The following is a 57,671-nucleotide window of genomic DNA, read 5'->3' as shown; positions in this document are numbered from 1 at the left end:
CCCTCGCACCTTGAAAGTCAGGATGTCATCGGTGACGTGTATGAGTTTCTGATCGACCGCTTCGCCTCCAATGCAGGCAAAAAGGCGGGGGAGTTCTATACACCCTCGTCGGTTTCTTTGCTCTTGGCGCGCCTCATGGATCCGCAACCCGGCAGTCGCATCAGCGACCCCACCTGTGGCTCGGGTTCGCTGCTAATTAAGGTGGGGCAGCAAGTGGGATCGCGGAATTTCGCTCTCTACGGCCAGGAAATCAACCGCAGCACTTTTGCCCTGGCCCGCATGAATATGTTCCTGCACGGCTTTGACGACGCGGTAATCCGCTGGGGCGACACGCTCAATAATCCATTACTGCTGGAAAATGACCGACTGATGAAGTTCGACATTGTGGTGGCCAACCCGCCTTTCTCGCTCGATAAGTGGGGGGCCGACGTGGCCGCTACAGACCGTTTCGCCCGCTTTCACCGGGGCGTACCGCCCAAGTCAAAAGGTGACTTGGCGTTCATTTCCCACATGATCGAGACCACCTACGAGGGTAGTGGCCGGGTGGGCGTGATCGTGCCGCACGGGGTGCTTTTCCGGGGAAGTTCGGAAGGGCTGATCCGGCGGAAACTGATCGAGGAGAACCTGCTCGAGGCGGTGATCGGCCTGCCGGCCAACCTGTTTTTCGGCACGGGCATCCCCACGGCTATCCTGCTGTTCAACCGCGCGCGTACCGCCGCCGCCAATACCGATGTGCTGTTCGTGGACGCCAGCCAGTCCTACGACGACGGTCGCAACCAGAGTACGCTCAAGAAGAAGCACATCGACCAAATCGTCAGGCTGGTGGCCACCTTCCGCGACGAACCTCAGGGTACCGCCGGCGTGGTGGCCGACAAGTTTGCCTACCGCGCCACGCTTGAAGAAATCCGCGAGAACGACTACAACCTCAACATTCCCCGCTACGTGGACACCTTCGAGGAGGAGGAGCCAATCGACATCGCGGCCACCCAACAGCAGATTGCGCGGCTGGAAGGGGAGTTGGCCGAGGCCAAAAAACGCATGAATCAGTACCTGAGTGAATTAGGCTTTTGAATTTTGTCTGACCGATTGGACAAAGCCTAAGACCGTAATAAGCTCACGTACAACTAATTGGCTAACATGGCGCACTTGGTGATGATTATTTTGTCTGACCGATTGACCTGAGAGCAATTGTAAAAAAACCGCCTATTGGTTGGAGAAAGTTCAAAATTGGACAGACAGCTAATGGTCTCGAAATACTAACTCCACTTGCCCGATGCCAACCAGCCACGACGGGCCATCTAACCGCTGCTGAGCGATGTGGACGAATTCAAACCTGATGACAAACGATGAAGAAAGAACAGTTAACGATTTCCCCAAAGCGGAATGATCAGGGTTTACCAGAGGGATGGACTATACAAAAACTAGGCAAGTTGGGAAAGGTATCATCTGGGACGACTCCTTTGAGAGAAAAACACAGAGAGTATTTCCAGGGTGGAGCAATTCCCTGGGTCAAAACTACCGACCTTAACAATTCAATAATTCTCACATCGGAAGAGTGTATTACAGAGCGAGCATTAAAGGAAACATCGTTGAGAATACACCCGCCAGATACATTGCTTGTAGCAATGTACGGAGGGTTCAATCAGATAGGAAGAACCGGATTGCTGGGAACGGCAGCCACAACTAATCAAGCGCTTTCCGCTATTGAATGTAATTCTGAAATTACAGACCCTAGATACCTATTGGCATGGTTAAATGGAAACGTGGAAGCATGGAGAAACTTTGCTGGAAGCAGCAGAAAGGATCCGAATATAACAAGTAAAGATGTTCGTGACTTTCCAGTAAATCTTCCTCCCCTACCCGAACAACGCAAAATTGCCACTATCCTCACAGCTTGGGATGAAGCCATTCAGACCGCCCGCCAATTGCTGGAAAATAAGCAACTCCGCAAAAAGGCTTTGATGCAGCAAGTACTTACCGGGCAAACTCGTTTACCTGGCTTTAAGGATGCCTGGCGAGAGGTGAAGCTGGGGGAGATATTCAGAGAGAGAAAAGACAAGGGCTTTGATCATTTGCCGCTATTGGCTATAACAAGCTCAAATGGGGTAGTAATGCGTGATACGCTGGAAAAGAAAGACACATCCAATAGTGACAAAAGTAAATACTTACGGATTTGTCCGAATGATATTGGGTACAACACTATGAGAATGTGGCAGGGCGTATCTGGTGTTTCGCGTTACGAAGGTTTAATCAGCCCAGCTTACACCGTCTTGGTGCCTGGAAAATCGGTTGACGTGGGCTTCATGTCCTACCTATTCAAATTCACACCAATGATTCACACATTTTGGAGATTCTCCCAAGGTCTTGTCAGTGACACACTAAATTGTAAGTATGATAGCTTACGGCGCATTCAAGTCAGTATTCCCCATCTGGCAGAGCAACGCGCTATCGCTGAAATTCTGAATGCCGCCGACGAGGAAATCCGGCTGGCGACGGAGGAAATTGAGGCCTTGCAGGAACAGAAGCGCGGGCTGATGCAAGAGTTATTGACGGGGAAGAAGCGGGTGTCAATATAGGATCAAACACGAAATAAAAACACAAAAATGAAGAACTGTTTTTTAAGCTATCATCATGATAATGATGGACATTATGTGGACGAGTTAAGAGGTCTGTGCGTAGGAAAATATTTAATTGATTACTCGCTAAAAAATGACATCAGTCATTTTACAGATGACACTATTTACAAAAAAATTAGAGACAAACTTAGAAGGAGTTCAGTAACAGTAATACTAATAGGCGAAAGAACGGGTGATAGAATGTGGATAGATCGCGAAATTTGGGCGTCTCTTCGAGGTTATGACCATCCATATGACTGGTCGCGTTCCTTCAAACCCAGCGGCCTGTTAGGAATCTATCTTCCAGAAGATTCGCTGTGCGTTCCTGATAGGTTGAAGGACAATATTGAGTCTGGATATGCAGTAACTATGAAATGGAGAAACGTTGAGCGCGATTTGGAGAAGAAGGTAGAGCTTGCAGCCCTGAATCGTTCAACGAAAAGGCATCTCATCAGAAATGGCAGAATGCGAATGGATGATAATTACTCACGGTTTCTTGGTTTTAGATTTTAACATAACATACAATGGCTGGACAAAATAGAGCTTCGAGTAGTTTTACTATTCAGGAGAGCATTCAAAGAAAGAGTCTAGGAATAAAATGTGTTTTTATTTCTCACCAAAAAGGGGATAGAAATATTGCCAAAGCCGTAGCTGACTATTTACTTTCAGCAGGCATTGATGTGTATTTTGACGAGTACGATCATGATTTGCGATTAGCCAGACAAAATGATAACCCTAAGAAAGTGACTGAATCTATATGTAAAGGAATAGAAAACAGCAGCCATATGCTATGTATCATCACAGCAAATACTGCAAATTCCAAATGGGTGCCGTTTGAAGTTGGATACGGGTATGATAAAACTGCATTAGGCATTCTACTTGGCAAGGATATTCCAAAAGATAAAATACCTGAATATGTAAGAGCGGCTCCTGCTATCATACCGGATATTTGGGATTTAAATGAGTTAATTTCACTTCTTGTAGGAAAACGAAAAGAGGATCTGATTTTAGAAGGAAGAATCAAATCGTATAATAATTATAATAATCCACTCTCTCAATACTTGGCGCACGCGAGAGAGATATAAATTTGTCAGTTAAATTTTAATAAAATTAATTTTTATGTATCCATATATCAGCAAAAGAAAATTGTTCGTCAGCTACTATCATAAGGACGATCAATACTATCGAAATTTATTCGACCATAATTTTGGGGATTTGTTTATAAACAAATCCGTTGGTGATGGTGAAATTAACTCAGAAAATGGCGCAGATTATGTTAGACAACTCATCCACAAAGGCTATTTGAGTGATACGACGGTTCTTGTCGTTCTTGTAGGTGAAAAAACCAAATGCCGAAAACACGTTGACTGGGAAATATCAGGTGCGCTGGATTATCGAGTTGGAAACCGATATGCGGGTCTAATTGGGATACTTCTCCCGACGCATCCTGATTTTGGAAAATCAGTTTATAGTCCAGGAAACCTTCCTGAAAGATTGGCTCTGAATGTTGATTCTGATTATGCCAAACTCATCGACTGGACAGATGATAGAAGCACGATGCAGCGGATCGTTGAAGACACAGTAAGAAGGCGTGAAAGTGATGAAGGCAAAATAGTGAATCGATTTCTATTACAAATGACCAATAATACGTGCAGCTAATGAATAATTATAAATCGCCCCTGAATCTCTACGTCCTTTGGCATCCCGCCTTTCAGGCTGGTAAAGTATTTGCCGATAACATTTATAAGAATTTCTGCCGCAATTCAGAACAGCCATTGAGCAGGCAGATAGGCATTCCCACCTTTTTTCGCAGTGCCAGCGCTGAGAGTAGCGCTACGCCTATCCCGGTCAAGCTTGAAGATGCTGATCGTAATGCTTTCGTACTTTTGATCGATGAGCATATGTTCAACGATCAGGCGTGGGAGGAATATGTAGGTAAACTGATTGATAACATCTCGGCCTCTGATTGTGATAGGATATATCCCATATCACTAGACAGGCACGCCTTTCATTTTTGCGAGGACAAGCTTAGTGAATATCAGTTTATCTCCCTTGAAAAGATAGTCGGCGATGACAAGATGGAAAAGAACAGTCGCCAGCAGAAGGAGTTAACGTCTCGTTTGTTACACGATCTGTCCAGGCAAATGATGAACCAAGAGTCTGTGGCTGAATCTGATAAAAGCGATAGCAATGCTAATCCAGAGCCTCCCGTAAAACTTTTCATTAGTCATGCGAAGAAGGACGGTCTGAAAGTTGCATCTCAGTTTCGCAACTACATTCTTTCTGAAACGAAGCTTAAAACTTTCTTCGATGCGAATGATATTGCCGATGGATACAACTTCGAGGATGAAATTAGCCGCGTTATCGACGGCCGTACAGCACTGCTTGTATTTCATACTGATGAATACTCCGATAGAGAGTGGTGCAGGATTGAAGTAATCCACGCGAAACGCATAAAATCCCCCATTGTGGTAGTGTATGATATATCCAAAGGGGAAAAGCGAAGCTTCCCATATATGGGCAACGTACCAACGATAAAGTGGGATGATAATTTCGCGGACATCATTGAACTGACACTATACCAAGTTCTGAACAATCGCTTCAACGAAGAATACTTGAAGAAGCACATCAGGCTATATGGCTTAGACACTAGGCATGAGTGTATAGAATTGACATCCCCACCTGAGCTATTCAATTATTTACTGATTCTGAAAAAATCAGCTAATCTGATAGCACAGGGTTCAAAAAAAGACATCATGGTGATTTATCCAGATCCTCCACTAGGAATTGAAGAACTCCGTGTTTTGAACGAGGTAGATGACAATATTCATTTTACAACGCCAACCTACACCTTCCAATTTTCATGAATATGAGCGGAACAATAGACATTATCGGTATTTCGGACAATTTAGCGGAAGTTGCTAATAGTGAGTCTGCTGGACAGGATGAGGTGGGAAGCCTAAGGCTCTTAGGTAATTTATCGGTAGGTATCTCAATCTCAGAATCAGAGGATGCCGAGCAAAGAGGTCTATCTGAAACCCATCAAAAGGATTACATGATTGAGATAGCTCGGCATTTGCTTGTTCAGAGGGCTACACTCGTTTATGGCGGAGATTTGAGAAAGGGTGGTTATACTCAACTGTTTTCTGATCTGTCGTTCCAGTATAGGGACAGGGCTGATCGAAATCGGTTTCCTTTCAAAAATTATTTCAGCTACCCGATTCATATTAAATTGACGAGCAGCGATTTAGCGGATTTAAAAGAAAGTAGAGTTCAGGTTGTTAAAGTACCACCCGCATCCGAACTAAGTGTGGATCCTGCTAAATATATCGAACCCGATACGATAGAGGGTATGTATGTTTGGTCCAGAAGTTTGTCGTTCATGCGTGCCAGGATGGATCAGGATACAAATGCCCGTGTATTTGTCGGAGGCAGGAATTACGGATTTAAGGGAAAATATCCTGGTATCGTCGAGGAGGCATATTATGCTTATCGGTCGAACAAACCAATATATTTGGTTGGAGGCTTCGGAGGGGCTACTTTAAAACTAATTGAAGCTTTCGATGCCAAACCTGTAATTGATAGTAATTCTCCTTTCTACACAACTGAAATCCGGAACTCCTTTTTTGATTATCATAACGAGTTATCTCCTGACGATCCTGTGAATTATGATGGTTTGAACGCCTTTTTTAGTAGCAAAACAGTTGACTGGTTGTCTGATAATAATGGCTTATCAATCGAGGAAAACCAGCAACTTTTTCATACCCAACAACTCCCCGAGGTTGTTTATCTAATCATGAAAGGGCTTAATGCGGTAGCCAGGTAGCCTGCAAACCCATCAAAGACGTCGTCAATCAGGTTCCCGCCCTGCTGCTTTTGCAGACAATGGATTACGCCCACCTGTCGCCTAAGGATGCCAGGAGGCCGATATATGAATTGTGATCTGGAAACACGCATCTGGTGCGTATAAAAGAAAGGAAATTTTAAAAGTCAACGGCACCTGAACATGAAGCGCTACCAAATCTATTGCGACGAAAGCCATCACCTGGAAAACGACCATTCTACGGTCATGGTGATCGGCTATGTAAAAGTCGAAGAGGAGCAGTACGACCGAATCCGGGAAGACCTGGAAGCCATCAAACTCCGTCACCACACGCCCGTCGAACTCAAATGGTCGAAGGTTTCCGTTTCACGGCAAGCCCTATACGCAGATCTGATCGCTTATTTTTTCGCCAACCCACTTTGGTTCCGGTGCGTTCTGGTGAAATACAAAGACAAGCTGGATCACGACCAGTTCAACGGCGGTTCACACGACAACTTCTATTATAAGCTGGTCTATTTTCTGCTGCGGCCCAATCATGATCAGGATTGCTGCTACCGGGTTTTTCTGGACGTAAAGGATACCAGAGGCCGGGAGAAACTGCGGAAAATCCGGGAAGTTTTTCAGAATCGCCACCAGGGCAATTCGCCGTTCGAGACCTTCCAACACCTGCGCTCCCACGAGAGTCCGCTGTTTGAACTGGCCGATCTGTTCATTGGTGCCATCGCCTACAAAGCCCTCGGAAATCACGAGAAGCCGGGGGCCAACACGGCCAAAATGGCCATCATTCAGCAGATCGAGAAGCTTTCGGGCTACTACCTGCATCTGGGTACGGAACCCTGGGAGCAGAAGTTCAATATTTTTGACCACCAGCCCAAACGAAGTTCGAATGGATGATATGGGCAGAGATTACGACGAGCCGGACGAACTGGAAGATTTGGAGGAACGGGAGTGGGACTGGGACTTTTCAGAGGAAGAATGCGTGGAGGACCTTTACGATCACTTCAAAAGGGAATGGGAACAAACCACCTTCCACTTCAAGGAAAAGCGCGTGAAAGTCAACCTGAACAGATCCAGGGTATATGGCTATCACAAATACCCCGACGCCTTTGTGCATTTGATAACGCGGGAAAGTAAAATGAAGCAGCGCCGGGAATTCGATCCCCCCCGTGCCTGCCGACTGCATTGGATCAAGACCATACTTCGGCACTGCGAAGATCCGCTGATTTGGTACTACGAACACACTGAAGGGGACGGAACCCGCAAGCAGTACTACTGGTACGAGCGGCGCGACTACCTGGTCATATTGAAGCCCCTGGCTCCCGACCTACTTTTGGTAACGGCTTTTTGCGTGGATAAGCACGAGAAAGGCTTTCATCGGAAGCGCCACCGACAGTACCGGGATGGCCTTAAAAAATAAAACCGCACTCGGGGTGCGGTACGCAACTTTCGGTATTGCGATTGCGTGGATAAACCACTGACCAAGTCCTTCGCCCTTTGGGAGATGACTTTGCAAAAGTAATATATTTTGTTCGATATTTCAAACATTATTTTTAAAAACACTTGTTTTCCAGATAGTTATTTCAGAATCAGAATTAATTTTTCCTAATTTTTGATATTTTCAGTACAAGTCAAACTACCGCAATGACGACCCCCTCCTTCCGCGAAAACGACGCCAGTCAGGTTCCCGCCCTGCTACTTTTGCAGGCGATGGGCTACACCTATCTGTCGCCCGATGAGGCCACGCGGCTGCGCGGGAACGACCCCGTTACCCGTCATTCGGGCCAGGTACTGCTGGAACCCGTGCTGCGCGACCAATTACGGAAACTGAATAGTTTTTCGCTCAAAGGCGAGGAATACACCTTCTCGGAAGTGAGCCTGACCAACGCCATCTACGCCCTGCTTGACTATCCCGTGCAACAGGGCTATCTGGAAGCCAACCGTTACGTGTTCGACCTGCTCACCCTCGGCAAGAGTTTTGAGGAACAGATCGGGCCGGACAAGAAGAGTTTTTCGCTACACTACATTGACTGGGAAAACCCCGGGCGGAACGTCTGGCACGTGACCGAAGAGCTGAGGGTGTCGCGCACGGGTCACGCATCGTCGGCCGGTCGCGATTATTCCTACCGCCCCGACATCGTGCTGTACGTCAACGGCATTCCGCTGGTGGTGATCGAATGCAAGCGGCCCGACATGGACAAGCCCCTTTCCCAGGCCATCAGCCAGCACCTCCGCAACCAGCAGAGCGACGGCATCCGGCCCCTTTACATCCTCAGCCAACTGCTGCTGGCCCTCTGCGGCAGCGAGGGTCGCTACGCCACCAACCAAACCAAAGAGGAATTCTGGCAGCTCTGGCGGGAACGGGAAACCGACGAAAAGGCCTTGCCGCTGCAAGCGGTAAAAGACAGAAGCCGCAACGACCGCGCCTACGGGCAGGCCCTGCGGGCTAATCCCGACCGCCGGGATCATTCAGAACCAATAAACGGCGCAGCCACCTGGACGGTTACCCCGCAGGACGAGCTGCTGTACGCTCTCTGCCGCCCGGCCCGGCTGCTCGATATTCTCTATAATTTCATCGTCTTCGATGCGGGGGAAAAGATCGTGGCCCGCTACCAGCAGTATTTTGGCGTGCGGCGCACCCTGGAACGGGCCCGGCGCGAACCCGATATCACGGGCCGACGGCAGGGCGGCGTGATCTGGCATACCCAGGGCAGTGGCAAGTCCTATACGATGGTCATGCTGGCGCAGTTGCTGGCCACCGACGATAAAATCCTGAACCCCAAGATCGTACTGGTCACCGACCGCGTTGAACTGGACGACCAGCTCTACCAGACCTTCAAGCGCTGCGGACGCGAAGTGGTGCAGGCCACCACGGGGCGGCGGCTGGTCGAGTACCTGGAAGACGATAGCGACGCCGTGCTGGCCACGCTCGTCCACAAATTCGACGCGGCCATTAAGGGCTTACAGCAGCCCGTTACCCGCCCCAACGTTTTCGTGCTGATCGACGAGGCTCACCGCACCCAGTATGGCACCCTGAACGTCAAGATGCAGCAAGTATTCCCCACGGCCTGTTTTATCGGCTTCACCGGCACCCCTCTGATGCGCCGGGAGAAGAACACAGCCAGCAAGTTTGGCGGCATTATCGACACCTACACCGTGCGTGACGCCGTGGCGGACGGGGCTGTGGTGCCGCTGCTCTTCGAGGGACGTGCTCCGCTGTTCGAGGTCAACGAGCGGCCCATCGACAATTACTTCAACCGCATCGCCGAGCCGCTGAACGACTACCAGCGCGCCGACCTGAAAAAGAAGTTCAGTCGCCGGGACACGCTGACCCAGGGCGAGCAAATCATCTACGCCAAGGCTTGGGACATCAGCACGCACTTTGCCAACACCTGGAAGGGAACCGGGTTCAAGGGCCAGTTGGTGGCACCGGGCAAAAAGGCGGCGATACGCTTCAAGCGTTTTATGGACGAAATCGGACTCATTACCACCGAAGTACTCATTTCACCGCCCGACGACCGAGAGGGCAATGAGGATGCCTACGGCCAGACCAGCAGCGAAGTGCAGACGTTCTGGAATCAAATGATGGACCGCTTCGGTAGCCCCAGGCAGTACGACGAGACCCTGCGCCAACTGTTCAAACAAAGCGACACGGCTCCCGATGTGATCATCGTGGTCAACAAGCTGCTGACGGGATTCGACAACCCAATCAACGTGGTGCTTTACCTCTGCGCCAAGCTGCACGAACACACGCTGTTCCAGGCAATCACCCGAGTGAATCGGAAAGCACCCGGTAAGGATTTCGGCTATATAATCGACTACGATGGCGTGATCGCCGAACTTGCCCGCGTGCTGGAAATTTACGCCGATGATTTCGAGGATTTCGAGACGGCCGATCTGGAAGGAACGGTAACGGATATGCGCCGGGAGCTGGCCCGCCTGCCCCAGGTCCACTCGGAAGTCTGGGACGTTTTCAAGGGCATCGTCAACCGGGCCGACCTGCCCGCCTACCAGAATCTGCTGGCTGACGAGGCCGTTCGGGAAATCTTCTTCGAACGGCTGTCGGCATTCAGCCGACTGCTGAGAATGGCCTTCTCCAATCATGAATTTGTGACGACGACTTCGGAGGCCAAGCAACAACGCTACCGGGATGACTTGTTGTTTTTTCAGAATCTGCGGCGAGCAGTTATCAATATTCACGCCCTGGAAGTCGATTACGGTCAGTACGAACCCCAAATTCAAAAGCTGATCGACACGCACGTCGTATCCGACGAAATCGTGCAGCTAACCGAACAAGTCAACATCTTTGACCGCGAACGGTTTGAGGAGGAGGTGGCCCGCATCGAAGGAACGGCATCTCGGGCCCACGCCATCGCCGCCCGCACCGACCGCACCCTCACGGAGCGGATGGGGGAAGACCCTGCCTTCTACCGCCGTTTCTCCGAAATGATCCGCGAGACGCTGATGCTCTACCGGGAGGAGCGCATCAGCGAAACCGAGCTATTGAAGTCCATGACTTCCATCCGCGACCAGGTGGTCAACCGTCCCGCCGACACCTTGCCCCCGGCCGTACGCGACCGCCCCACCGCCACGGCCATCTACGGTTTGCTGCGGGAGGGGTTTGGAAACGACAGGGCAGACGAGGAGGCATTGGGCATGGACGCCGAAACCGCAGGAGCCTGGTCGGTGCGGGCCGAGGAGGTGATGCTGTCCAATCTTGTGCAGGACGGATGCGTGGTGGTCGATTGGGCCAATCGGTCGGAAATCGTCAACCAATTGCGCTTTGCTCTCGACGACTGGATCTGGCAAATGAACGACGAATTGTCGGCTAAACTCACGTTTGACCAAGCTGACGAATTGATCGGTAAGGTCGTGCAGTTAGCCAAAGCCAGATACTGATGGGTTTCGATGCCAGAACAGACCTCGCAGAAACGAGTGAGGAGGAAATGCGCTACGGTTCGGCGGTCATCCGCTTCACAGTACTACGCGGACTGCGCAAAACCCTTTCCATCACCGTAGATACGTCGGGGGATGTCCTAGTGAAAGTTCCAGAGGACGCCACGGCGAACCAAATCAAGGCAAAGGTAAAGAACCGGGCGGGCTGGATCATCCGGCAGCAGGAACGTTTCCGCCAGCTCAACGCCCACGCCACGCCGCCACGTCGTTACGTGTCGGGCGAAACACACTATTATCTGGGTCGGCAGTACCGTCTTAAAGTGGAAGAACAGCCCGTGAAATCAGTTATATTCCGCGCTGGAAGAATTGTGATCACCACGCCAGACAAGGCCGATAAAAAAATAATTTCCACGCAGTTGAACGAGTGGTATCGAAAACGGGCGCGTTTGGTTATCCTCCCCCTTTTTAATCGCTGCTTGGCTAAGTTGCCCATTAAGGCAAACCGGAAGGAGCAGGTACAGGTAAAGTTAGTGCGGATGGAAAAACGCTGGGGAAGCTGCAGTCCTCAGAATATTATCCGGTTAAACCCGGATTTGATCCGAACTCCCAAGGGCTGTATCGAGTACATCATATGGCATGAATTAGCCCACATCATAAATCCAAACCACCGCAAGCCCTTTTACGAGCTTCAGGATCGGTTGATGCCGGACTGGCGGGTTTGGGAAGAGAGACTCCGGCAATTTAGACCTGACTGAGAGTTTTGATCCGTTGTGCAAGTCTGGGACTTCAAGCTGGGCAGGTCGGGAATATTTTCTAAGTGGCTTGGCTTCTGCTCGACCAATCGACAACTCCCGTTTAGCGAACCGTGCGAAGTCCATTTTGTGGCTGAAATCGTCATTGTATGCGACACCACCACACACCCGGACGACTTACTTTTTCTGTCCCTGTAGCCAGCGATTCAATCTATAAGTCATAAAAGAAGACCCAGCCCCGATGACCGCCCCCGCCAGCACGTCGCTCGGGTAATGGACGCCCAGGTGCATCCGCGAGTAACCCACCGTCCCGGCCCACGCGTACGATGGCACGATGACGTACCATTTGGGATATTCCAAACTCAATGACGTAGCCGTCGCGAAGGCCAGCGAGGTGTGACCCGAGGGAAAAGAAGGACTACTGCCGTCGGTCAGTTTCTGAATATCGGGGTAGGTGACAAAAGGCCGGGGTCGGTTGATCGCCCTTTTCATCACGTACGTAATCCCCGACGATGCCACCAGCCCAGCGCCGATTACGACTGCTTTTCGCTGGGTGGGAGCATCTTTCTTTATTAAGCCTACCCCCATTATGATCACCGGGACACTGAAAGCTCCGGGTACGGTCGTGTCGGTCACGCCCTTGAAAAAGCCGTCGAACTGGGTGTTGCGGTTGAGGTTGATCTCACGCAGCAACCGTATGTCGGCATTCTGTGCTGAAGCAGTGGAGAAAATGGTCAGCGTGAGCAGGCAGTAGAGACGAAGTACTTTCATTTTGTGGTAAGCCGTTCATGGTTGATTTTTAAAGTGGGGGCGAATAGAAAGGCTCAAACTACACCATCAAATTTGTAAAGTTTCTGTATTTTCAGATAGAAGCACCACTTTTACTGAAATATTCGATTCTAAACCAGCTTCCAGATTTGCACCAGAATTGGGCCGTATTCTTGTGTCATTAATTTACTTCAAACCAATTTAAATTATGAAACGCATGATGATGCTCGCGGCCCTTTTGGCCGCATTAGTCACCTTCTCGGCCAATGCCCAGAAAGTAAAAGCCGACCAAGTACCCGCCGCTGTTACGACGGCCTTCGCCAAAGCTTATCCCAACGCCAGTAACATGAAATGGGAGAAAGAAAAGAACGGCGATTTCGAGGTGGAGTTCGATCAGGGTAAAGTGGAATTGTCGGTGGTGTACAACCCGCAGGGCGTGGAGCAGGAAGTCGAAACTGAAATCGCGACCTCGCAATTGCCCGCTTCTGTACAAGCCGCCCTCAAAAGCAAAAAAGTGAAGGAAGCCGCCATCATCAAGAAAGGCGGCAAGACCTACTACGAAGCCGAAGTCGGCGGTAAGGACCTGATCTTCGATGCCAGCGGCAAGGCCGTGAAGCTGGATTAGGCTGGATGTGGTTTTTTGAAAAAAGGGGGCGAGGTGCCAGCGGGTGCTTTGCTCTTTCTTTTCTACGGGCTGCCTGGCGGTAATCTTATTGAATGTGTTTCATCTCTAAAATGGCAAAACACAATCGCTCTGTCAAAGTAGTCTCGCTCGTGCCGGGACGATTACAGATTTTCTCCAAAGTCGGCGCGTACTATTGCGGAAAAACCATATTTCTGAATCATGGAAACTGCGAAGGATAATTTGAACAAAGTAGCCCGGATCACGGTCTGGTTCTGGATCATGAAAGTGCTGGCCACCACGCTGGGCGAAATCCTGGGTGATTTCTTCTCGATGACGCTGAATCTGGGCTACGTCGCGAGTCTGGGCATCACGGTGGCTTTTCTGGTCATCGTGCTGGCAATCCAACTGCGGGCCGACCGCTTCCACGCGCCCTACTACTGGCTGGCCATCGTGGGAACTACTACCGTCGGCACCGAAATCTCGGATCTCATGGACCGGACGCTGGGTCTGGGCTACGTGGCGGGATCGCTGCTGCTGTTCGCAGGGCTGCTGCTGGTACTGTTTGTCTGGCACCGGAAAGAGAAGGGAATCGAGGTGTATCCCGTCACCGAGCGCCGCGTCGAGATTTTTTACTGGATCGCCATCCTGTTCTCCAACAGCCTGGGTACGGCCTTCGGCGATTACCTGAGCGACACCATCGGGCTGAGTTACCTGACAGGCGCGGCCATCACGGCGGGTATCATCCTGATCGTGCTGCTGCTGCACTACGCTACCAGCATCGACCGCATCGTACTATTCTGGATTGCCTTTATCTTTACGAGGCCTTTCGGCGCGACTTTCGGCGATTTGCTGACCAAGCCCCTCGCCAGCGGTGGTCTGAATTTCAGCCGGGGTATTGCCGCTCTTATTACCGCTGCCCTGCTGGTCGGCGTACTTCTTTATTCAAGCAAGCAGGACAAAGTGGCGGAAAGCAATTCCTTTTAAACATTCCTATGATGGAAAAGTGGATTCTCTACGCCCTGATTTCGATGGTCTTCGCGGGACTGACGTCGGTGGTGGCCAAGTTTGGTATGCAGGACATGAGCAGCGACTCGGCGCTGGCAGTGCGCACGGCGGTGGTGTTCGCCTTCGTGACGGTCAATGCTTTTTTATTCAAAAATGCTTTCACCGAAATCCGCAAAGCCGCCCCGCGCGATTTGTGGCTGCTGGCCTTTTCGGGGCTGTGTACCACAATCTCGTGGGTGTTCTACTACCGCGCTATGAAAGAAGGCCCGGTGTCGTACGTGGCTTCCATCGACAAGACCAGCATCGTCGTCACGCTGGTGCTTTCGTTCATTATTCTGCGCGAACCCGTTACGACCAAAGTGCTTATCGGCGCGGGCCTCATTTTTGCCGGAATGTTGGTGCTGGTGTGGAAATAAGGCAGACTATGGAGTGGCTTCCCTTTCCATTTGAAATCAATTCCAGTATATTTGGTAAAAAAACTAACGAGATGGATACGCTGACAATCGAAATTCGTAACCCCAAGGTTCGGGAGTTAATTGATAGTCTGGTGGATATGGATTTGATTGCTATTCTGCCCAGGCAAGGTTCCTGGCGGCAGGAGTGGCGAAAACTCTCGGACACTCTCCCTGATACGTCTGATATTTCCGAAGAGGAAATCTTCGAGGAAATCCAGGCTGTTCGCTCAGCCAGACAAGCTCATTTGTGAAGGTTGTCATCGATACAAATCTTTTTGTGAGTGCCGCCATCAACGCCAACTCCCGGCAGAGGCTGGAACTTGCCCTGTACAATGACGCGCTTTCCATTCTTTTGGACGAAGCATTGCTATCAGAATTCGTTGAAGTGATAAACCGTCCTAAGTTCCGTCGATATATTTCTGCAAATCAAATTATTGCCTTTATCGATTTAATAGAGAGACGTTCCACATTTGTTACTACTACTTCTACCGTCGATGCCAGTCCGGATCCCAAAGACAATTTCCTTTTGGCACTGTGTATGGACAATCAAGCCGATTTTCTACTGACAGGAAACAAAAGGGATTTGCTGGATTTGAAGCAGTTTGGTAAAACCAAAATTTTGACCCTGACCGATTTTTTGAAATTGTTTCCTGGTTAGAATTCCCCTCCCCTTCCAGCTTTCTTCCAGATTCTCCCCCTATCTTCGAGCCATGAAAATTCTCCTGGTAGAAGACGAAAAATCCCTGGCCGCCGCCATTCTGGACTTCCTGCGGGCGGAGGGTCACGTATGCGAGTGGGCGGCGGACGCACAGGCCGCCGATGAGAAAATCGACGTGTACGAATATGACTGCGCCCTGGTCGACATCATGCTGCCTAATGGCTCGGGCCTGGACTTGGTAAGGAAATTGAAGGAAACGCAGTCGCGGTCGGGCATCATCATTATCTCGGCCAAGAACTCGCTCGACGACAAGGTGCAGGGCCTGGACCTGGGGGCCGACGACTACCTGACCAAGCCGTTTCACCTCTCCGAACTCAACGCCCGACTCAACGCGTTGCGGCGGCGGCGGCAGTTCGATGGCAGCCCCGAAATTGTTTTCGGCCCAATCAAGGTATTGCCCGACGCTAAGGAAGTCCGCGTGAGCGGCCAACCCGTGACGCTCACGCGCAAGGAATACGATCTGCTGGTGTACCTGATGTCTAATCCCGGACGCGTCTTGACCAAAGGAGCCATTTCGGAACACCTCTACGGCGATGACATCGACCAGGTGGATCGCTTCGACTTTCTGTATTCCCAGATGAAAAACCTGCGCAAGAAACTTGCCGAACAGGGTTGTCCCGACTACATCCAGACCATTTACGGCGTGGGCTACAAACTGACCGCATGAAGCTGATCCATAAGGCCACCCGTTCGTTTTTGATTGCCTGCCTGCTCGTGGCGGGGCTGGGTGGGGTGTTCTGTTTCTTTTTGTTGAAAAAAATATTCAGCGAAGAAGCCACCGAACAGCTCTACGCCCAGAAGAAGAAACTCACCGCTCACCTCCACCAGACCCGGCAAATGCCCGAAAACTGGTACGCGCTGACCGACAGCCTGGCCGTAGTGCGGGTGAAAGAACCCGTGGCCGAAACGCTGACCGACACCGTGCTTGCCAACCCCCTCGAACCCGGCGAAATGCTCGACTACCGAATCCTGACGTTCGGCGTTTCCGTGCTACCGTTGGGCAATCCGGCGAGCGAAACTCGCCATTACAAAATCACGATTCAAAACCCGCTCTACGAAACGGAGGATCTGAGCATGGCCATCTTCACGGTTTTTGCCGGGCTGATTATAGCTTTGGTTTTGGCGCTGCTTTTGGTTAATTATTGGTTGTCCAACCGCCTTTGGCTCCCCTTTTACAAGACCCTGGACACGCTTTCGAAATTCAGGATCAATGAAGAGCAGCCGCTGGCCTTTGCCCCTACCACCACGATAGAATTTCAAGCATTACAGACCAATCTGGATCAGCTAACGCGGCTGGTGCGGCAGGAATACGCAAGTCTGAAAACCTTTACCGAAAACGCTTCCCACGAGTTGCAAACGCCGCTGGCCGTCATTAGCTCTAATCTGGAGCAACTCCTGCAGGCTCCCAACCTCACCCAGTCGCAATTGGAACAGATCGGCGGATTGCTGGACACAACCGGGCGGCTCGCCAGGATGAACCAAACGTTACTATTGCTTACAAAAATTGATAACCGTCAGTTTGGGACGCAGGAGCGGGTAGATTTCAGCGCTTCACTGAACGAAAAAATGACACTTTGGGAAGCGCTCATTCAGCATAAGGGCATCACGGTTGACCAACAAATCGAACCCGACGTTGACATTTTGGTCAACCCGCACCTGGCCGATGTACTGCTCAACAACCTGCTCACCAATGCTATCAAACACAATCTGCCGAACGGTAGGATCAGCGTGGCGCTCTTCCCGCAAAAACTAATCATCCGCAATACGGGCAATCCCCCCACCGTGCCGATCGGCCAATTGTGGGAGCGTTTTCAGAAAGACAGTACCGACCAAAGCTCGCTGGGCCTGGGCCTAGCGCTGGTCGCTAAAATATGTCAGAGCAGCGGCTTTCAGGTCAGTTATGAATACGCGCAGGGGTGGCACGAGGTGGTTTTGGCAATGGCAGATTCAACGGGCCAGCGATGACGAACCCTGGTTTTTTGGAACCCTCGAAGCCCACTACCCGGCAATTCCAGAATTCCTCCAGACTTTCCCCGTATTCTTGTCCAAAGTATCAATCAAAAGGAAACAAGTTGAAAAATAGCATACTATCGACAGCGACAGTATTACTTGGCTCGCTGCTACTCTCAATATCACCTGGATTCCAGGCCAGAGCGCAAACACCCACTGTGACTGTTTCCGGGGCGGTCAGCGAGCAGAAGACCAAGGCCGCAATGCCTTACGTCAACGTGATCTTGAAGACTGAAAAGGACTCGGCCTTCGTGTCGGGAACGGTGACCGACGAGGCGGGGCGGTTCACGTTGGCCTTGGTCAAGCCGGGCAGCTACCGCCTGGAATATTCCCTCATCGGCTACGCCACCAAACGCCAGCCGCTCTACGTGGGCAGCCTGACTAACTTCCTCGACGCGGGTACCGTCGAACTGGCCGAGGACGCCCGGCTGCTGAACGAAGTCGTGATTACGGGTCAGCAGGAGGGATTGAGCGACAAGATGGACAAGAAAACGTTTTCCGTCGCCGACAACATCAGTCAGGCGGGCGGCTCGGTGCTGCAGGCCATGCAGAACCTGCCGGGCGTTGCCGTGCAGGAGGGCAAGGTGATGCTGCGCGGTAGCGACCGCGTGGCCGTGCTGATGGACGGCAAACAAACCGCCATCACGGGCTTCGGCAATCAGCAGGGACTGGACAACATCCCGGCCTCGGCCATCGAGCGCATCGAGATTATCAACAACCCTTCGGCTAAATACGATGCTAACGGCAACGCCGGAATCATCAATATCATTTACAAAAAGAATAAGCAGGAAGGCTTCAACGGCAAAGCAGGCTTCACGACGGGTCTGGGGGCGCTGTGGGTCAAGCGCGGGAACCTGCCCGGTATCCGTCCACAGTACCAGGCCACGCCGAAGATCAACCCTTCCCTCTCGCTCAATTACCGCAAGAATAAGGTGAATGCCTTCTTTCAGGGCGACTACCTCTACACCCAAACGCTGAACAAGAACGAGTTCGTGACGCGCACTTACGACGATGGCACCGTCATCGACCAGCAGACTAAGCGGAACCGCAACACCACGTTCATCACCACCAAGGCGGGTATCGACTGGAACATCAATGACTCAAATCTGTTGACCGTTTCGGGCTTGTTCGGCAGTGAGAAAATCCTCGATAACGGCGACGAGCCGTTTTTCACCGAAAACCTGACCAACCGCTACCGCCTGTGGCAGTTCCTGGAAGACGAACTTAAAACCACCGTGGTGGCCTCGGCGGCCTACCAGCACAAGTACGCCCAGCCCGGCCATTTGCTGAACCTGGGCTTCAACTACACCTTCCACCGCGAGGACGAGAAGTACTTTTTCACCAACGCTTTGCCTTCTTTCACCGGAAAGGACTCCTTTAAACTACTGTCGGACGAAAACGTGGCCGACCTGACGCTCGATTACGTGCGCCCGCTGCGCTATGGGCGCGTCGAGGGCGGCTTCAAGTTCCGCCGCCGGGTGATTCCCACCAATATGCAGTTTTTCCCGGGGCTGAACTCGCCGCTCGATTCACTGGCGGGCGGGAAGGCCACCTACGGTGAGACGATTCCGGCGCTGTACGGAAACTATGTATTTGAGAATCAGAAATTCGAGGCCGAAGTCGGGCTGTGGGTGGAGTACTTCAAGCTGCGCTACGTGGTCGATCCCAACCACCCGACTTACCAAAGCGACGGCTATAGCTACACGCAACCCTTTCCGAACGTGCGGCTGGCCTATAAACTCAACGAGCGCAACAAGCTGTCGCTCTTCTACAACCGCCGCGTGGATCGCCCCAACGAGGTCGATATTCGTATTTTCCCCAAGTACGACGATGCCGAGATTATTAAAGTCGGCAATCCGGCGCTGGGCGCACAGTTCACCAATACCTTCGAGCTGGGCTTCAGGGCGGGCCTGAACCGGGGCTATTTCTACACGGCGCTCTACCACCGCCAGGCGGACGGCACCATCACCCGGATCGGCAGCACGGTGCCGGGCAGCTCGATCATTTACAACATTTTCCAGAACGCGGGCCGCAGCTACAATACGGGTCTGGAGGTCGTCTTTTCGCAGGAAATAAGCAAAGCCCTGTCCTTCAACCTGAACCTCAACGGATACCGCAATCAGATCGACGCTTTCACAGTGCGGAACCTGTATCCCGTTCCGAACACGTTCACGGCGGCAAGGCAGGAAATGTTTTCGGGCAATGTAAAATTGAACACCGCTTTGCGTTTGCCCAAGGGTCTGAACGCGCAGTTGACGGCCATCTACCTGGCCCCCGACCTGGTGCCGCAGGGCCGCATCGGCAGCCGCTTCTCGCTCGATGTCGGGGTGAAAAAAACGCTCAACAAGGGCCGCGACGAGCTGTTCATCAACGCCACCGACCTGCTGAACACGATGGTGATCCGCAAGACGGTAAACGGGCAGGGATTCAGCTATGTCAGCAACGACTACTACGAAACGCAGGTGATTCGGGTGGGCTACACCCGCAAATTCTGATGGGAGAAGCCATATCGGCCCGCCTGCGAAAGGCATTCCGCTTTCTGGATTTCCAGGACGACCGGAAAAAGGCCATTCATGTATTTATCTTTCTCACAGCACTCTTTGTGCTATTGATGGCCTTCGTGCTCATTCTGCCAAAGTCATTCATTGACCTGGAATTTTCGGAAGAGGTGCAGGAACACCCCAGCCCCTGGCTGGATGCCCTGATGAAAGGAGTTAGCTGGTTCGGTAACCAAATCGTGGCGATTAGTCTTACCCTAGGTACCTCGCTGATATTTCTTTTGTTTAAATACAAAAGAGAGGCTCTGTTCGTTGCCCTCACGCTGCTGGCCTCGGTAGCCAATTTTGGTTTGAAAGTCTTGATCAATCGGCCCCGCCCGACGGAAAAACTCGTGAACGTGCTGGTAAAGGCCCAACACCAGAGCTTTCCCAGTGGACACACGGTTTTTTACGTCACATTTTTCGGATTTCTGGTGTACCTCATGTACCAGTTGCGCGGTATCGATGAGCGGCTGCGCCTTTCGGTCGGTGTGGTTAGCGTGCTGCTGATTGCGGCGGTGCCGTTTTCGAGAATTTACTTGGGGGCGCACTGGTTTACCGATGTGCTGGCGGGCTTTGTTTTCGGGCTGCTTTGTCTGGCGGTTCTGGTTTATTTTTATTTCAAAGGGGGAGGAAAAGGTGCGGTTAGTTAATTACATTCTTATTTCTCATCACTCCTGAAGCGAAAAACAAATGGGGCCTTTCAGGTTAGTTAATTCTTCCCTTTAGACTAAAGCGGAGGTATAATAGTCAATGCTGCTCAGTTTCGAATTAGTTGAAAACAAGCTTCATTTCTAAATATTAGTGGCTATACGCAGTGTTTGAAATAGCGCATCATGTTGCAAAAAATCAAACAATGGGCCCGCGAATTGAAGCGAAAGCTCATTATCATGCACTTGGCTCAACAGGATAAACGGACGCCCTGGTACGCCAAAGCCCTAATCCTGACGATCATTGCCTATGCCCTCAGCCCGGTCGATCTGATACCCGATTTCGTTCCGGTACTGGGTCTGTTGGACGACCTGATTCTGCTCCCAATTTCCATTTACCTGGTCATCAAACTCATTCCGTCCCAGGTTATCCGCGATGCGACGCAAAGGGCCGAGTCCTATGAATGGTCCAAAGAGCGGAACTGGTTTGGGTTGGTTTTCATCATGGCCGTGTGGGTGGTGTCGGCCTTCTTCCTCTATCAATATTTTGCCCGATAATTCACGCCGCACTACCCGTGACAAAGCGCTCATGGAATAATATTTGTAGCCTGGGCAAGAGTATACTGTCCGTTTCTCAGCCCCCGGGCTTTCTCAGTAGTTTCCTAAAAGAGAAAGCCTAATCCTTCAATCATGGAAAACCTTTCCAGCGTAGCATTGTACGCCACCATCGCCGCCGCCGCCTTACTGGTAGGCGGCATTATAGCCATCCTGAGAAAGCCGGGAATCCGCATGAGGAGCGTCATCCTGCACTTCGCGGCGGGCGTCATCTTCTCGGTGGTGGCCGTCGAGCTTTTACCCGACATCATGGAGCGGCACATCATATGGGAGATCGTCGTCGGCTTCGGGGCTGGCGTGGCGCTGATGCTGGCCCTGCGGTACTTCCTTGAACCCGCCGAAGAAGCCCCCGACGGCGGGGAATTTCCCGCCGCGCTCATCGCCATCATCGCCGTCGATCTGCTGGTGGACGGCGTAATCATGGGAATCGGGTTCATATCCGGCACAGAAACCGGCACATTGCTGGCGATTGCCATTTCCATCGAGCTGGCCGCGCTGGGCATGGCCACCGCCACCTCGCTGGGAAGCCGGAGGGTGACCACCAGAACCGCCGTGCTATGCCTGGTTGGACTCGCCCTGCTCGTCTTCGTCAGCGCCGTGCTGAGTGCGTGGCTGCTGGGGGGCATCCCCGATGCCTACCTGGAAATCGTGCTGTCCTTCGGTTTGGCGGCGTTGCTTTTCCTGGTTACGGAGGAATTGCTCGTGGAAGCGCACGAAGGCAGTCAGTCACCCCTTATCACGGCGGCCTTTTTCGCCGGGTTTCTGCTGTTCATGCTACTGCCGGGCTAACCGCCGCCATCATCATTCTTCCATTTTGGAGGAGAAGAGACATTTTCATTTTCAAGAAAAAAGCTGAATCATATATATTATGGAAAAGATCAAGATGCAAATCCCCGTCGTCCTGCCCGGGGTGCCCGACGAAAAGGACGCGTGCGTGACCCGGCTCATCCACCGGATGGAGCAGCAGGATGCCATTCAGAAAGCGCACATAGCCGAAGGCGAAGACGGGCAGGGTCCGCAGCTTTGCTTTCACTACGATCCCGACGTTCTCTCGATGGACCGCATCCGCTCGATCGTGCAGCAGCAGGGTGAAGACCTCACCCGCGATTTCGGCCACCTGCTGGCGCAGGTCGAAGGTGTGCGGCACACCCGCCACGCCCGGCAAATTGAGCGTAGCCTGCGCGGGCATGAGGGCCTACTGGACGTTTCCGTTTCGGCCTCCGGCCTGGTGCGGATTGAATTCGACAAAACGGCCACCGGCGGCGCAGCCATCCGGCAACTACTGCGGGATGAAGATTTGCAGGTAACAGACGAAGAAACAGCCGATACCCGGAAAACCACTCCCGCGGAATCCGCCGACCACGTTCACAAGGAAGGCGACGGACACGACCATGATGAGGACGAGGCACACGAGCACAGCGAGGGCGATGGCCACGATCACGATCACGGCGGATTTCTGGGGAAGAATACGGAACTCTACTTTTCGCTCATCTGCGGCGCGCTGCTGGGCGTCGGCTTCGGGCTTTCGTACGTGGACGCGGTACCCGCCTGGGTGAGTCTGGCGCTATATGTCGGGGCTTACGGCTTCGGTGGGTACTTCACGGCGAAGGAGGCCGTCGAGACGATCCGGGCGGGGGGCTTCGAGATCGACTTCCTGATGCTGGTGGCCGCTGTTGGGGCAGCCATTTTGGGCGAGTGGGCCGAAGGGGCCCTGCTACTGTTCCTGTTTAGCCTGGGGCATGCTTTGGAAAACTACGCGATGGGCAGGGCCCGCAAGTCCATTGCGGCCCTGGCCGACCTGGCCCCCAAAACGGCCCTGCTGAAGAAGGACGGCAGAACCGAAGAGGTAGGCATCGAGACCCTGGCCGTGGGCGATGTCATCGTGGTGAAGCCCAACAGCAAAATCTCCGCCGACGGCGTGGTGGTGGACGGCAGTTCCAGCGTAAACCAGGCCCCCATCACGGGGGAAAGCGTCCCGGTGGACAAAACCGCCGTGGCCGACCCGGCCAAAGAGTACACGGCCCAGGACGACATCAAAGACGAAAACCGGGTGTTCGCCGGCACGATCAACGGTAACAACACTCTGGAAGTGAAAGTCATCAAGGCCGCCAGCGACTCCACGCTCTCGCGGCTGGTGAGGCTGGTCAACGAAGCCCAGACCCAGAAATCGCCCACCCAGCGCTTCACCGACAAGTTCGAGAGGTACTTCGTCCCGTCGGTGCTGGGGCTGGTTGCCCTTCTCAACCTGGCCTTTCTGGTAATTGACGAGCCGTTCAGCACCAGTTTCTACCGGGCGATGGCCGTGCTAGTGGCGGCAAGTCCGTGCGCCCTGGCGATCTCGACGCCCAGCGCGGTGCTGAGCGGCGTAGCCCGTGCCGCCCGGGGGGGTGTCCTGATCAAGGGCGGTCGCCCCCTCGAAGACCTGGGCGTGCTGACGGCCCTGGCCTTCGACAAAACCGGCACCCTGACCGAGGGAAAACCCAAACTCACCGAAGTGGTGCCTTTTGGCGAAATGACCGAGGACGATCTGCTCAAAACAGCAGTAGCCGTCGAGAACCTGAGCGACCACCCGCTGGCGAAAGCCGTAGTGCGCGACGGGAAGGAACGCCTGCCGGAAACCGATATTTCCGAGGCCAAAAATCTGGAAGCCGTGCAGGGAAAGGGCATCAAGGCCACGCTGGGGCAGGATAAAATTTACATCGGCAACCTGGAACTATTCGAAACCCTGGATGATAAAAAGCCGTCGCCGGAGATCGAGGAGAAGATACGCGCTATGGAAGCGGCGGGTCAGACGACCATGCTCATCCGGCGCAACGACGACTACATCGGCGCGCTGGCCCTGATGGACACGCCCCGCCCCGAGGCCAAGGCTACACTGGCCGAGTTGAAAGAGCTGGGCATCCGCCGGATGATCATGCTTACGGGCGACAACCAGCAGGTCGCCGACGCGGTAGCCAAAGAGATCGGCCTGACCGACGCCTGGGGCAGCCTGCTGCCGGAAGAAAAGGTGGACGCGATCAAAAAACTGAAAGAGGAAGAAGCCAAGGTGGCGATGGTCGGCGACGGGGTCAACGACGCCCCCGCGATGGCCAACAGCACGGTGGGGATTGCGATGGGAGCCGCCGGTTCGGACGTGGCCCTGGAAACCGCCGACATCGCCCTGATGGCCGACAAGCTCGAAACGCTGCCCTTCGCCATCGGCCTCAGCCGGAAGGCGCGGGCCATCATTCGGCAGAACCTGTGGGTGAGCCTGGGCATCGTGGCCCTGCTCATTCCGGCGACGATCCTGGGCGTGGCCAATATCGGCATCGCGGTGGTCGTTCACGAAGGCTCAACCCTGCTGGTGGTCTTCAACGCCCTCAGGTTGTTGGCTTACAAGAAATAGGAATGAGGAGCCTGAAACCGCTGACCGTTCTTTTCACAACCCGCACTAAATCCGATGCCGAAAGACAATAAAAGCAGCAGCACCAAAACGGCCTTTTTCCTTAACCTGGCCTTCACCGTGCTGGAACTGGCCGGGGGGCTGATCTCCGGGAGCATTGCCATCATCGCCGACTCGCTGCATGATTTCGCCGACAGCCTCTCTCTGGGGCTGGGCTGGTACTTCGAGCATAAAGCCGAAAAGGAAAAAAGCAACGAGCGGTACACCTACGGCTATCAGCGTTTTTCGCTTTTGGGTGCCCTGGTCAACGCACTCGTGCTGGTGCTGGGGGCCGTTTACATATTCTACGCCAGCATCCGGCGCATCCTTGACCCGCAGATGCCCGACGTGCCGTGGATGATCGGAATCGCCGTGCTGGGCATCGTCCTGAACGGAATCGGAGTCTGGAAACTCAAATCAGGCAAATCCCTCAACAAGCAGGTCATGACCATCCACCTGCTGGAGGATTCGCTCGGCTGGCTGGCGGTACTGGCCGTCAGCATTATCCTACTGTTCAAGGAACTGCCCATCCTCGACCCCATCCTGGCCATTGTCATCAACCTGGCGGTGCTGGTCATGATCTCGTTCAAATTGGTCGATGTGGTGAAGATTTTTCTTCAAAGGGTGCCGGAAGGCGTGAACGTGCCTCTGCTGGAGCAAAAGGTGCTGTGCCTGGACGGGGTAAAGCTAATCCGCCACTTCCATGTCTGGGGGCTGACCCAGAAGAAACTGGTGGTCACCCTCCATGTTAAGACCGGGGATCTGACCCCGGCCCGGCAGAAAGCCCTCAGGCAGGAGATCCTGGGTGTTTTCGGGGATCTGGACACGGAACACGTCACCATCGACCTCGAGGAGTTCACCCGGTACGTTGAAAAACTCTTCGAGAACCAGGCACACCGGCTCGACCCGCTGGAGGACGGTGTCCGCGACAAGGTGCTGCGCTTGGCTGAGGACCGCCACGCCCGGACGAACTGCAGCAGGGAGGAGGCTCTGGAGCGGGCCATCGTCCAGGCGGAAATGGAACAGCATAAGCTGTAAACGCCAGCCGTCATCTGCCGATCTCGCCTGAACACCGCAACCAGCCCGTAGGGTAGGCCAAAAACACCCCGCAATTCCACAGGTTGCGGGGTGTTTTGTTGTTACCTCTGAACTTCTTGTTTTGCCAGACGATGGACTCAATATGGCAGTAGAATAAATCGGCAAGTCGAAAATAATTTTCTATCAAGTTTTGATTGTTTTTTTGGCTAGTCTAAAATTATATTTAGATTATAAATATTCTTGCTACATTTGCTGATGGTTTCGTTAACCCCGCTGTTAATCTTACCCTATTTAGCCATTGGCATTCAACCATGTACGATCAGTTTATTTTGAGAAAAACTACTCTTTCATTTTTACTTAGTGTCGCGTCGTTTGCCTTTGCTGTTATTGCCTGCAAAGAATTAGGTCCTGCCGCCCCCAGGGAAGACCAACTACTCGATGGGCCAGTAGCGGGACTTACCCCGTCGCAATCGGCCCGGCACCTGGCTGGCGACATTGCCTTCAACGATGAAATATTCACGCCTGAAACGGGACTTGGGCCGGTATTCGTGGCCAATAGCTGCGGCAGTTGCCACCCTGGTGATGGTAAAGGACATCCTTTTACTACGTTGATTCGCTTTGGCCACACCGATAGCCTGGGTCAAAACGAGTTCGACCACGGGTTTCAAATACAGAACCGGGCCATTCCGGGCTACGAACCTGAGGAACTGCCCAAAGGGACTCCCTTTGCTAAGTTTACCCCGCCCAGCAATTCCGGGCTGGGCTACCTTGAACTGGTAAGCGACGAAGATATTCTGGGTATGGCCGCTGCCAACGCCAAGAACCCCGATGGGGTGCGGGGACACCCAAACTGGAACCTGTTGCCCGGCTACGTTACGCCCCGCCCGAACAGCAGGCGGCAGGGAAATCGGTATATAACGCGCTTTGGTAAAAAAGGAAGTGTTTACAACCTGTTTCATCAGACGGTGGTAGCCTACAACCAGGACATGGGCATCACGTCGACTTTTGATCCGAGTGACGTGTACACGCTCAAATCCATCGATCCCGAAGTATCGGACAGGAAAGTGCGGGATGTAGTCTTCTACTTGCAAACGCTAAAAGCACCCATCCAAGCGCAACCCTGATGACCCTGCCGTATTGAGAGGCCAGCAGTTGTTCGTGCAAACAGGTTGTGAAAGCTGCCACAAACAAACGCTGAAAACGGGATACTCGCCCGTGGCTGCCTTGGCCAACACCGAATTTCATCCCTACACAGACCTGCTCCTGCACAACATGGGGCCGGGCCTGGACGATGGCTACACGGAAGGCTCCGCTGGCGGAGCCGAGTGGCGTACCCCCCCGCTGTGGGGGCTGGGGCTGGCCCAAAATTCGCAGGGCGGGCAGGTGTATCTTATGCACGACGGACGGGCACGCAGTATCAGGGAAGCCATCAGGATGCACGGTGGTGAGGCTGCCAGCATTCAAAAGCGTTTCGAGGAAATGCCCGCTGCCAGTCAGGCTGATGTCATTGCATTTCTTAAATCACTCTAAGCCTATTCTTCATGAGGACACCAGATAAACTCGACCGGCAAACATTTTTGAAGACCTGCGGAGCCGTTTGCCTGGCAGCAGCGGGGCTTCCGGTGCTGGTGAGCAGTTGCAGAAGTGTGTACTACGCACAGAAGCCCGTCCTAAAAGGGAAAACCATTGAACTCAGCCGGAGCGAATTCGAGCAGGTGAGCAAAAAGGGAGTGACCACGCTGCGCAACTACGTGCTGGTGGAGCTGCCGGGTCAGACCTTTCCTATTTATCTGCACCGCACGGGCGAAGCCTTCACGGCTGTATTGATGAAGTGTTCGCACCAGGGCAACGAGCTGAACGCCCACGAGGGCTTTCTCACCTGCCCGGCCCACGGTAGTGAATACGATGCGCAGGGCCGCGTAACGGAAGGCCCCGCCGACCGGGACCTCACAGCCTACCGCGTAAGGGCTGATGACCAGAAAATTTACATCCTTATCGCCTGACTTATATGATAAACAAACTTTTACCCGTATGCCTGCTGGTCGCCACATCGGTCTTTGGTCAGGTTCCGGTCGCGGTCGATACGACCAGCAATGCCAAAATGGATGCACTGTTTGGCCGGGATACGACGCTGCATACGCCCAAAGACGAAAAGATGAACCTCGATGCCGCTTACAACCGCCCCTTTCTGCGGCCCGGCAAACTGCCCATTTCGATAGGGGGCTATGTAGAAGCCAACACGCAGTACGCAAATACCGACGGGGTTAGTGAGGGGCTGTCGTTTCAAATGCCCCGGATGACGATTTTCATGGCCGCGACCATCAACCGGCGCATCAAGTTTTTGACCGAAATCGAGTTTGAAGACGGTACCAAAGAAATCAATATCGAATTTGCCTCGGTCGATTTCCAGTTCAACTCCCTGCTCAACCTGCGTACCGGCATCGTGATGAATCCGATTGGCTCGTTCAACCAGAATCACGACGGCCCCAAATGGGAATTCGTTGACCGGCCCCTCTCATCCACCCGTATTATTCCCTCCACCTTCAGTAACGTGGGATTTGGGCTATACGGAAAAAAATACACCCGCGACTGGGTATTTGCCTACGAAGGTTACCTGACCAACGGCTTTGACAATTCAATCATCGCCAATACGCAAAACCGGACGTTCCTGCCCGCAGCCAAGGTCAACCCCAACCGATTCGAGGAAAGTTTCAACGGGGTACCTCTGGTTACGCTGAAAGCAGCCGCAAAACGGCGCAAATTCGGGGAAATTGGTTTGTCGTGGATGGGCGGTATTTATAACAAATTTCAGGACGACGGCCTGGTTCTGGATCAGCGTCGGCGGGTCGATTTATGGGCGGTGGATTTCAATACGGTGCTGCCCGGCTCGCGCACGTATATCAATGGCGAGTTTGTCTGGGCGCGGGTAGATGTACCTTCCACCTATTCACAACAGTTTGGCCGTCGTCAGCAGGGGGGCTGGCTTGATGTGGTGCAGCCGGTGCTGCGGGGCCGGATGCTGGGCTGGAACACGGCCATACTGAACGTGGCGGCCCGCTTAGAGCGTGTGGACTATAACGTAGGCACATTCAACGAAACGAACGGGAATATTTACGATGAAATCTGGTCCGTTGTACCAGCCGTTAGTTTCCGTCCGTCACCCACCACGGTGATTCGGGCCAACTACCGGTACCGGTGGGACACCGATATATTGGGCAACCCACCCGCCCGCACAGCCACCTTTCAGGTTGGCTTCTCTACGTATTTCTAACTTTTTTGTGAATGAATACTGCCCGCCAATGATGACCAGCGTTTCCAGAAGAGAAAACTGCTTGGAGCTGTGGGGATAGCTGCCATCGTCATCCTGCCAGGCCTGGCGATTTAGGGTCTTCTTTCACCCGTGCAGCGGTAGGCAGCCCCCAGGTACAGTTCCTCGAATTCAACTGTCTTCATGTACTTTTCCACCGACTGCCAGGGACGGAATCGCTCGTACTCCCGGCTCACGCCGAACGGTTTGTTGAGCCATATGCCCAGTTTGACCGCCCATTCCGGCCACTTTTCGGGATGCTTCAACCCCAGGAGGGAAAGACGCCTTCCGGGTAGCAGTTCACCCGCCAGCCGCTCGATCACGGGGTCGTATTCCGGCACCATTTCCAGGGCGAAGGTGGCAAGCACCCCGACCGTACCCTGTGGGATTGTCCATTGCACGAGGTCGGCCTCCACCAGCTCGACGTTCGCCCAGCCCGCCCGGTCGGCCTTCTCCCGTGCTTTCGCCAGCATGGCTCCGGACAGATCGACGCCGATCACGCGGCCGCTGTCCCCTACGGCCTCGATCAGAAGCGTCAAATTCGCCCCCGTTCCGCAGCCTAGGTCCACCACTGTGTCGCCCGGCCTGAGCCGCAACATTTCGATGGCCCTGCGCCTGTGCTTTGTGACCCCCAGAATACGGTACCCCAGCAGGGCGATGTCATAGAAGCGGGCCGTTTGGCCGTAGAGCCGCTTTATTTGTTCGTTGTTCAGTATCATATTGCTAAACGGTTGGTAATCTTTAAAATGAATCTCACCTTTTCAGTCCTGAGGGGGCCGGAAAGCCGGATGTTTCAGACTGATTTCCTCTGGATCCTGACCGCGTTCATAATGGCCAGCAGGGCCACGCCGACATCGGCGATGACGGCCTCCCAGAGTGTGGCCACGCCGCCTGCCCCCAGCAGCAGCACAATCACCTTCACTCCCATCGCCAGCCCGATGTTCTGCCACACGATGCCTTTGGTAATCTTGCCAATTTTAATGGCTGTCACGATTTTGGCGGGCTGGTCGTTCTGGATGACGATGTCCGCCGTCTCGATGGTGGCGTCGCTGCCCAGGCCGCCCATGGCAATGCCGGCGTCGGCCAGGGCGATCACCGGGGCGTCGTTGACCCCATCGCCGACAAAGGCGATGTGCCTCCCCTCGTTTTTTAGCGCCTCGACCTTTTTCACCTTGTCCTCGGGCAGCAGGTCGCCGAAGGCCTCGTCCACCCCGACCGTGCGGGCCACCTTCTCCACCACGCTCTGCTTGTCGCCGCTCAGCATGACCGACCTGATGCCCATTTCACTGAGTTCTTCGACCGTTTGTTTCGCATCTTCCTTGATCTCGTCAGAAATGAGGATGTAGCCCGCATACCGCCCGTCCACCGCCACGACCACCACCGTATCGGCCTCCCGGTCGATGGCCACGTCGTACTTCACCCCAAACTTGCGCAGCAGCCTGGTGTTTCCGGCCAGCACCTCCCTGCCGTCCACGGTTCCTTTCAAGCCGTGGCCCGGCACTTCCTCCACGTCCCCTACCTCGGCCCCTTCCGGGCTGTTCCCGGCGTAACGGGTGACGGCCAGCGCAATCGGGTGAGTGGACTTGCTCTCAATGGCGGCGGTAAGCCTGACCAGTTCCTTTTCGTCAATGCCGTCGGCCACCACTTCCTGCACGTTGAACACCCCTTTGGTGAGGGTTCCGGTCTTGTCCATGACCACCGTGTCCACTCCCGTCATCACGTCGAGGAAGTTGGAACCCTTGAACAGGATGCCGTTCTTCGAAGCCAACCCGATGCCCCCGAAGTAACCCAGCGGGATCGAGACCACCAGGGCGCAGGGGCAGCTTATCACCAGAAAGACCAGGCCCCGGTAGAGCCAGTCCCGGAAGACGTAGTCGGAAACGAAGAAGTAGGGCAGCACCACCAGCAGGACAGCCAGCGCAAACACGATGGGCGTGTAAACTTTGGCGAACCGGGAGATGAAAAGCTGGGTGCGGGACTTGCGAGCCGTGGCGTCCTGCACCATTTCCAGGATGCGGCTGAGCTTGCTGTCGCGGAACAGGGCGCGGGCTTTCACCTCGGCCACGGTGTTCAGGTTGATCATCCCGGCCAGCACCTGCTCGCCCTTTTCTTTGGAATCGGGTTTGCTCTCGCCCGTCAGGGCGGCGGTGTTGAAGGTGGCCCGCTCGGACAGCAGCTCACCGTCCAGCGCCACCTTCTCGCCGGGCTTCACCTGGATGGCCTCGCCTATCTCGACTTCGGAGGGTTCCACCGTCTGCACCCTGCCCTGACGGATCACATCCACCGTGTCGGGCCGGATGTCGAGCAGGGCCTTGATGCTTCGCTTGGCCCGGTTCACGGCGACGTCCTGGAACCACTCGCCGATGGCGTAGAACACCATGACCGCCACGCCTTCGCTGTACTCGCCGATGGCGAACGCGCCGAGGGTGGCCACGCTCATCAGGAAGAACTCGTTGAATATGTCGAGCCGCCTGGCCTTCCTGAAGGCCAAGTCCAGCACCTTGTAACCCGCCAATAAGTAAGCGGTAAGGTAAATTGCCAGGCGCGGCAGTTCGCCGGGCACGGCCCCGAAGCCGTATTCGGCGGTGAGCATCACCGCCAGGATGAGCAGCGACAGCAGCAATGGCCAGTGGGTGAGCCAGTCGCTGGCCTCGCCCCCGTGGCGGTGGGAATCGTGTTTTTTTACTGGTTTTTGTGTCATGGTTTATTGGGTTTCTTAAAATTCAGTAAAAAAATTAAAGGCCGCCAGCCCGCAGAGCGTCATCCCGGTAATGAGTTGCTCGTTGTGCCGCAGCCAGCCGATGTCCAGCTTCTCCAGCCCCCGCTGTCCCAGCCCGACCATTGCGAGCATGCCGGCCAGGGTGAGGACATTATATAAGGCCGCCAACACGGCCACGGCGCGCCAGCCCATCGTCCCCGCGCTGAGGAAATAAGCGCTGATCTCGAAACAGGGCGAAAAGAACATGACGACCACCAGCGACAGCAGCAGCCGTCGGTGGCTTCTGCCCCTTGCATTCCCCGCTTCCAGATGGGTGTGGGAGTGGCCCAGGTAATGCTGCATGACAAACCACAGCCCGAGGATCAGCAGCAGCAGCGGGACAATTCGCCCGGCGATCAGTTGCTGGCTGTCGGAGAGCTGGAACCCCGCGTAGCTGACCAGCAGGCCGAAAATCGTGGTGCTCAGCGTGTGGGCGGTACCCGCCAGGAAAGTGGTTCGCAATAGGGTCGCCCGGTCCCAGCCCCGGGCGTTGCCAATCGTGACGAAGGGCAGCCAGTGGCTGGGGATTACCGCGTGGATGAAGCTGAGGACGATGCCGCCCAGAATGATTTGTTCCATGGGTCATTGTCAGTGGCCTTCCCCCTCCTCCTCCGAATTTTTAAGTTTCGACAACAGGGCGTAGGCTCCCTTCATTACAACTTCACGGCTTCGGTCGAAATCCTTCGGCAGCGTCACCTGCGCGTAGCCGTTTTCCGTCACGCCCCGGGCTACCTCCACCATCTCGAAAGTGCGGCTTTCGGTGGAATCGGCCCGGACGAAGATGTAGGGCCTGCCCTCAAAATCCACGATCGCCTCCTCCGGCAGGGCGGGCACCGGGCTGGCACCAGTCTCGATCACGGCCCGCACGAAGTTGTTGGGCAGCATGCCGTGGTCGTCGTGGTCGAGGTGGCCGTGGATCCTGACGGTGCGGTCCTCGTTTATTTTCTGGTTGATCAGGTACACCTTGGCCAGGTGCTGTTTCGCCGGATCGTTGCTGAGCGTGAAGCGGATGGTCTGGCCGATCTTTATTTTCGGAACGTCGTCCTCAAACACGGAAATTTCCACGTGCAAATGCTCCGTGTCCACGATCTCGAACATGACATCGGTCGGGTTGACGTACATGCCCAGGTTGACGTTGACCACCGTCACCGACCCGCTGATGGGCGAAACGACCGGGAATCGGGTCACCAGGTTGCCGTCGGCGAACGACTTGGGGCTAATGCCGGCGATTTGCAGCCGCCCCTTCAATCCCGCCAGCCGGGCTTTCTGGGTCTTGGCGTCCGCCGTGGCCTGCTGCAGCACCTTGCGGGCGTTGACGTTCTCGCGGCTCAGTTCGGTCTGGCGGGCGAGTTCGAGTTCGGCGTATTCCAGTTGGCTGGCCGTCTCGAGGTAGTCCTGCTGCATCTTGATCAGGTCGGGGTTCTCGATGGTGGCCACCACCTGCCCTTTCCGCACCCGCTTGCCCTGCAGCAGGTCGGTGCTGCGGACGAAGCCGCCGTAGGGGGCCGAAATGCTGACCAGGTTCTGGGGGGGGGTGTCGATGACGCCGTTGGCCACCACCGTGCCGCTCAGGCTGCGCTCCGTCACCAGGCCAGTGGCGATCCCCGCCGTCTCGTACTGCGCTTTGGTCAGCTCGACCCGGTTTTCGTCCCCTTCCTCATGGGGTGCCGAGGTGGCCTCCCCACCCTCGGCTTCCGTCGTCGGGGTATTGTCACAGGCGAAAAGGCCCGCCAGCAGGGCCAGGATAATCAGTAGGTTCTTCATTTGGTTCTTGTCTTTTGGTATAAAAAATGGAATGTAGGCGCGGGCCGGTCACTGGCCCAGCAGGAATTCTATTTCGATAACGGCCCGGTTGTGTTCATCGAGCAGGTCCAGGTACCGCGACTGAATGTCCAGCGCCCGGTTGAGGGCCTGGGCGAACTCGAGATAGCCGATCTCACCCGCCTCGTAGGCCAGCGTGGCTTTCGCCCGGATTTCCCCGGCGAGGGGCAGGTTCTGCTCCTCGTACAGAGTCAGGCTCTGTTCGGTGGCCTGGTAAGCACGCACCGCCTGCCTCAGTTGGGTGCCGAGTTGAATCTCCGCCACGGCCAGTTGATTGCGGGCGAGTTCCTCGCTGATCCTGCCCGCCTCGATCCGCGCTTTGGACGCACCCCGGAAAATGGGTATGGCCAGCCCGGCCTCGACGCTGTGGAAGCGTTTGCCCGCCCCGTAGAACACGTCCGCACCGTTGCGCCGGTAATCGCCGATCAGCGACTGGTTGAGGTACCCCACTTTGAACTGGGGAAGCAGGGACGTTTTTTCCAGGTCCGTGGATCGTCTCGCGATGAGGAGCTCCTGCCGGGCAAGTCGAAGGTAGGGGTTGTCCGAAATTCCCGCCGTGTCCGCCAGTGCCGCCGCAAGGTCGCGCCGCAGCGCGCCGCTGCTGTCCGGCAGGAGCAGCACGGGGCTGTTGGTAATGGCGCGGAGCTGTTCCCGCAAAGAGGCCGTCTCGGCCCGGTTGCGGATCAGCAGCGCCTGCACGTCGGCCAGGGTGCTTTGGGCCACGGAATACTCCAACTGGTTGCCCTCCCCCGTGCGGTAGCGCAGGTCGGCAGCCCGCACGAAGCGTTCGGCCCGCTCCAGTTCTTGCCGCAGCAATTCCTCCCGACGGTCGAGCAGCCGCAGGCCGTAGTAGGCTTTCCTGATGTCGCGGGTCAGGGCGGCGCGGGTCACCTCGACCGAGAGCCGGACCCCGTTCACCTCCTCGTCCAGAAGTCGGCGGCGGGTCTTGCCGACGCGCGGGTGGGGCAGCGTCTGGGTGAGGTTGAAGCTATTATCGAAGCGGTAGCTGTTGTACTGCCCGCCCGTCCAGGTCAGGTCGGTTTTGGGGATCTCGGTTCCGGTGCCCAGCAAGGCCTGCCGGTAGTCCACCCGGAACACCCCCGATTTGACTTCCAGGTTGTTGGTCATCCCGGTGCTCATCGCTTCGTCCAGCGTGACGCGGCGGATCGGCGGCGTCGGCTCCTGCGCCGAAGCGGCTGAGGGAATGCCGATGGCCGCCACGAGGAACACGACCAATGCCTTCCCGTTGATCTTTTTGGCAAAGCGCTTCTCGACCATCAGGTAGAGCGCGGGCAGCACCAGCAGTGTGAGCAGCGTGGCCGTCACCAGCCCGCCGATGACCACCGTGGCCAGGGGCCGCTGCACCTCGGCCCCGGCCCCGTGGGAAAGGGCCATCGGCAGAAAGCCCAGCGACGCCACCAGAGCCGTCATCAGGACGGGCCGCAGGCGGGTTTCGGAACCCCGGAAAATGACCTCCCGCAAGTCGGTCATCCCCTCGCGCCGCAGGTGGTTGAACTCGCCGATCAGCACGATGCCGTTCAGCACCGCCACGCCGAACAGGGCGATGAAGCCGATGCCCGCCGAGATGCTGAAGGGCATGCCGCGCAGCCACAGCGCCAGCACGCCGCCGATGGCCGACAGCGGGATGGCACTCAGGATCAGGATGCTCTGGCGCAGGGACTGGAACGTGAAGTACAGCAGCACGAAGATCAGCAGCAGGGCGACCGGAACCGCCACGCCCAGCCGGGCGCTCGCCTCGCGCAGGTTCTGAAACTGGCCGCCGTAGGTGGCGTAGTAGCCGGCGGGCAGCTTCACGTCGCGGTCCATTTTGGCCTGCATTTCCTCCACGATGCTCTCCACGTCGCGACCCCGCACGTTGAAGGCCACCGTGATGCGACGCTGGGCGTTCTCGCGCTGGATCTGGTTGGCACCGGGCTTCATTTCCACCCGGGCCACTTGCTCCAGGGGAACCTGCTGCCCGTCGGCGGTGGTGATGAACAGCTGCCGCACGTCATCGATGGTGCGGCGGCTGGCCCGGTCGAGGCGCACCACCAGGTCGTAGCGCCGCTCCCCTTCGTACACGACCCCCGCCGCGCTGCCCGCGAACGCGGTGCTCAGCGTGCGGTTGGCCTGCTCGATGCTGATGCCGTACCTGGCCAGCTTGGGGCGGTCGAATTCCACGACAATCTGCGGCAGGCCGCTGACGACCTCCACGTACAGGTCCTGCACGCCCTCGATCTGGTTGGCCACCCGGCCCACCTTTTTGGCCTGCTCGGCCAGCACGTCGAGGTCCTCCCCGTAGATCTTGACCGCCACGTCCTGCTTCACGCCCGTCATCAGCTCGTTGAAGCGCATCTGGATGGGCTGCTGAAAGCCGAAGGTGACGCCCGGAATGGTCTCCGTCAGGTACTCCTGCATCTTGTCGGCCAGCTCTTCCCGCCCCGAGGCCGCCGTCCATTCCGACTTCTCCTTCAAAACCACCATCACGTCCGCCGCCTCCACGGGCATGGGGTCGGTGGGGATTTCGGAGGAACCGATCTTGCCCACCACCTCGATCACCTCGTCGGGAAACTCTTTCAACAGCAGCCCGGCGGCCTGCTGCACGGCGTCCGCCGTTTCCGACAATGAACTGCCGGTCAGCACGCGGGTCTCGATGGCGAAATCACCCTCGTCGAGCTGCGGGATGAACTCGCCGCCCATATTCAAGAACATGACCAAACTGAGGGCGAAAAGCACCAGCGCCGTGGCGATGACCACCACCTGCCGCCGCAGGGCGAAGCCCAGAACGGGCGCGTAGAGACGGTAGGCCCCGGCGATGAAGCGGTCCGAGAAGTTGGGCTTGTGGTTGGGTTTCTTGCTCAGAAACAGGGCTGAGACCATCGGCACGTAGGTCAGCGACAGGATGAACGCCCCCAGGATGGCGAAGCTGACCGTCTGGGCCATGGGCCGGAACATCTTTCCCTCGATGCCCACCAGCGCCAGGATGGGCAGGTACACGATCAGGATGATGATTTCGCCGAAAGCCGCCGAGTTGCGGATCTTCGAGGCGGAATCGTACACCTCCCGATCCATTTCGGCCTGGCTGAGTCGGTGGTCGTACTTTTTCCCGTTAATGTGATGCAGGGTCGCCTCCACGATGATGACCGCCCCGTCCACGATCAGCCCAAAGTCGATGGCCCCCAAGCTCATCAGATTGCCCGACACCCCGAAGAGCTTCATCATGGACACCGCGAAGAGCATGGCCAGCGGGATGACCGAGGCCACCACCAGTCCCGCCCGCAGGTTGCCCAGCAGCAGTACCAGCACGAAGATGACGATCAGCGCTCCCTCGACCAGGTTCTTCGACACGGTTCCGATGGCGCGGTCGACCAGCTTGGTGCGGTCGAGGAAGGGGTCGATGGCCACTCCCTCGGGCAGGCTTTTGCGGATCTGCTCGACGCGCGCCTTGACGTCGTCGATGACCGCCGAAGAGTTGGCTCCCTTCAGCATCAGCACCAGGCCGCCCACGACCTCGCCCTCGTCGTTGAGGGTCATGGCCCCGTAGCGCACGGCGTGGCCGAAGCGCACCGTGGCGATGTCCCGCACCAGGACGGGTAGGCCCTGGGCGGTTTCCCGAACCCTTATGTTGCGGATGTCGTCCAGGCTGCCGATCAGTCCCTCGCTGCGGATGAAGTAGGCGTTGGGCTGCTTGTCGATGTAGGCCCCGCCCGTATTCTGGTTGTTCTGTTCGAGGGCCGTGAACAACTCGTCCATCGACAGGTTCATGGCCCGCAGCTTATCGGGGTCGATGGCGATTTCGTACTGCTTGAGGTAGCCGCCGAAGCTGCTCACGTCAGCCACGCCGGGCGTACCCAGCAACTGCCGCCGGACGATCCAGTCCTGAACGCTGCGCAGCTCCATGGCCGTGAATTTATCCTCGTAGCCCGGTTTGGCCTTCAGTAGGTACTGGTAGATTTCGCCCAGCCCGGTGGTGACCGGAGCCAGTCCGGGGGTCCCGGCACCGGGCGGAATCTTGTCCGCCGCATTGCCGAGCCGCTCTACGACCTGCTGCCGCGCCCAGTAGATATCGGTACTTTCCTTGAAAACGATGGTAATCACCGACAGGCCGAAGCGGGAGATGGAGCGGATTTCCGTGATGTCGGGGATGGTGGCCATTTCGGTTTCCACCGGGAAGGTGACCAGCCGCTCGACTTCCTGGGCGGCCAACGAGGGGCTGGTGGTAATGACTTGGACCTGGTTATTAGTGATGTCGGGGACGGCGTCGATGGGAAGTCGGGTCAGCGAGTAAATCCCCACGGCGATCAGCGCCAGCGTGAAGAGTCCGATCACCAGCTTGTTATGAATGGAGAAATGGATGATTTTGTCCAGCATGAAAATTTGGATTTAGTGTAACAGGATTTTCCGGCCCAGACCGGGCGGTCGGGGCGTGGGAAACTGACGGGAAGGGTGTCACACTAAGCTCTGGGCGGCTGCCAGACGGAAGAAGCCCCGCCGGAAGGAGTGGCGGAGGTGTAGGGGGATGCCGAAGGCCTGGCAAAATCAGCAACAGGCTTTTCGGGTAGGGAGGTTTTCAACACGGGGATGTCCATGCCCGCGCAGCAGGTGCAAATGCAGAAGGGGGAGCAGAGATCCGGCGTCTCGTGGGGCGAATGATCGGCCCCGGCTGTCAGTAAGGCAACGGTGTTCTGACCGAAATCAACGAGTGCGCTGTCCTGACAGGGAAAGCAGGAAAGCAGCAGGATGTAGAAGGCCAGTACGTGCAGGGTGATTCTCATTGAGCGGCAAAGGTACGAAAAATACAAGTGCAACAGGGTTTCAGAAAGAAGAACCCATAGAGACCGCTTGATAACCCAATTGGCGAGAGTTGTGAACGAAACTCTACCGTTATCTAGTTGAGCCTATTTCCGGTCATATGGCAATCATAGAATTTGTTCCAGTGCTTTCAATGACCATTCCGCCGTTGGGCTACCAAGTTGTACAGCCTTCTTGACATAGGCAATGCCTTCCCTTACCCGTCCGATTTTTGCAAGTGACATTCCCTTAATGTGATATGAATTGGGATCGTTGGGATCATGTTCGATTACCCTTTCCAAATAGCCCAGACCCTCTTCAAATCTTTGATTATCAATAAGAAAGTCGCCGATAGTTAATGCAATGGTTCTTTTTGAAACGAAAAGCATCTTCTTTTTGCCCAAATCCCACTCTTCAATATCCTCTGTTTGGTGAGTGTCATACGAGTCTATTAGAAATCTCAGACCACTGGTAGTGTCTCTTCTCTTATGCAAGAGCATTCCCAGCCGATACAAGATTAAATAATTGCTCTTATCTAAGTTGAGTGCCGAGAATAGATCCTTTTCTGCATGAAAAGTATTCCCGCCGTCCAGATGAGCCGTTCCTCTCATTAAATATAGAATCGGGTTGTCAGGAAACAATCGAATGGCATTAGAAAAATCTTGAATGGCACCTACATAGTCCTCCCTATCATATTTTTCAATTCCAGACTTTGAAAGTGTGTGTAAATCAGAATCTGATTTCTCACCAAAAAAAAATTCAAAGATATCCATATTGAAACAGTAGATGTGTGTATGTTTAAAATGATTTTTTCTGGGGTACATTATCCTGATATAGCTTTACACCACTTCGATAACCTTCTGAAAATAAGCTGTTCGGCCACAATCAGAAAAATCAAAAGAATTGTGAATCGGCATTTCATTAGTGATTTGCCGACCCATTAAGCCACAGCACCTACCGGCGATTAGCGGCAGAAAACAGGGCGTAGTTTTCACACTGCGGTTTTCATTTGTTCTGAAAGGGCAGGGAAACTCCTACCTTCTCCCAGCGCATTCTGATTTCCCCCTTGTGCTTTCCTTCCGGTACCACTTCGTAAGTCAGCGCTTCCGTCAAGTCGTTCTGAGTTTCGGGTTTGACCTGCACCCGGACCACATCCTGTTCAGGTTTATAGTCGTCCGCCAGGTGCATGTCCCAGTCCCGACTGAGGATGAGCGTCCACTCCGCTGGTCCGGGAATGGTGAAAAAGCCATACTTGCCTTTCGGTACAGTTTGGCCATTGATGACGACATCCTGAGAAAAATCAACCCAGGTTGCCTTGTGCGCGCCCGTCGCCCACACCTGGTCGTAGGCTACCAGCCCATTCCAAATCTGCCGACCTCGAACGCTGGGTGATCCGTAGTCGATGTGAACATGATTGTCTCCGACCATTGCCATCGCGCTGGTGCGGGGGCTTTTTGCCTTGGCTGTTGTTGCATTTGCCTCAGGTTGAGTGTGGTTTTCATGTTGGGCGGAAGCGGATGAGGCAATCAGGGCTACGCAAATGATTTTGAAAATGGAGTTCATGATTTTAAATGGTTTTGGTTGGCTTTTTACAGACTGTTTGGGTATTGGATAAAACTAGCGGCGACGACTAATCCATCGTCTCCTTTTCACTTTCAAAAATGTTTACTGGATGCTTTCCCGAGTCTCACCACAGGAAAGCATTGCTTCTCCCATGTACGGATTCCGAATCTCCCGCGTCGAGCTCATCCAGGTAGCCCCTTCGTTATCGAAAGCCATCGGGCAGTACTGCACGTGAACCTGTCCTTCGGCTAACCCGGACGCTTTTACCAGTTTTATCATATTCTGGCTCAGGCTTCCGTAGGCCTTTCGCTGGGCCTCGACGGTCGAGGCGGCGGAAACCCTGGCGGCGGCTGAAGCGAGTGCCCTTCCCCCGGACACGCCCGTGGCACCGGCCTCGATGGCGTTGGCCGCAATTTTGGCTGCATCGACGTCCGCTTCGGTGAGGGCGTTGGTAAGGTGGGCGTACTGTGCGTAAACGGCATTCAATCGGTCGTCTTTAAGCTTTGCAATACTGGTGGTCGGGCCTGTCGGCACTGTCTTTTCCTGCGATGACTCAGGCTGCGCCATTTCGGCATGATCGTGGTCGGCGGTCTTATTTTCCGTCTTGTCACCGCATGCCGTGATCAGAAATGCCAGCGTAATCGGCAGGGCCAGTTTTACTATTTTTTGCATCGTTCTTTGCGTTTGCTTATTTGTCAAATGTTCAAATATCGGATAGCCTGCAACCACGCTCAGTGATTGTGCTCGCCCGCCGGAATTTTTCCTTTTTTGAGTACATACTCGCTGTACAGCAGGTAGGCACCCGACAGAACCGCCACCTCCCCCTCTTTCAACCCCTCGGTAATCTCCACCCGGTCGAAGTTTTCGGCCCCCAGCCTGACGGATTGCGCCTTGAAGGTACCCGGTTCGGTTTCCAGCCAGACGTGCGCCCCGCTGCCATCGCGGATAACGGCGTCCACGGGCAGGGTGACGGCTTTTGAGTTGACACTGACGGGCACCTGCACGAAGACCTGCATGCCGGGACGGTACTGGTCGCCGGGATTCGACAGGCTTCCGCGCAGCGTGAGCAACTGGCTGCCGGCCTGTAGAGCCGGTTCGATGAAGTCGATCCGCATGGCGCGGGCATCGCTTTCGCCGCCCGCCGCCCGCACCTCCACCGATTGCCCTTTCTTAATTAGGCCCGCCTCTGAGGGATAAATGTCCGCCTCGATCCAAACGCTCCGGTAGCCTTCCAGCCGCAGGACGGAGCCGCCCTCGGGTACGTACTGCCCTTCGGTGACGAACAACTCGGCCACCACCCCGCTGGCCGGGGCGGGATAGGAAACGTAGGGGTCGGTTTTTTTGCCCGTGCGCAGGGCTTCCAATTGTTGGGGCGACTGGTCGTACAGTTCCAACCGCTGGCGGGCCGCCTCCAGAATGCTCTGGAAGCGGGCGTTGTCGGGAAACTGCTCAGTCTGTGCCACTGCCACCAGGTACTCCTGCTGCAGGGAGGCCAGTTGTTCGGAATAGATTCGGTACAGGGTCTGCCCCTTCTTGACCGTCACCCCCGTTTCCCGCACGTAAAGGTTCTCGATGCGCCCCGGCACCCGGCTGGTCACGTACTCGATCTGTTCGGGGTCGATCACCACCCGGCCGTTCAGTTGTTTGGCCGACGAGAATGCGCCCGTCCGAACGGTGTCCGTGGTGATGTTGGCCAGCAGTCGCTGGCTTTCGCTGAGCGTGAGGCTGGCCTGATCGGCGTTCCGTTCCACCGGGACCAGATCCATGCCGCAGATCGGGCAGGTACCCGGTGCGGGCTGGACGATTTGCGGGTGCATGGGGCAGGTGTAGCTGGTGCCGCTCGCCTCGGCGGATTCTTCCGGTTTGCCCTTGCAGAACAGCAGGAAGGTGGCCGCAAACAGGAGAAATGATATTTTCAGTAGCTTTTTCATAGGTTTATAGATTGGCCGACGCTCGGATGAAACTTTCACTGTCCACCAGGTAGCTGGAGGTTCTGGCCACGCGCCACCCGGTCAGGTCGTCCAGCACCTGCACCATGCCGTCGGCGCTCAGGCCAGTTTGCACCCTTTTGGGCGTGAACACGTCGCCTTCTGCCTTGAAAACAATCCACCCGGTACCCAGACTCACCAGCGCGCTCCGGGGCAACCAGTAGCCATTTTCCGTCACCACGGGAATCTCGGCCCGAACCAACTGACCGGGATTCAGTTTGCTGCCGCGCAGGTACACCCGCGCCGTGGCGAAACTTTCTCCGCCGCGCTGCGCAGGCTCCACCAGCCCGATGGTGCCCGTTTGGAGGGCGGCGTCCCCGGCCACGGACTGGAACAGAATCTTCTGCCCGCGCCTGACCTCCCGGGCCAGAGAAGCATCCAGGTAAAAGTCGGCCACCAGGCTGCTGGCTTTGTAAATGGTGAAAACGGTTTGCCCGGCACCGACATACTGCCCCTCCCGGATCAAGACCGGAGCGTTGCCGACATTCGGGGCAGTAGCGGCCGCTGTCGTCGAGGCCGCTCCCCCGCCCATTCCGTTCATCCCCCCGCCACTGCTTGCTGCGCCGCCCCCTGCCATTGCGGCGGAAGGTGCGGTAGCAGGGGCGGCCACGACCGACTGATCGACAATATACCCGCTGGCGGGACTGTAAACGAATACCCGGTACACCGGCTTTCCCGTCCGTACGATGTCGGCGATCTGGGCGGCGGACATCCCCAACAGCAGCAGCTTCTGCCTTGCGCCTTCCCGCAGGGCCGGATTGTCGTCCTGGCGGCTGACGTAGAGCAGCTCGCGCTGAGCAGCCACCAGGTCGGGCGAGTAAATTTCCAATAGTAGTTGCCCCTTACGGACGGGTTGGAAGTTGTACCGGATGCCGATCCGCTCAATGCGTCCCGCCACCCGGCTGGCCACGCCGGCCTGCTCACGGGTGTCATAAGCCACCTTGCCCTGCGCCGAAAGGGTTACGATGCGGGTACCCGTCTCGGGTGCGATGGTGGGTGCTTCGGAAAGTACCTGCGCGTTAGTCGGCTTGAGCAGCGGCCGCAACGCGCTGTCCACGACCTCTTCGCCACTTTCTGCCTGGGGCACCAGGTCCATGCCGCAAATGGGGCAGCTACCCGGCTCGTCGCGCACAATCTGCGGATGCATCGGGCAGGTGAACTGTTCAGCATGGTTGTGAGCCGCTTCTTTTTTAGAATCGCATCCCCAAGCCACCGCAACCAGCAGCAGCAAGCGCAGCAGGCTACCTATATAGTTCCTGTTCATAATTGACAATCATTTGGTAAAATTTGTCGCGCTCTTCAAGGAGTTCCATCTCCGTCATATTGAGTGCCTCCCAACTGTCCAGCAGTTCGGTGAGCGGGAGTTTGTTTTCCTGATACACCAAAAACCCGGCGTCGAACGCCTTCCGCAGGGCGGGGATGACACGGGTTTCCAGCGTCCGGATGCGGGCTTCCATGGCCAAGAGTCCGGCCTGCATACCATACAGCATCCCCTGGGTTTCCTGTAGCATGGCTGCCCGTTCGGTGGTCATCGCCTGGATGTTCAACTCCATCGCCCGGATGTCGGACTTGTACATTTTGGACGACCAGGAGGCAAAGGGAATTTTAATCATCCCCATCGCACTGAACACCTTGGGCATCATGGGATCCAGGGGATTCATGTGGTCGAACTGAACCCGGAAGTCGGGCTTTCGCTGCAACGCCGTGGCCTCGATGTTCAGGCGCATCGACTCGATCTGGGCGTTCATCCGCACGATGTCGCTCCGGTCGGCGGCCAGGCTCAGCGTATCGAAGCGGGCGACGGGCACGAACCGGGGCCGGTAGGTGGTGTCGATGGTGAACGGCTGGTTGCCCTCCCGGTTCATCAGGGCATTGAGCGTGGCCCTGGCCCGCTCTATGTTACCTGCCTGCATGAGAATCATGTTCCGATTCTTCTCGATTTCGGCCTCCGCGCGGTAGATGCTGCCCAGCGAGGCCTGGTTGAAGGGGTACCTGACCTCCTCCACCTTTTTCATCATGGCCAAGATTTCCCCGGTCTTTTTCAACACGTCGATCTGTTCGAGCGACACCAGCCAGGTATAGTAGCTACTCTTGGCTTCGGCCCGCAACTTGTTGAGCGCCACCTCGCGGGAGACCGTTTCGACTCGTGTCTGGGATTCGATGGCCCGCCGCTCGGCCCGCTGGCGCGACAGATTGGGAATTTCCTGTTCGGCGCGCAGCATGATCATGCCCCGGTCGCGAGCGTCGGTGATTTTTTGGAACGGGTAAGGGGTCATGAAGGTACCCAGCCCCACCATCGGGGCCATCCAGGCCGTGGCGGCATCTCCCTTGTAGCGGTAGCTTTCGGCCCGTGGGGCATAGGTCTGCAGCAGCAGGTTATCACTCTCGATCTGCCGGATGATCTCGGGCAGCGAGAGGACTTCCGCCGACTGCTGCGCCTTCGCGCCGATGGGAAGCAGGAACAGCGATCCAACCAGCCATTTAATGTTGTACGTCATACACTTCCAGTTTGCCGAATTTCCGTAGTTCATATTCTTTCGTCATTAAAAAAATGAGGGGCGTCACCAGCAGGATGTGGGTCGAGGAGGTGAGCACCCCGCCAATCATGGGCAGCACGATGGGTTGCATCACGTCGGTGCCCACGCCCGTGGCCCACAACACTGGGATCAGTCCGAACAGCGACACGCAAACCGTCATCAGCTTGGGACGGAGACGTTTGGCCGCTCCCCGGATCACGTATTCGCGCAAGTCGTCTTTGGTGATGGTTTCGCTGGAGTTGCCTTTCAGGGCGATTAGTTGCTGCATGGCGTCGTTAAGGTAGATGACCATCACGATGCCCGTCTCGACGGCGATGCCGAACAGGGCGATGAAGCCCACCGCCACCGCCACCGATAGGTTCACGCCCCAAAAGTAAATGATGTACGCCCCGCCGATCAGGGCGAAGGGAATGGTGAGCAAGCTCAGGAAGGCTTCCCGAAGGGAGTGGAAGGCGAAGTAGAGGGCGAAAAAGATGATGACCAGCACGATGGGCGCGATGATCATCAGTGTACGCTGCCCCCGGATGAGGTTCTCGTACTGCCCACTCCATTCCAGAAAGTACCCTTCCGGCAGGATTCCCTTTTCAGCATTGATCTTGGCCATCGCCTCCTCCACGGTACCACCTAGATCCCGGTCGCGGACGTTGAACATGACCGCACCGCGCAGAATGGCGTTTTCCGAGGTGATCATGGGCGGCCCGTCCTTGAATACGACGTCGGCCACCGCCTGCAGGGGTACTTCCCCGAAACCTGGTGCCTGCAGCGGGATTCTTTTGATCTCTTCCACGCTGTTGCGGTAGTCCTGGGCCAGCCGAACGCTGATGGAAAACCGCTGGCGCCCTTCGATGGTCTGCCCCACCGTCGCGCCGCCCAGGGCGCTCTCCACCGTCTGGTTGACATCGTCCACGGTCAGCCCGTACCGGCCCAGGTCGGCCCGGCGCACCTCGATGGACAGGTACTTGCCCCCCGTGATAGGTTCCACGTACAGATCCGTGACACCCGGCGTACCTTCCAGCGCGGCCTTCACCTTTTCGGACACGGCCGCGATCTGGTAGAGGTCCTGCCCGTACACCTTGATGCCCACATCGGTGCGGATGCCGGTGGCCAGCATGTTGATGCGGTTGATGATCGGCTGAGTCCAGCCGTTCACCACGCCGGGTATCTGAAGCTTGTTGTTTAGCTCGGTGATGATGTCGGCCTTGGTCAGGCCCTCCCGCCAGGCGGATTTGGGCTTGAGCATGATAATGGTTTCGATCATGCTGATGGGCGAGTTGTCGGTCGCCGTGCTGGCCCGGCCCGCCTTGCCCAGCACCTTCTCCACCTCCGGCACCGACTTGATGATCTTGTCCTGAACCTGCAGAATCCGCTTGGCCTCGGCGTTGGAAATATCCGGCAGCGTGACGGGCATGAACAGAATGCTTTGCTCATCGAGTGGCGGCATGAATTCGCTGCCCAGGCTTCCCAATAAAGGTATGGCAACCAAAAGCGCGATGATGTTGACGGCCAGGGTGGTTTTCCGCCATTTCAGAATGACCCGGATGACAGGTTCATACACCCGCTCCAGCACCCGGTTGACGGGGTTGGCGTTGTCGGGCCGGAACTTTCCCTTCATGAAAAATGAAATGAGCACCGGGGCCAGCGTGAGAACCAGCAGGGCGTCCACCAGCATGATGAAGGTCTTGGTGTAGGCCAGCGGGTGAAAGAGCTTGCCCTCCTGACCCGTGAGCATGAAGACCGGCAAAAAGGAGGTGATGATGATGATGGTGGCGAAGAAAACCCCGCGCGACACCTGCTTGCTCGACTTTTCGATGACCGCCAGCCGCTCCTCTTCCGAAATCCAATTCTCTTTCGGCTTCTTATTTTTTCGTGGCCACTTCATGATTTTTCAATTTTTTGTTGCTGTTCCCACTGCGCGTAGCGCTCGGATAGATGTTTGTAGGCGTTTTCACTCATGATGATGCCGTTGTCCACGATTACCCCGATGGCGAGCGCAATGCCGGTCAGTGACATGATGTTGGAGGATATCCCGAAGGCATTGAGCAGGATAAAGCTGGCCGCGATGGTGATGGGGATCTGGATAATGATGCTCAGGGCGCTGCGCCAGTGAAAGAGAAACACGATGACGATCAGCGAGACCACGATCATTTCTTCGATCAGCGTGTGCTTGATGCTGTCGATGCTTTCCTGAATCAAAGCGCCCCGGTCGTAGATGATGTCGAACTTGACGCCGGGCGGCAGCCCTTTGGTGGTCTCGATCATTTTGGCCTTTACCCGCTGGATGACCGCGTCGGCATTTTCGCCGTAGCGCATCACCACAATGCCGCCCACCCTTTCGCCTTCCCCGTTCTGGTCGAATATGCCCAGGCGCGTCTCGCCGGACATTTGCACCGTGGCCACATCGGCCACCCGGATCGCGATGCCCTGCCGCGTCGTCACGGGTATGTTCTCGATTTCCTCCACACTTTCCAGATACCCGGTGGTGTTGATCACGTAGCCGATGTCGCTCATCTCGAACTTCCTTCCCCCGCTTTCGTTGTTGTTGGCCCGGACGGCGGCAATGACATTATTAACCGCTAGGTCGTAGTAGAGGAGTTTGTTGGGGTTGACGGTGATCTGGTATTGCTTCTGAAAGCCGCCGAAGGAGGCGATTTCGCTGACGCCCTTCACGTTCTGCAGCGCGAATTTTACGTACCAGTCCTGAATGGCCCGCTGCTCGCCCAGATCGAGATCCGGGGCGTCGAGGGTGTACCACAGGATGTGGCCTACGCCGGTTCCGTCCGGCCCGAGCTGCGGACTCACGCCCTGCGGTAGGCTTTGGGAAATGGTGCTCATGCGCTCCAGCACCCGTTCCCGCGCCCAGTAGATGTCCACGTCTTCCTCGAAAATGATATAGATGAAGCTCATTCCGAACATGGAGTTGGCCCGCACGTACTTGACGTTGGGCAGGCCCTGCAGGTTCGTGACCAGCGGGTAGGTAATCTGATCCTCGATGAGCTGCGGCCCCCGTCCCATCCACTCGGTGAAGACGATGACCTGGTTTTCGGAAAGGTCGGGAATGGCGTCGATGGGGTTGTTGCGCACGGAAACGAAGCCCCACACGGACAGTCCTGCCGCCAGCAGCAGGACGATGAACCTGTTTCGCAAAGACCATTCGATAATGCGGTGTACCATAAAATACAGGTAACTAGATTGTCAGACGGAATACGTCCAATTGATGAGGGAGAGCAAACCAGGAAAACGAACAGATATGGTATGCCAAAACCGTGGGTACAGAATTGGCATACGCATGACATTACGCGTTTCCTGAAAAGACTGAAATTGTAAAGGGATAAAACGTCAGCGCCCGTTCAGGGGCGGCCTGACGGGATCATATCAGCCAGGTGCAGAGCAAGGCCTTGTGCAGAGAGGAAGAAACGGGCGGGGGACCCGCATAAGGATGACCAGCGGGATGCGTGTCTCTATTGGAAAACCCGCCTCCGAGAGCAAAGTAAGCAACAAAAGCCAGCACCGTAGCGGGTGCTGCCAACTGTACGGAAGATGCTTCGACGCTGACAGCGGCCGATGCGGTGGCAAGAACCGCCTTTTCCTTACAACACGGATTTTCCTGAATCCCTGACGTGTGTTTTGCAGCAGGTGAAGAATCGGCAGCGGCTACTTTTGTACCGCAACAGGAAGAAGCTTCCCTATCACCCAAATGCGCCGTAAGGGTCTTTCCTTTCATTTCGCAGGTATGTTCCACAACAACGAAACCCGTGCTGCTAACCAGTAGCAGGACGGCCATCACTAGGGAAACGATACGTATGAATGGAGGTTTGTTCATCGATCAGGGCAATTTCGAACACAAATATAAGAATTTCAACAGTTTAATATCATTGCATATTTTTTGGTCAACCTTACATGATTGGGGTTTAGGTAATGATTCCTCTTCCCGGTCGGCAATTTTTGAGCAAGCGGCTGGGCTGGTGCAACACCTATGCTCGCCGCCCACCCGCCTTACCCATTGGTCGGCTCACTTTTCCAAGCGATCCAGCATTGCTTTCATTTGAGCGATTTCCTCCTCCTGAGCCTTGATGATCTCGTCTGCCAGTTTCCGGACTTCCGGGTCCTTAATGTCCGCTTCCTGACTCGTCAGGATGGCGGAGGAGTGGTGGGGGATCATGGCTTTCATGTACTGCACATCCCCGACAAAGGTCTGGTTCCTCAAAAAGGCAAATACCCCGATCAAAACCGACAGGCTGACCGTGATTATAATTGCATTGGTCTTCTTGTTCTTGTACATATGACCCATGAATCCGAGCATGACGAGCGCCATCGGCGAGACCATTAGCAAAGCCATATACGTTCGATTAAGGCTTAGATAAATGTGATTGGTGCTATCGACATTGAGAAACATCACGGCGTACATGATGATGAATGAAACGCCGAGCATCAGAAAAAACTTAGGATAGGGATTGTCTTTCATTTCTTTGTTCATTGTTTGGTTGGTAAGTTTGAAATTAATGATTAAGCAATAGTGTAGTTTTGAACCGAGTTGGTTAGATTTTCGTATCGATCCATGCCTTGATAGTTCTTCTTTCTTGATCCGATAAATCTGCATTTCTATGCAGCAGCGTGTAAGAGGTGAGGGGCATATCTCCGTCCTCAATCTGACTGGCCATCGACTTCAACTTGCTCCTCTGCCGCCGGGAAGAATAGCCGCCAAATTCGCTGAGATTCAATTTCTTTTTCCCTTGCACGATGTGGTTCTCCATGAACATAGCCACGGGTTGCACCATATTGTACCAAGGATAGACGGTGTGGTTGCTATGGCAGTCATAGCAAGCAGTCCTCAGCAGCGTTCCGATCCGTGCCGGGGGTGCATACATCGTCAGGAAATCCTTGCCTTGGTCGGTGTTTTTTTGATTGGAATGGGTGGGTACCCATTGGATACCCACCAAGACAACCAAAATAACCGCAACGGCTATCTTCCACCCCTTCATTGGGGAACGATCTCGTTTTTCATGCTCCCACAAGTCAGCATCTTGCTGCCGTAGTAAGGGTTTTCGATTCTTTCGGAAACGCTCAGCCAGTCGGCCCCCTTGTTGTCGTTGTACATCGGGCAGTGGTCCAGATACAGGGTGCGATCCGAGCCGACAACCGACACGAGCTCCATCATGTCCTTGCTTAGTAGATCGAAATGCTCCCGCTGGTGGTCGATTTTGCCGCTGTTTTCACCGATGTGTTCGGCGTGTTCGCGGGCATCCTCCACGATCTCGTCGTAGTCCGACTGCCGTTTGGCATCCAGCGAAGCCCGGTCGAAGCTGGCAAAGGCCTTCACCATTGCCTCACCGGATGTGGCTGCTTCGGCGCTGTTGTCCGACGCCAAGGCGTTTTTGATGGCCAGATAACTGTCGAGAATAGCCGCAGCCTTGTCCGACTTTCTGATGGGACCATCCATAGAAGCATTGCTCATTGTGGTCGAGGCCGTTCCCTCATGTTCATGTTCGTCGGCATCGTGATTCATTTCCGTCTGCCCGGCAGACTGCTGTGACCTGTCGTTGCCACAGGCGGTGAGCATTACCACGACGGCCAGGGATAAGAAGATCCTTTTCATTAGAATTGGGTTTTGATTGTTAAAAAATAAACTGGTAAACTCTTTCAGGATTCGTTGCGGATCATGTCGATGACCAACCCCGCCCAGGTGAAGTCCTTTGCCCCCATACCGTGTCCGGTGTGGGGGTCGTAATATTCCCGGAATCCACTCTTTTCGATCAAATCGGTTACTGTTTTGGTCAGCTCCCGCGCGGTTTCCTCCTGTTCGTATTTCATCAGGATGCCGTGCATGAACCAATCGAGATAGACCCAGGTGGGACCGCGCCACAAGTAGAGCGACTCCTTCGGACTGAAGGAAGGATCGTTCAGGGACACCGAGGGGAGGGGGTAGCGGAGGGCAAATTCTTCCCGGTTGTGAAAATGCCGGCCAATCACTTTTTCGGCGACACGGCGATCCATCCCCTCGATTGCCAGTGGAAAAAAAAGGGTCGGGGTGAGGATTTTCAGCTTACGGTTTTCCGGCCCGCACACATCATAAAAGGCAGCATCCTCCGCATCGTACATCAGCGACATGAGGCTTTCCCGCGCTCTGTCGGCCAACGCCCGAAAATACCCTTCGTCGGAATCGCCCACGGCCCGGCACAGCGACGCCAGCACGTACAGGTTTTGAATGTAAATCGCATTCATGCCCGTTTCCTTCACGCGGAAATAGTTCTTCTTCCGAATTTTCTCCAAATCATAACCATGAAGGAAGTTTCTGGCGTCCACGCTGACCACCCGGAGGAACAGCTTCCAATTGGCCTGCCGACGCGGGAACCCGACCACAGGATCGAAGGAGGGCTTCCAGTCCATCCCCGACTCGAAGGGCGAGATGATCGTCACCAGCCCGTCGCCATCGAAATCACGGTTCTGCGCGATCCATTTATAATAGGCTTTCAGTTTAGGCAGCAATCCGCTCAGAAATGGCTCGCTCCCCGTTGCTTCGAAAATCCGAGCCGCCGCCTGAGCTGCAAATGGCGGCTGAATGAGCGCACTCATGTGGGTTCGGAGCAGGTTCATGCCCAAGCCGGGGCGGGATTGGAAAATATCCGTTGCCCGCCCCGGCAGTACGTTGTTCCAGTAGATGATGTGCCCCACGAACCCGTCTTTCCGCTGTAAAGTAAAGAGGCTGTTCAGGTGCTTCTCGGCCATGCCCGCCTTGCCCAGTGCACACAAAATGAATGCGTGGAAACAGGTGTCCCAGAAAAATTGAAACGGGTAGGTTTCCGGCGAGGGCTTGGCGTAATGAAACTCGGACTGCGCCGATTTAGAATACCCATGGACCATGTTTTCCCCCAAAAGCACCGCAACCCTGTTCCGCAAATCGGTGTGTTTCGTACTCATCCTATAAACTTCATAGTTTGAAAAGCCATCCGTTTTACTATGCCAAAAGCCAGCAGTTGACTCGTTGAAGTCTATTTCCTGCTCTGTTCGATTCGGTGTCCGTCAAGAAATCCGAATCAATGGCTGTGGTTATCTTCCGATTCCACGTGTTGCCCCTGAGGCCCCACGCCCTCGATGTACACGAGCTGCGAACCAAAATGCCCGGCTTTGCTCACCGTGTAGCCCGCTCCCAAAAGCACGGCGGCTACCACACCCACAGCCCAGCGCCTGTCCGTCAGAAAGACCAGATTAGCGCCCTGAAGTACGGCACCTATTCCGCTCAGCCATAAGGTCCATTCGGCCCATTGGTCGTGCTGGCCCATTACCTGCTTGGCTTGTTCCGACAGGTCTTGTACGTGAGGGTGGTAAGGCACCGCCGCCAGGTAAGCGGCTACGAAACCGACCGCCGCCGTTCCGAAGGCAATCCAGGCGACTTCCTTTTTCATAAAATACACGTTGACCAACTGCAAAACCGCCCCCACCAGAATCAGGACAATGGCAAAATGTACGATCAGCGGGTGCAGGTTGGGAAACTCGTCCAGGCTGGCGGCTACGTTGCCACCGCCTCCCGGATCGCTCTCCTGAGCGTAGGCGGCCACGGATAAAGTCAGGGAGGTCAGGATCGTTAATCCTGCGCTTTGACTTTTGCTTGCGTTTTTCATCTCTTCAAAGTCAAACGGGTGAATTCGTAGATTCCAGCTTTTCCACATACTCATTCTTCAACAGTTCGAGGGAAGGCCGCACTGGATCGTCGCTTTTCTGCGAAATTTCCTGCACCTTTTCCGAAAGTTCTTTTTCAAAAATCCCCCGCTGCGCCTGCAGAGCCTCCACCTTCAAATCAGCCGAGGCGAGTGCGCGGTCTTGGTAGCGCGTGGCCAGTTCCCGCTGGTGAATTTCCAGCCGCTCTTCGGCATACTTCCGAAAGGTTTCCGTTGTTTTTGTGTCTGTTTCCATGCTTTTTTTGGTTATAAATTACACTCTTGGGCTACTTTATTTCCCTTTTCAACAACTGCGCGTTGATCGCCACCACGACGGTACTCAGGCTCATCAGGATCGCGCCCACCGCCGGGCTGAGGATGATACCGATGGGGGCCAGCACGCCCGCCGCCAGCGGGACGGCCACGATGTTGTAGCCCGCCGCCCAGAACAGGTTCTGCATCATCTTTCTGTAGGTGGCCGTGCCGAACAGGATCAGGTTGGCGATGTCGCGCGGGTTGCTGTTGACCAGAATGATGTCGGCGGTTTCGGCGGCGACATCCGTACCGGACCCCACCGCGATACCGATGTTGGCCTGCGCCAGGGCCGGTGCGTCGTTGACCCCGTCGCCCGTCATGGCGACAAACTCACCCTGCGCCTGCAGGTCTTTGATAATCTTCTGTTTGTCTTCCGGCATGACCTCAGCGTAGTAGTTGTCCAGTCCCAGATTCGTGCTGACGGCTTTGGCGACAGTTTCGTTGTCGCCGGTGGCCATGATTACCTTGATGTTGCGCGCTTTCAGCGTCTGGATCGCTTCGCGGGAATCCTCGCGGATTTCGTCGGCCAGGGCAATGAAGCCGATCAGCGCACCATCGACCATAACGAACACCACCGTTTCCGACTCGTCACTAAAAGAATTCTCGGGAAGCGTCAGTCCCTGTTCCTTTACGTAGCCCGGACTGACGACTCGAACCTTTTTACCATCCAAAGTGGCTTCCACGCCTTTTCCGGTCAGCCCCTGGAAATCGCGGGGTTCGCTCAATTTTAAATTCATTTCCTCGGCTTTTCGCATGATTCCGGCAGCGATGGGATGCTCCGAGTTGCTTTCTAGGGCGGCGGCGGTAGCTAGTACCTGATCCTTGGTGTAGGCCGATGAACTTGAAATAATGCGCGTCACGCCAAACTCACCTTTGGTCAGGGTACCGGTTTTGTCAAAGATGATGGCAGTCAGTTTACGGGCGTTCTCGAAGGCGGTGCGGTTGCGGATCAGTAAACCTTTTTTGGCCGAAACCGCCGTAGAAATGGCCACAACCAGCGGCACGGCCAGCCCCAAAGCGTGCGGACAGGAAATAATCATGACCGTCACCATACGCTCCAGGGCGTACTCGAAATCACTGCCCAACGCCAGCCACACGACCAGCGTCAGAACGCCCGCACCTAAGGCAAGGTAGAACAGCCAGCTCGCCGCGCGGTCGGCCAGGTTCTGGGTTTTGGACTTGGTATCCTGCGCCTCCTTCACCATACCGATCACCTTTGAGAGATAGGAGTCCTCTCCGGTATGCCGGACGACGATCTTGAGCGAGCCATTATCGTTGATCGAGCCGCCGATCACCTGATCGCCCGTCTGCTTGGCGACGGGCTTGGATTCCCCCGTCAGCATCGACTCATTGACGTGGCTTTGGCCTTCCTTTACTTCCCCGTCGGCGGGGATTTTCTCGCCCGGCTTCACCAGAATCAGGTCGTCGGGTCGGAGATCGTACAATTCTATCTCCTCCGTTTCGCCGTTTTGGTTGATCCGGTGCGCCTCGGAAGGCATCATTTTGGCCAGCTCTTGCAAGGCATTGGAAGCGCCCATGACCGATTTCATCTCGATCCAGTGGCCCAGTAGCATGATGTCGATCAGGCTCGCCAGTTCCCAGAAGAATATTTTCCCGCCCAACCCGAACACCACCGCCGCGCTGTAAAAATAGGCCACCGAAATAGCCAGGGCGATGAGCGTCATCATGCCGGGTGCCTTCTGCCGCAGTTCGTCGGCCAGCCCCTTCAGGAAAGGCCAGCCGCCGTAAAAGAATATGATGGTAGCCAGGCCGAACTGCACGTAGCGGTCGCCCGGAAACCGCAGTTCGTAGCCCGCCAGTTCCTGAATCATGGGGGCCAGCACCAGGATCGGTAGCGTCAGGACAAGCGAAATCCAGAATCGCTTCCGAAAGTCTTCGATCATGTGGGCGTGGTGATCGTAGTGGCCGCCGCCCATATCCATGTCTTTCTTGTGAGAGCCGTGACCGCTCATTTTTGCGGGTTCGCCTTTAGAATCGTGATGTTGGTGATGCTCGTGCTTTTCCATAACTCAGGGGTTTTGTTTAGTCAGATTGGGGATTTCGCGACAGAAACCATTTTTCGCCCCCCAGAATGAGGGCCATAATCGCCGCCGAAACGATAATGATGAACACATCCTGAGTCGCTTTCATATAGATGAAGGCACCCAGAATCACGGTATCCAGAAAAATGGCGATGCCTACGATAATTGCATTCGGTTTTATTTCTTCTCTTAGATTTTTCAGGACGCCCCAGTGAATGCCGATGTCCATGATGAGGTAGAAGATCGCCCCCATTGAGGCGATTCGGCTTAGATCCAGGAAAACGGTCAGCAGCGTGGCAACCACCGCCACGTACACCAGCATGTGCTGCTGCACGTCGCCGGGTAGGCCCAGATCGCTATGCGGAATCAGCTTCATATCGGTGAGCATGGCCGTCATGCGCGAGACGGCGAAAATGCTGGCGATGATACCCGACACCGTGGCGATGATGGCGATGCCTACAGTGAACCACAATCCGTATTTCCCGAAGGCGGGCCGGGCCGCTTCAGCCATCGAGTAGTCGCGGGCCTTGACGATCTCGTCAATGGACAGGTTGGCCGATACGGCGAAGGCCACCAGCATATAGATGACCGTGCAGATAATCAGAGAAATGACGATGGCGCGACTCACATTTTTGCGAGGCTCTTTAATCTCACCCCCGCTGTTGGTGATAGTGGTGAACCCCTTATACGCCAGAATGGACAGGGCCAGAGCACTCAGGAGATCCGTTTCCGTCTTATCGGGTAAAGCGGACGGGATGACTTTATCGAAACTGAATCCGGCGGCCCACAGCCCGCCCACGGCGAACACCAGGATACCGCCGATTTTCAGCAGCGCCATGACAAAGGAGGATTTCTGGATAAAATTATTGCCGGAGATATTGACCAGAAAAGCCAGGCCGATCAGGCCCACGCCCAGTATCGGCACCCACACACTGCTTTCCGGGACATCGAACAATTGCAGGGTGTAGGTGCCGAACGTGCGGGCCACCAGGCTTTCGTTGATAATCATCGATAGCGCCATCAATAAGGCGGCAAAGGCCGTGAACGTGCTTTTACCGTAGGCTTTCTGTAAATACATGGCGATGCCCCCGGCGGAGGGAAAGGCGTCGGACATTTTCACGTAGGAGTAGGCGCTGAAACCCGCGATAACGGCCCCGCCCAGGAAGGCGAAGGGGAACAGGTCGCCCGCGAATTCGGCCACCTGTCCCAGCAGGGCGAAGATTCCCGCCCCGATCATCACGCCGGTTCCCAGCGAAACGGCTCCGGTCAAAGAAAGACTGTCTTTTTTGTATTCCGACATCATTTAGAATCGTATGGACAAGCCGCCCCCCGCGCCGAAGCGGTTGTCGTAGCTGCCCATGAGTGAAATGTTCCGTGATAGAAAGTACTCCAAGCCTGCTGACCAGACGGTTTCATGGCGGTAAGCCCCGTTGTCGAGAACGCCCTCACGGGCGGGACGCTTGGTCCAGCCGAAGTCAGCCTGGTACTCGTACTCGCCGAAAAGCACGGTGCGGGGAAAAATCATGATCGAGCGGCTCAGGCTGACTTGCGGGCGTAGTTTGCTGTCCAGCCGCAGGTCGAGGTTGAAGAGATAAGGGGTCAAGAAACGAATGCCACCAATGGCGGTAGTAGTTATTTCACTGGGTTTTTCCTCGCGCTCGTTCTCGGCGTTCACCCCCGCAAACACGCGGAAGTAGTCGTAGAGGTAGCGCTCATAGGTGACTTCGGTCTCTATCCGCTGGTTCCAGCCATACTCGGCCCGAAGGTTGAACTGGTTACGCAGGTTAGATGAGACCACATTGAGTGAACTCATGTGGGAAGCCACATCGGCCATGGCCCAGGTATAGAAATGGTTGCCCTCGTTGGTCAGCTTTCTTAGTGGAAAATCGGCCATCCGGGGATCACGAAGCGTATCGTAGCTAAACACCCGCGCCATACCACTCATCATGTGGTAGAGAATGTGGCAGTGGAAGAACCAGTCGGCGTACTCGCGGGCATCGAATTCGATGGTCACTTTCTGCATGGGGGCTACATTTACGGTATGCTTAAGCGGTGAGTATTCGCCGTTCGCATTCAGTACCCGAAAGAAGTGGCCGTGCAGGTGCATCGGGTGGTGCATCATGGTCAGGTTGTTGAGCGTGATGCGCACGACCTCCCCCTTTTTGATCTTGATTTTGTCAGCCTCCGACAGCGGTACGCCGTTCATGCTCCAGATGTAGCGCCACATGTTACCGTTCAGATTCAGGATAATGCGGCGGACGGGTTTGTCCTCGTCGGGATCGGTGGAAATGGTCGTTTTCTCGGGTGATTTGAGATAATCGTAGTTATACTCGGCAAACATATCCATGCCCGGCATCTTCATGTTGCTCATCGCCATGCCGTCCATACCCGCCATTTTATCCATCTTTTGGCTCGAATCCATTTGCATCCCGGACTTTGCCATTCCATCCATACCCGCCATTTTGGAGTGATCCATCCCGGCCATTTCCGTGGTATCGCCCTCCATCTTCATTCCCTTTTTGTGATCCATTCCCTTCATGCCCCCCATTTTACTGTGGTCCATCTTAGAATGATCCATCCCTTTCATTGACTTATCTTTCTTGTCACTCATGTCCATACCACCCATGTCCATGCCGGGCATATCCATCTTCATACCCCAGTTGTCCATCATTTTTTTCGGCTCTTCGTTTGAGGGGTTGAATTTGGTGGCCGGTGCGCCCATGCGCATTTTCATCTGGGCCATCTGCTTCATCATAGCAATTTGGTCAGGCTTGGGCACGATCGCGGCGGGCAGCGCCTCGCCCTGGCCCAAATAGGTCAGCGAATGACCGGAGCCGTCCTGCGCCATAGCGCGGATTTCCACCTTGCCGCTCGCCGGAATCGTGACGATGAAGTCGTAGGTTTCGGCCACGGCGATGAAGGTCTTGTTATGGATGACGGGTACGACGTCCAGTCCATCGGCCGCCACCAGC

53 protein-coding genes (2 of these 53 running past the window's edge) are annotated in these 57,671 nt (G+C 55.2%); 28 read left to right on the top strand and 25 right to left on the bottom strand.

Annotated elements, in window-relative coordinates; translation table 11 throughout:
- From IE117_RS25290 to IE117_RS25240, 11 genes are all read left to right on the top strand, one after another.
- Positions 1-1,071, top strand: the 3' portion of a protein-coding gene (locus IE117_RS25290; RefSeq protein ID WP_189568849.1) for a type I restriction-modification system subunit M. Its footprint begins 501 nt before the window's first position; 1,071 of the gene's 1,572 nt are visible here — the last part of the coding sequence; its start codon lies off the left edge, out of view; it ends in the stop codon at positions 1,069-1,071.
- A gap of 275 nt (positions 1,072-1,346) precedes the next feature.
- Positions 1,347-2,576 carry a restriction endonuclease subunit S gene (locus tag IE117_RS25285; protein WP_189568847.1) on the top strand — a complete coding sequence of 410 codons (1,230 nt, stop codon included), beginning with the start codon at positions 1,347-1,349 and terminating at the stop codon, positions 2,574-2,576.
- A 27-nt stretch (positions 2,577-2,603) separates the two neighbouring features.
- Entirely contained in the window at positions 2,604-3,128 is a 525-nt protein-coding gene (locus IE117_RS25280; protein ID WP_189568844.1) for a TIR domain-containing protein, read from the top strand.
- An 11-nt stretch (positions 3,129-3,139) separates the two neighbouring features.
- Positions 3,140-3,700, top strand: coding sequence for a toll/interleukin-1 receptor domain-containing protein (locus tag IE117_RS25275; RefSeq protein WP_189568841.1), 561 nt, complete (start codon positions 3,140-3,142; stop codon positions 3,698-3,700).
- 34 nt (positions 3,701-3,734) lie between these two features.
- On the top strand, positions 3,735-4,274 hold the full coding sequence (locus IE117_RS25270) for a TIR domain-containing protein (RefSeq protein WP_229581479.1): 540 nt from the start codon (positions 3,735-3,737) through the stop codon (positions 4,272-4,274).
- Entirely contained in the window at positions 4,274-5,482 is a 1,209-nt protein-coding gene (locus IE117_RS25265; RefSeq protein WP_189568838.1) for a toll/interleukin-1 receptor domain-containing protein, read from the top strand. The genes IE117_RS25270 and IE117_RS25265 overlap by 1 nt, the downstream gene beginning before the upstream one ends.
- Positions 5,479-6,441, top strand: coding sequence for a hypothetical protein (locus tag IE117_RS25260; protein ID WP_189568835.1), 963 nt, complete (start codon positions 5,479-5,481; stop codon positions 6,439-6,441). Before IE117_RS25265 ends, IE117_RS25260 begins: the two co-directional genes overlap by 4 nt.
- Before the next feature lie 180 nt (positions 6,442-6,621).
- Positions 6,622-7,332, top strand: coding sequence for a DUF3800 domain-containing protein (locus tag IE117_RS25255; RefSeq protein WP_229581477.1), 711 nt, complete (start codon positions 6,622-6,624; stop codon positions 7,330-7,332).
- The gene (locus IE117_RS25250; RefSeq protein ID WP_189568832.1) at positions 7,325-7,855 is read left to right on the top strand and encodes a hypothetical protein; all 531 of its coding nucleotides are present in this window, start codon (positions 7,325-7,327) and stop codon (positions 7,853-7,855) included. Before IE117_RS25255 ends, IE117_RS25250 begins: the two co-directional genes overlap by 8 nt.
- Before the next feature lie 224 nt (positions 7,856-8,079).
- Complete coding sequence (locus IE117_RS25245) at positions 8,080-11,334, top strand: type I restriction endonuclease subunit R (protein WP_189568830.1); 3,255 nt, start codon at positions 8,080-8,082, stop codon at positions 11,332-11,334.
- Positions 11,334-12,086 carry a M48 family metallopeptidase gene (locus tag IE117_RS25240; RefSeq protein ID WP_189568827.1) on the top strand — a complete coding sequence of 251 codons (753 nt, stop codon included), beginning with the start codon at positions 11,334-11,336 and terminating at the stop codon, positions 12,084-12,086. Before IE117_RS25245 ends, IE117_RS25240 begins: the two co-directional genes overlap by 1 nt.
- A gap of 174 nt (positions 12,087-12,260) precedes the next feature.
- Here IE117_RS25240 and IE117_RS25235 read toward each other — a convergent pair whose 3' ends face one another.
- The gene (locus IE117_RS25235) at positions 12,261-12,854 is read right to left on the bottom strand and encodes a phosphatase PAP2 family protein (protein WP_189568824.1); all 594 of its coding nucleotides are present in this window, start codon (positions 12,852-12,854) and stop codon (positions 12,261-12,263) included.
- 205 nt (positions 12,855-13,059) lie between these two features.
- Between IE117_RS25235 and IE117_RS25230 the strand changes: the two genes are divergently transcribed.
- From IE117_RS25230 to IE117_RS25155, 17 genes are all read left to right on the top strand, one after another.
- Entirely contained in the window at positions 13,060-13,476 is a 417-nt protein-coding gene (locus IE117_RS25230; protein WP_189568821.1) for a PepSY-like domain-containing protein, read from the top strand.
- A gap of 219 nt (positions 13,477-13,695) precedes the next feature.
- Positions 13,696-14,460 carry a COG4705 family protein gene (locus IE117_RS25225; protein WP_189568818.1) on the top strand — a complete coding sequence of 255 codons (765 nt, stop codon included), beginning with the start codon at positions 13,696-13,698 and terminating at the stop codon, positions 14,458-14,460.
- 8 nt (positions 14,461-14,468) lie between these two features.
- Complete coding sequence (locus IE117_RS25220) at positions 14,469-14,897, top strand: EamA family transporter (RefSeq protein WP_229581475.1); 429 nt, start codon at positions 14,469-14,471, stop codon at positions 14,895-14,897.
- Positions 14,898-14,968: 71 nt separating this feature from the next.
- Complete coding sequence (locus IE117_RS25215) at positions 14,969-15,187, top strand: hypothetical protein (protein ID WP_189568815.1); 219 nt, start codon at positions 14,969-14,971, stop codon at positions 15,185-15,187.
- Complete coding sequence (locus tag IE117_RS25210) at positions 15,184-15,594, top strand: putative toxin-antitoxin system toxin component, PIN family (RefSeq protein ID WP_189568812.1); 411 nt, start codon at positions 15,184-15,186, stop codon at positions 15,592-15,594. The genes IE117_RS25215 and IE117_RS25210 overlap by 4 nt, the downstream gene beginning before the upstream one ends.
- 52 nt (positions 15,595-15,646) lie before the next feature.
- The gene (locus IE117_RS25205; RefSeq protein WP_189568809.1) at positions 15,647-16,321 is read left to right on the top strand and encodes a response regulator transcription factor; all 675 of its coding nucleotides are present in this window, start codon (positions 15,647-15,649) and stop codon (positions 16,319-16,321) included.
- Positions 16,318-17,619, top strand: a complete 1,302-nt coding sequence (locus tag IE117_RS25200) for a sensor histidine kinase (protein WP_189568806.1) — start codon at positions 16,318-16,320, stop codon at positions 17,617-17,619. The genes IE117_RS25205 and IE117_RS25200 overlap by 4 nt, the downstream gene beginning before the upstream one ends.
- A 203-nt stretch (positions 17,620-17,822) precedes the next feature.
- A complete protein-coding gene (locus tag IE117_RS25195; RefSeq protein ID WP_229581473.1) occupies positions 17,823-20,159 on the top strand; it encodes a TonB-dependent receptor in 2,337 nt (778 codons plus the stop codon).
- A complete protein-coding gene (locus IE117_RS25190; RefSeq protein WP_189568801.1) occupies positions 20,159-20,854 on the top strand; it encodes a phosphatase PAP2 family protein in 696 nt (231 codons plus the stop codon). Before IE117_RS25195 ends, IE117_RS25190 begins: the two co-directional genes overlap by 1 nt.
- Positions 20,855-21,037: 183 nt before the next feature.
- Entirely contained in the window at positions 21,038-21,409 is a 372-nt protein-coding gene (locus tag IE117_RS25185) for a YkvA family protein (protein WP_189568799.1), read from the top strand.
- 132 nt (positions 21,410-21,541) lie between these two features.
- On the top strand, positions 21,542-22,255 hold the full coding sequence (locus IE117_RS25180) for a ZIP family metal transporter (protein WP_189568796.1): 714 nt from the start codon (positions 21,542-21,544) through the stop codon (positions 22,253-22,255).
- A 79-nt stretch (positions 22,256-22,334) separates the two neighbouring features.
- Positions 22,335-24,851 carry a heavy metal translocating P-type ATPase gene (locus tag IE117_RS25175; protein WP_189568793.1) on the top strand — a complete coding sequence of 839 codons (2,517 nt, stop codon included), beginning with the start codon at positions 22,335-22,337 and terminating at the stop codon, positions 24,849-24,851.
- Between the two features lie 54 nt (positions 24,852-24,905).
- Positions 24,906-25,925, top strand: coding sequence for a cation diffusion facilitator family transporter (locus tag IE117_RS25170; protein ID WP_189568790.1), 1,020 nt, complete (start codon positions 24,906-24,908; stop codon positions 25,923-25,925).
- 329 nt (positions 25,926-26,254) lie between these two features.
- Complete coding sequence (locus tag IE117_RS26360) at positions 26,255-27,049, top strand: di-heme oxidoredictase family protein (protein ID WP_229581471.1); 795 nt, start codon at positions 26,255-26,257, stop codon at positions 27,047-27,049.
- A 34-nt stretch (positions 27,050-27,083) separates the two neighbouring features.
- Entirely contained in the window at positions 27,084-27,455 is a 372-nt protein-coding gene (locus IE117_RS26355) for a di-heme oxidoredictase family protein (protein ID WP_229581469.1), read from the top strand.
- A gap of 11 nt (positions 27,456-27,466) precedes the next feature.
- Complete coding sequence (locus IE117_RS25160; protein WP_189568786.1) at positions 27,467-27,928, top strand: QcrA and Rieske domain-containing protein; 462 nt, start codon at positions 27,467-27,469, stop codon at positions 27,926-27,928.
- Between the two features lie 5 nt (positions 27,929-27,933).
- On the top strand, positions 27,934-29,196 hold the full coding sequence (locus IE117_RS25155; RefSeq protein WP_229581467.1) for a hypothetical protein: 1,263 nt from the start codon (positions 27,934-27,936) through the stop codon (positions 29,194-29,196).
- A gap of 110 nt (positions 29,197-29,306) precedes the next feature.
- Here IE117_RS25155 and IE117_RS25150 read toward each other — a convergent pair whose 3' ends face one another.
- The 24 genes from IE117_RS25150 to IE117_RS25035 form a co-directional block, all read right to left on the bottom strand.
- The gene (locus IE117_RS25150) at positions 29,307-29,951 is read right to left on the bottom strand and encodes a class I SAM-dependent methyltransferase (protein ID WP_189568783.1); all 645 of its coding nucleotides are present in this window, start codon (positions 29,949-29,951) and stop codon (positions 29,307-29,309) included.
- A gap of 74 nt (positions 29,952-30,025) precedes the next feature.
- Positions 30,026-31,933: a heavy metal translocating P-type ATPase gene (locus IE117_RS25145; RefSeq protein WP_189568782.1), complete on the bottom strand. Its 1,908-nt coding sequence runs from the start codon at positions 31,931-31,933 to the stop codon at positions 30,026-30,028.
- A 15-nt stretch (positions 31,934-31,948) separates the two neighbouring features.
- Positions 31,949-32,569 (bottom strand): hypothetical protein, encoded by a 621-nt coding sequence (locus IE117_RS25140; RefSeq protein ID WP_189568779.1) that lies wholly within the window; start codon positions 32,567-32,569, stop codon positions 31,949-31,951.
- 9 nt (positions 32,570-32,578) lie between these two features.
- Positions 32,579-33,754: an efflux RND transporter periplasmic adaptor subunit gene (locus tag IE117_RS25135; protein WP_189568776.1), complete on the bottom strand. Its 1,176-nt coding sequence runs from the start codon at positions 33,752-33,754 to the stop codon at positions 32,579-32,581.
- 48 nt (positions 33,755-33,802) lie between these two features.
- The gene (locus IE117_RS25130) at positions 33,803-38,182 is read right to left on the bottom strand and encodes a CusA/CzcA family heavy metal efflux RND transporter (protein WP_189568773.1); all 4,380 of its coding nucleotides are present in this window, start codon (positions 38,180-38,182) and stop codon (positions 33,803-33,805) included.
- An 83-nt stretch (positions 38,183-38,265) separates the two neighbouring features.
- Entirely contained in the window at positions 38,266-38,586 is a 321-nt protein-coding gene (locus tag IE117_RS25125) for a DUF6660 family protein (protein WP_189568770.1), read from the bottom strand.
- Positions 38,587-38,730: 144 nt separating this feature from the next.
- Entirely contained in the window at positions 38,731-39,375 is a 645-nt protein-coding gene (locus IE117_RS25120) for a tetratricopeptide repeat protein (RefSeq protein ID WP_189568767.1), read from the bottom strand.
- 232 nt (positions 39,376-39,607) lie between these two features.
- Complete coding sequence (locus IE117_RS25115) at positions 39,608-40,165, bottom strand: DUF2911 domain-containing protein (RefSeq protein WP_189568764.1); 558 nt, start codon at positions 40,163-40,165, stop codon at positions 39,608-39,610.
- Positions 40,166-40,267: 102 nt separating this feature from the next.
- Positions 40,268-40,837: a DUF3347 domain-containing protein gene (locus IE117_RS25110; RefSeq protein WP_189568761.1), complete on the bottom strand. Its 570-nt coding sequence runs from the start codon at positions 40,835-40,837 to the stop codon at positions 40,268-40,270.
- A 59-nt stretch (positions 40,838-40,896) separates the two neighbouring features.
- Positions 40,897-42,096, bottom strand: a complete 1,200-nt coding sequence (locus IE117_RS25105; protein WP_189568758.1) for an efflux RND transporter periplasmic adaptor subunit — start codon at positions 42,094-42,096, stop codon at positions 40,897-40,899.
- A gap of 4 nt (positions 42,097-42,100) precedes the next feature.
- Entirely contained in the window at positions 42,101-43,417 is a 1,317-nt protein-coding gene (locus IE117_RS25100) for a heavy metal-binding domain-containing protein (RefSeq protein ID WP_189568756.1), read from the bottom strand.
- Positions 43,395-44,651 carry a TolC family protein gene (locus IE117_RS25095; RefSeq protein WP_229581465.1) on the bottom strand — a complete coding sequence of 419 codons (1,257 nt, stop codon included), beginning with the start codon at positions 44,649-44,651 and terminating at the stop codon, positions 43,395-43,397. The genes IE117_RS25100 and IE117_RS25095 overlap by 23 nt, the downstream gene beginning before the upstream one ends.
- Complete coding sequence (locus IE117_RS26460; RefSeq protein WP_189568751.1) at positions 44,635-46,569, bottom strand: efflux RND transporter permease subunit; 1,935 nt, start codon at positions 46,567-46,569, stop codon at positions 44,635-44,637. The genes IE117_RS25095 and IE117_RS26460 overlap by 17 nt, the downstream gene beginning before the upstream one ends.
- A complete protein-coding gene (locus tag IE117_RS26455; RefSeq protein ID WP_189568748.1) occupies positions 46,566-47,861 on the bottom strand; it encodes an efflux RND transporter permease subunit in 1,296 nt (431 codons plus the stop codon). The genes IE117_RS26460 and IE117_RS26455 overlap by 4 nt, the downstream gene beginning before the upstream one ends.
- 196 nt (positions 47,862-48,057) lie before the next feature.
- Positions 48,058-48,510, bottom strand: a complete 453-nt coding sequence (locus tag IE117_RS25080) for an HYC_CC_PP family protein (protein ID WP_189568745.1) — start codon at positions 48,508-48,510, stop codon at positions 48,058-48,060.
- A 189-nt stretch (positions 48,511-48,699) separates the two neighbouring features.
- Positions 48,700-49,164 (bottom strand): DUF305 domain-containing protein, encoded by a 465-nt coding sequence (locus IE117_RS25075; RefSeq protein WP_229581463.1) that lies wholly within the window; start codon positions 49,162-49,164, stop codon positions 48,700-48,702.
- 61 nt (positions 49,165-49,225) lie between these two features.
- A complete protein-coding gene (locus IE117_RS25070; protein WP_189568743.1) occupies positions 49,226-49,669 on the bottom strand; it encodes a heme-binding domain-containing protein in 444 nt (147 codons plus the stop codon).
- On the bottom strand, positions 49,666-50,283 hold the full coding sequence (locus IE117_RS25065) for a DUF3347 domain-containing protein (protein ID WP_189568741.1): 618 nt from the start codon (positions 50,281-50,283) through the stop codon (positions 49,666-49,668). The genes IE117_RS25070 and IE117_RS25065 overlap by 4 nt, the downstream gene beginning before the upstream one ends.
- 44 nt (positions 50,284-50,327) lie before the next feature.
- Positions 50,328-51,605 carry an amylo-alpha-1,6-glucosidase gene (locus IE117_RS25060; RefSeq protein ID WP_189568739.1) on the bottom strand — a complete coding sequence of 426 codons (1,278 nt, stop codon included), beginning with the start codon at positions 51,603-51,605 and terminating at the stop codon, positions 50,328-50,330.
- A gap of 116 nt (positions 51,606-51,721) precedes the next feature.
- A complete protein-coding gene (locus IE117_RS25055) occupies positions 51,722-52,306 on the bottom strand; it encodes a DUF2231 domain-containing protein (protein ID WP_189568736.1) in 585 nt (194 codons plus the stop codon).
- Positions 52,307-52,316: 10 nt separating this feature from the next.
- Complete coding sequence (locus IE117_RS25050) at positions 52,317-52,598, bottom strand: hypothetical protein (protein ID WP_189568733.1); 282 nt, start codon at positions 52,596-52,598, stop codon at positions 52,317-52,319.
- A 31-nt stretch (positions 52,599-52,629) separates the two neighbouring features.
- Complete coding sequence (locus IE117_RS25045) at positions 52,630-54,684, bottom strand: heavy metal translocating P-type ATPase (protein ID WP_189568730.1); 2,055 nt, start codon at positions 54,682-54,684, stop codon at positions 52,630-52,632.
- Between the two features lie 16 nt (positions 54,685-54,700).
- The gene (locus IE117_RS25040) at positions 54,701-55,999 is read right to left on the bottom strand and encodes an APC family permease (RefSeq protein WP_189568727.1); all 1,299 of its coding nucleotides are present in this window, start codon (positions 55,997-55,999) and stop codon (positions 54,701-54,703) included.
- A gap of 3 nt (positions 56,000-56,002) precedes the next feature.
- A protein-coding gene (locus IE117_RS25035; protein ID WP_189568724.1) for a multicopper oxidase domain-containing protein crosses the window boundary here: on the bottom strand, positions 56,003-57,671 show its 3' portion. Its footprint extends 818 nt past the window's final position; only the last 1,669 of its 2,487 coding nucleotides appear in the window; its start codon lies beyond the right edge, outside the window; it ends in the stop codon at positions 56,003-56,005.

It is taken from the genome of Persicitalea jodogahamensis (assembly GCF_014651615.1).
Taxonomy (GTDB): Bacteria; Bacteroidota; Bacteroidia; order Cytophagales; family Spirosomataceae; genus Persicitalea; species Persicitalea jodogahamensis.
This window is presented reverse-complemented; position numbering and strand designations above follow the sequence as displayed.

Bases quoted from the DNA above. Each gene is read 5' to 3' on its own strand.
- IE117_RS25285 (WP_189568847.1), top strand. From the start codon at position 1,347: ATGAAGAAAGAACAGTTAACGATTTCCCCAAAGCGGAATGATCAGGGT.
- IE117_RS25280 (WP_189568844.1), top strand. From the start codon at position 2,604: ATGAAGAACTGTTTTTTAAGCTATCATCATGATAATGATGGACATTAT.
- IE117_RS25275 (WP_189568841.1), top strand. From the start codon at position 3,140: ATGGCTGGACAAAATAGAGCTTCGAGTAGTTTTACTATTCAGGAGAGC.
- IE117_RS25270 (WP_229581479.1), top strand. From the start codon at position 3,735: ATGTATCCATATATCAGCAAAAGAAAATTGTTCGTCAGCTACTATCAT.
- IE117_RS25265 (WP_189568838.1), top strand. From the start codon at position 4,274: ATGAATAATTATAAATCGCCCCTGAATCTCTACGTCCTTTGGCATCCC.
- IE117_RS25260 (WP_189568835.1), top strand. From the start codon at position 5,479: ATGAATATGAGCGGAACAATAGACATTATCGGTATTTCGGACAATTTA.
- IE117_RS25255 (WP_229581477.1), top strand. From the start codon at position 6,622: ATGAAGCGCTACCAAATCTATTGCGACGAAAGCCATCACCTGGAAAAC.
- IE117_RS25250 (WP_189568832.1), top strand. From the start codon at position 7,325: ATGGATGATATGGGCAGAGATTACGACGAGCCGGACGAACTGGAAGAT.
- IE117_RS25245 (WP_189568830.1), top strand. From the start codon at position 8,080: ATGACGACCCCCTCCTTCCGCGAAAACGACGCCAGTCAGGTTCCCGCC.
- IE117_RS25240 (WP_189568827.1), top strand. From the start codon at position 11,334: ATGGGTTTCGATGCCAGAACAGACCTCGCAGAAACGAGTGAGGAGGAA.
- IE117_RS25235 (WP_189568824.1), bottom strand. From the start codon at position 12,854: ATGAAAGTACTTCGTCTCTACTGCCTGCTCACGCTGACCATTTTCTCC.
- IE117_RS25230 (WP_189568821.1), top strand. From the start codon at position 13,060: ATGAAACGCATGATGATGCTCGCGGCCCTTTTGGCCGCATTAGTCACC.
- IE117_RS25225 (WP_189568818.1), top strand. From the start codon at position 13,696: ATGGAAACTGCGAAGGATAATTTGAACAAAGTAGCCCGGATCACGGTC.
- IE117_RS25220 (WP_229581475.1), top strand. From the start codon at position 14,469: ATGATGGAAAAGTGGATTCTCTACGCCCTGATTTCGATGGTCTTCGCG.
- IE117_RS25215 (WP_189568815.1), top strand. From the start codon at position 14,969: ATGGATACGCTGACAATCGAAATTCGTAACCCCAAGGTTCGGGAGTTA.
- IE117_RS25205 (WP_189568809.1), top strand. From the start codon at position 15,647: ATGAAAATTCTCCTGGTAGAAGACGAAAAATCCCTGGCCGCCGCCATT.
- IE117_RS25200 (WP_189568806.1), top strand. From the start codon at position 16,318: ATGAAGCTGATCCATAAGGCCACCCGTTCGTTTTTGATTGCCTGCCTG.
- IE117_RS25190 (WP_189568801.1), top strand. From the start codon at position 20,159: ATGGGAGAAGCCATATCGGCCCGCCTGCGAAAGGCATTCCGCTTTCTG.
- IE117_RS25185 (WP_189568799.1), top strand. From the start codon at position 21,038: ATGTTGCAAAAAATCAAACAATGGGCCCGCGAATTGAAGCGAAAGCTC.
- IE117_RS25180 (WP_189568796.1), top strand. From the start codon at position 21,542: ATGGAAAACCTTTCCAGCGTAGCATTGTACGCCACCATCGCCGCCGCC.
- IE117_RS25175 (WP_189568793.1), top strand. From the start codon at position 22,335: ATGGAAAAGATCAAGATGCAAATCCCCGTCGTCCTGCCCGGGGTGCCC.
- IE117_RS25170 (WP_189568790.1), top strand. From the start codon at position 24,906: ATGCCGAAAGACAATAAAAGCAGCAGCACCAAAACGGCCTTTTTCCTT.
- IE117_RS25160 (WP_189568786.1), top strand. From the start codon at position 27,467: ATGAGGACACCAGATAAACTCGACCGGCAAACATTTTTGAAGACCTGC.
- IE117_RS25155 (WP_229581467.1), top strand. From the start codon at position 27,934: ATGATAAACAAACTTTTACCCGTATGCCTGCTGGTCGCCACATCGGTC.
- IE117_RS25150 (WP_189568783.1), bottom strand. From the start codon at position 29,951: ATGATACTGAACAACGAACAAATAAAGCGGCTCTACGGCCAAACGGCC.
- IE117_RS25145 (WP_189568782.1), bottom strand. From the start codon at position 31,933: ATGACACAAAAACCAGTAAAAAAACACGATTCCCACCGCCACGGGGGC.
- IE117_RS25140 (WP_189568779.1), bottom strand. From the start codon at position 32,569: ATGGAACAAATCATTCTGGGCGGCATCGTCCTCAGCTTCATCCACGCG.
- IE117_RS25135 (WP_189568776.1), bottom strand. From the start codon at position 33,754: ATGAAGAACCTACTGATTATCCTGGCCCTGCTGGCGGGCCTTTTCGCC.
- IE117_RS25130 (WP_189568773.1), bottom strand. From the start codon at position 38,182: ATGCTGGACAAAATCATCCATTTCTCCATTCATAACAAGCTGGTGATC.
- IE117_RS25125 (WP_189568770.1), bottom strand. From the start codon at position 38,586: ATGAGAATCACCCTGCACGTACTGGCCTTCTACATCCTGCTGCTTTCC.
- IE117_RS25120 (WP_189568767.1), bottom strand. From the start codon at position 39,375: ATGGATATCTTTGAATTTTTTTTTGGTGAGAAATCAGATTCTGATTTA.
- IE117_RS25115 (WP_189568764.1), bottom strand. From the start codon at position 40,165: ATGAACTCCATTTTCAAAATCATTTGCGTAGCCCTGATTGCCTCATCC.
- IE117_RS25110 (WP_189568761.1), bottom strand. From the start codon at position 40,837: ATGCAAAAAATAGTAAAACTGGCCCTGCCGATTACGCTGGCATTTCTG.
- IE117_RS25105 (WP_189568758.1), bottom strand. From the start codon at position 42,096: ATGAAAAAGCTACTGAAAATATCATTTCTCCTGTTTGCGGCCACCTTC.
- IE117_RS25100 (WP_189568756.1), bottom strand. From the start codon at position 43,417: ATGAACAGGAACTATATAGGTAGCCTGCTGCGCTTGCTGCTGCTGGTT.
- IE117_RS25095 (WP_229581465.1), bottom strand. From the start codon at position 44,651: ATGACGTACAACATTAAATGGCTGGTTGGATCGCTGTTCCTGCTTCCC.
- IE117_RS26460 (WP_189568751.1), bottom strand. From the start codon at position 46,569: ATGAAGTGGCCACGAAAAAATAAGAAGCCGAAAGAGAATTGGATTTCG.
- IE117_RS26455 (WP_189568748.1), bottom strand. From the start codon at position 47,861: ATGGTACACCGCATTATCGAATGGTCTTTGCGAAACAGGTTCATCGTC.
- IE117_RS25080 (WP_189568745.1), bottom strand. From the start codon at position 48,510: ATGAACAAACCTCCATTCATACGTATCGTTTCCCTAGTGATGGCCGTC.
- IE117_RS25075 (WP_229581463.1), bottom strand. From the start codon at position 49,164: ATGAACAAAGAAATGAAAGACAATCCCTATCCTAAGTTTTTTCTGATG.
- IE117_RS25070 (WP_189568743.1), bottom strand. From the start codon at position 49,669: ATGAAGGGGTGGAAGATAGCCGTTGCGGTTATTTTGGTTGTCTTGGTG.
- IE117_RS25065 (WP_189568741.1), bottom strand. From the start codon at position 50,283: ATGAAAAGGATCTTCTTATCCCTGGCCGTCGTGGTAATGCTCACCGCC.
- IE117_RS25060 (WP_189568739.1), bottom strand. From the start codon at position 51,605: ATGAGTACGAAACACACCGATTTGCGGAACAGGGTTGCGGTGCTTTTG.
- IE117_RS25055 (WP_189568736.1), bottom strand. From the start codon at position 52,306: ATGAAAAACGCAAGCAAAAGTCAAAGCGCAGGATTAACGATCCTGACC.
- IE117_RS25050 (WP_189568733.1), bottom strand. From the start codon at position 52,598: ATGGAAACAGACACAAAAACAACGGAAACCTTTCGGAAGTATGCCGAA.
- IE117_RS25045 (WP_189568730.1), bottom strand. From the start codon at position 54,684: ATGGAAAAGCACGAGCATCACCAACATCACGATTCTAAAGGCGAACCC.
- IE117_RS25040 (WP_189568727.1), bottom strand. From the start codon at position 55,999: ATGTCGGAATACAAAAAAGACAGTCTTTCTTTGACCGGAGCCGTTTCG.